Source organism: Nocardia sp. SYP-A9097, assembly GCF_009649815.1.
Lineage (GTDB): Bacteria > Actinomycetota > Actinomycetes > Mycobacteriales > Mycobacteriaceae > Nocardia.
The window spans coordinates 57,672-114,697 of sequence record NZ_WJIC01000019.1; the positions used below are offsets into that span (position 1 = coordinate 57,672).

The 57,026-nt window shown below is 65.6% G+C and carries 53 protein-coding genes and 1 pseudogene (2 of these 54 cut by a window edge); 26 read left to right on the forward strand and 28 right to left on the reverse strand.

Annotated features, from left to right (window positions below; all coding sequences use genetic code 11):
• Window positions 1-2,028 carry the 5' portion of a helix-turn-helix transcriptional regulator gene (locus tag GFY24_RS29415; protein WP_194853065.1) on the reverse strand. It extends 915 nt beyond the left edge of the window, so the window shows 2,028 of its 2,943 coding nt (coding positions 1-2,028); the start codon lies at window positions 2,026-2,028; its stop codon lies beyond the left edge, outside the window.
• Between the two features lie 102 nt (window positions 2,029-2,130).
• On the opposite strand from GFY24_RS29415, the gene GFY24_RS29420 reads away from it, so the two are divergent.
• Window positions 2,131-3,297 carry an epoxide hydrolase family protein gene (locus GFY24_RS29420; protein ID WP_153808365.1) on the forward strand — a complete coding sequence of 389 codons (1,167 nt, stop codon included), beginning with the start codon at window positions 2,131-2,133 and terminating at the stop codon, window positions 3,295-3,297.
• A 62-nt stretch (window positions 3,298-3,359) separates the two neighbouring features.
• Here the strand turns inward: GFY24_RS29420 and GFY24_RS29425 are convergent, their stop codons facing one another.
• Window positions 3,360-3,551: a DUF397 domain-containing protein gene (locus tag GFY24_RS29425; RefSeq protein WP_309231490.1), complete on the reverse strand. Its 192-nt coding sequence runs from the start codon at window positions 3,549-3,551 to the stop codon at window positions 3,360-3,362.
• Window positions 3,548-4,450, reverse strand: coding sequence for a helix-turn-helix transcriptional regulator (locus GFY24_RS29430; RefSeq protein ID WP_153808366.1), 903 nt, complete (start codon window positions 4,448-4,450; stop codon window positions 3,548-3,550). The genes GFY24_RS29425 and GFY24_RS29430 overlap by 4 nt, the downstream gene beginning before the upstream one ends.
• A gap of 194 nt (window positions 4,451-4,644) precedes the next feature.
• Here GFY24_RS29430 and GFY24_RS29435 point away from each other — a divergent pair, with 194 nt between their 5' ends.
• From GFY24_RS29435 to GFY24_RS29445, 3 genes are all read left to right on the forward strand, one after another.
• Window positions 4,645-4,857 (forward strand): hypothetical protein, encoded by a 213-nt coding sequence (locus GFY24_RS29435; RefSeq protein ID WP_153808367.1) that lies wholly within the window; start codon window positions 4,645-4,647, stop codon window positions 4,855-4,857.
• Window positions 4,858-4,889: 32 nt separating this feature from the next.
• Entirely contained in the window at window positions 4,890-5,144 is a 255-nt protein-coding gene (locus GFY24_RS29440; protein ID WP_153808368.1) for a hypothetical protein, read from the forward strand.
• 235 nt (window positions 5,145-5,379) lie between these two features.
• Window positions 5,380-5,847: a (4Fe-4S)-binding protein gene (locus GFY24_RS29445; protein WP_153808369.1), complete on the forward strand. Its 468-nt coding sequence runs from the start codon at window positions 5,380-5,382 to the stop codon at window positions 5,845-5,847.
• Window positions 5,848-6,404: 557 nt separating this feature from the next.
• Here the strand turns inward: GFY24_RS29445 and GFY24_RS29450 are convergent.
• Window positions 6,405-7,025, reverse strand: coding sequence for a TetR/AcrR family transcriptional regulator (locus tag GFY24_RS29450; RefSeq protein WP_153808370.1), 621 nt, complete (start codon window positions 7,023-7,025; stop codon window positions 6,405-6,407).
• 166 nt (window positions 7,026-7,191) lie between these two features.
• Between GFY24_RS29450 and GFY24_RS29455 the strand changes: the two genes are divergently transcribed.
• Entirely contained in the window at window positions 7,192-8,322 is a 1,131-nt protein-coding gene (locus GFY24_RS29455; protein WP_153808371.1) for a helix-turn-helix domain-containing protein, read from the forward strand.
• On the opposite strand, the gene GFY24_RS29460 is transcribed toward GFY24_RS29455, so the two are convergent.
• From GFY24_RS29460 to GFY24_RS29475, 4 genes are all read right to left on the reverse strand, one after another.
• Window positions 8,221-9,573 carry a lipase family protein gene (locus GFY24_RS29460; RefSeq protein WP_228566751.1) on the reverse strand — a complete coding sequence of 451 codons (1,353 nt, stop codon included), beginning with the start codon at window positions 9,571-9,573 and terminating at the stop codon, window positions 8,221-8,223. The genes GFY24_RS29455 and GFY24_RS29460 overlap by 102 nt on opposite strands.
• On the reverse strand, window positions 9,527-9,748 hold the full coding sequence (locus GFY24_RS29465; RefSeq protein ID WP_153808373.1) for a hypothetical protein: 222 nt from the start codon (window positions 9,746-9,748) through the stop codon (window positions 9,527-9,529). The genes GFY24_RS29460 and GFY24_RS29465 overlap by 47 nt, the downstream gene beginning before the upstream one ends.
• Window positions 9,749-9,889: 141 nt before the next feature.
• Complete coding sequence (locus tag GFY24_RS29470) at window positions 9,890-10,543, reverse strand: TetR/AcrR family transcriptional regulator (protein WP_309231491.1); 654 nt, start codon at window positions 10,541-10,543, stop codon at window positions 9,890-9,892.
• Window positions 10,544-10,584: 41 nt separating this feature from the next.
• A complete protein-coding gene (locus GFY24_RS29475; RefSeq protein WP_153808375.1) occupies window positions 10,585-11,712 on the reverse strand; it encodes an AAA family ATPase in 1,128 nt (375 codons plus the stop codon).
• Between the two features lie 216 nt (window positions 11,713-11,928).
• On the opposite strand from GFY24_RS29475, the gene GFY24_RS29480 reads away from it, so the two are divergent.
• Window positions 11,929-14,940: a hypothetical protein gene (locus GFY24_RS29480; protein WP_153808376.1), complete on the forward strand. Its 3,012-nt coding sequence runs from the start codon at window positions 11,929-11,931 to the stop codon at window positions 14,938-14,940.
• Between the two features lie 64 nt (window positions 14,941-15,004).
• On the opposite strand, the gene GFY24_RS29485 is transcribed toward GFY24_RS29480, so the two are convergent.
• On the reverse strand, window positions 15,005-15,586 hold the full coding sequence (locus GFY24_RS29485; RefSeq protein WP_153808377.1) for a hydrolase: 582 nt from the start codon (window positions 15,584-15,586) through the stop codon (window positions 15,005-15,007).
• A 200-nt stretch (window positions 15,587-15,786) separates the two neighbouring features.
• Here GFY24_RS29485 and GFY24_RS29490 point away from each other — a divergent pair, with 200 nt between their 5' ends.
• Entirely contained in the window at window positions 15,787-16,521 is a 735-nt protein-coding gene (locus GFY24_RS29490; protein WP_228566752.1) for a 2OG-Fe(II) oxygenase, read from the forward strand.
• 54 nt (window positions 16,522-16,575) lie between these two features.
• Here GFY24_RS29490 and GFY24_RS29495 read toward each other — a convergent pair whose 3' ends face one another.
• Window positions 16,576-16,896, reverse strand: coding sequence for a P-II family nitrogen regulator (locus tag GFY24_RS29495; RefSeq protein ID WP_194853066.1), 321 nt, complete (start codon window positions 16,894-16,896; stop codon window positions 16,576-16,578).
• 49 nt (window positions 16,897-16,945) lie between these two features.
• Window positions 16,946-18,240, reverse strand: a pseudogene (locus tag GFY24_RS29500) (ammonium transporter).
• A 293-nt stretch (window positions 18,241-18,533) separates the two neighbouring features.
• Here GFY24_RS29500 and GFY24_RS29505 point away from each other — a divergent pair.
• The 7 genes from GFY24_RS29505 to GFY24_RS29535 all read left to right on the forward strand — a co-directional run bounded on the left by GFY24_RS29505 (window position 18,534) and on the right by GFY24_RS29535 (window position 27,423).
• Window positions 18,534-19,811: a hypothetical protein gene (locus GFY24_RS29505; RefSeq protein WP_153808380.1), complete on the forward strand. Its 1,278-nt coding sequence runs from the start codon at window positions 18,534-18,536 to the stop codon at window positions 19,809-19,811.
• Window positions 19,808-20,776: a glutamate ABC transporter substrate-binding protein gene (locus tag GFY24_RS29510; protein WP_309231492.1), complete on the forward strand. Its 969-nt coding sequence runs from the start codon at window positions 19,808-19,810 to the stop codon at window positions 20,774-20,776. The genes GFY24_RS29505 and GFY24_RS29510 overlap by 4 nt, the downstream gene beginning before the upstream one ends.
• A 6-nt stretch (window positions 20,777-20,782) precedes the next feature.
• Window positions 20,783-21,961 (forward strand): hypothetical protein, encoded by a 1,179-nt coding sequence (locus GFY24_RS29515; protein WP_153808381.1) that lies wholly within the window; start codon window positions 20,783-20,785, stop codon window positions 21,959-21,961.
• Between the two features lie 185 nt (window positions 21,962-22,146).
• Window positions 22,147-24,345, forward strand: coding sequence for a serine/threonine-protein kinase (locus GFY24_RS29520; protein WP_153808382.1), 2,199 nt, complete (start codon window positions 22,147-22,149; stop codon window positions 24,343-24,345).
• Entirely contained in the window at window positions 24,342-25,460 is a 1,119-nt protein-coding gene (locus GFY24_RS29525; RefSeq protein WP_309231494.1) for a zinc ribbon domain-containing protein, read from the forward strand. The genes GFY24_RS29520 and GFY24_RS29525 overlap by 4 nt, the downstream gene beginning before the upstream one ends.
• Entirely contained in the window at window positions 25,457-26,749 is a 1,293-nt protein-coding gene (locus GFY24_RS29530) for a VWA domain-containing protein (RefSeq protein WP_309231495.1), read from the forward strand. Before GFY24_RS29525 ends, GFY24_RS29530 begins: the two co-directional genes overlap by 4 nt.
• Window positions 26,749-27,423 carry an FHA domain-containing protein gene (locus GFY24_RS29535; protein WP_153808383.1) on the forward strand — a complete coding sequence of 225 codons (675 nt, stop codon included), beginning with the start codon at window positions 26,749-26,751 and terminating at the stop codon, window positions 27,421-27,423. The genes GFY24_RS29530 and GFY24_RS29535 overlap by 1 nt, the downstream gene beginning before the upstream one ends.
• An 80-nt stretch (window positions 27,424-27,503) precedes the next feature.
• Here the strand turns inward: GFY24_RS29535 and GFY24_RS29540 are convergent, their stop codons facing one another.
• Window positions 27,504-28,178: a hypothetical protein gene (locus GFY24_RS29540; RefSeq protein WP_153808384.1), complete on the reverse strand. Its 675-nt coding sequence runs from the start codon at window positions 28,176-28,178 to the stop codon at window positions 27,504-27,506.
• Between the two features lie 614 nt (window positions 28,179-28,792).
• On the opposite strand from GFY24_RS29540, the gene GFY24_RS29545 reads away from it, so the two are divergent.
• Window positions 28,793-29,074, forward strand: coding sequence for a hypothetical protein (locus tag GFY24_RS29545; RefSeq protein ID WP_153808385.1), 282 nt, complete (start codon window positions 28,793-28,795; stop codon window positions 29,072-29,074).
• Between the two features lie 126 nt (window positions 29,075-29,200).
• Here GFY24_RS29545 and GFY24_RS29550 read toward each other — a convergent pair whose 3' ends face one another.
• Together GFY24_RS29550 and GFY24_RS29555 are read right to left on the reverse strand one after the other, a co-directional pair.
• The gene (locus GFY24_RS29550; protein ID WP_153808386.1) at window positions 29,201-30,118 is read right to left on the reverse strand and encodes a D-alanyl-D-alanine carboxypeptidase family protein; all 918 of its coding nucleotides are present in this window, start codon (window positions 30,116-30,118) and stop codon (window positions 29,201-29,203) included.
• An 80-nt stretch (window positions 30,119-30,198) separates the two neighbouring features.
• On the reverse strand, window positions 30,199-30,516 hold the full coding sequence (locus GFY24_RS29555) for a hypothetical protein (protein WP_153808387.1): 318 nt from the start codon (window positions 30,514-30,516) through the stop codon (window positions 30,199-30,201).
• Window positions 30,517-30,895: 379 nt separating this feature from the next.
• Here GFY24_RS29555 and GFY24_RS29560 point away from each other — a divergent pair, with 379 nt between their 5' ends.
• Window positions 30,896-31,732: an endonuclease domain-containing protein gene (locus tag GFY24_RS29560; protein ID WP_228566753.1), complete on the forward strand. Its 837-nt coding sequence runs from the start codon at window positions 30,896-30,898 to the stop codon at window positions 31,730-31,732.
• A gap of 112 nt (window positions 31,733-31,844) precedes the next feature.
• On the opposite strand, the gene GFY24_RS29565 is transcribed toward GFY24_RS29560, so the two are convergent.
• Window positions 31,845-32,150, reverse strand: coding sequence for a hypothetical protein (locus tag GFY24_RS29565; RefSeq protein ID WP_228566754.1), 306 nt, complete (start codon window positions 32,148-32,150; stop codon window positions 31,845-31,847).
• A complete protein-coding gene (locus GFY24_RS29570; RefSeq protein ID WP_153808390.1) occupies window positions 32,137-32,508 on the reverse strand; it encodes a hypothetical protein in 372 nt (123 codons plus the stop codon). Before GFY24_RS29570 ends, GFY24_RS29565 begins: the two co-directional genes overlap by 14 nt.
• Window positions 32,509-32,734: 226 nt before the next feature.
• On the opposite strand from GFY24_RS29570, the gene GFY24_RS29575 reads away from it, so the two are divergent.
• A complete protein-coding gene (locus tag GFY24_RS29575; protein WP_153808391.1) occupies window positions 32,735-33,607 on the forward strand; it encodes a helix-turn-helix transcriptional regulator in 873 nt (290 codons plus the stop codon).
• Window positions 33,608-33,609: 2 nt separating this feature from the next.
• Window positions 33,610-33,816, forward strand: a complete 207-nt coding sequence (locus tag GFY24_RS29580; protein WP_153808392.1) for a DUF397 domain-containing protein — start codon at window positions 33,610-33,612, stop codon at window positions 33,814-33,816.
• Between the two features lie 226 nt (window positions 33,817-34,042).
• Here the strand turns inward: GFY24_RS29580 and GFY24_RS29585 are convergent, their stop codons facing one another.
• Window positions 34,043-35,029 carry a hypothetical protein gene (locus GFY24_RS29585; protein WP_153808393.1) on the reverse strand — a complete coding sequence of 329 codons (987 nt, stop codon included), beginning with the start codon at window positions 35,027-35,029 and terminating at the stop codon, window positions 34,043-34,045.
• A gap of 159 nt (window positions 35,030-35,188) precedes the next feature.
• Between GFY24_RS29585 and GFY24_RS29590 the strand changes: the two genes are divergently transcribed.
• Entirely contained in the window at window positions 35,189-35,467 is a 279-nt protein-coding gene (locus tag GFY24_RS29590) for a hypothetical protein (protein WP_153808394.1), read from the forward strand.
• 451 nt (window positions 35,468-35,918) lie between these two features.
• Here the strand turns inward: GFY24_RS29590 and GFY24_RS29595 are convergent, their stop codons facing one another.
• Window positions 35,919-36,332: a VOC family protein gene (locus GFY24_RS29595; protein ID WP_153808395.1), complete on the reverse strand. Its 414-nt coding sequence runs from the start codon at window positions 36,330-36,332 to the stop codon at window positions 35,919-35,921.
• 99 nt (window positions 36,333-36,431) lie between these two features.
• Between GFY24_RS29595 and GFY24_RS29600 the strand changes: the two genes are divergently transcribed.
• Complete coding sequence (locus GFY24_RS29600) at window positions 36,432-37,433, forward strand: phosphatidylinositol-specific phospholipase C (RefSeq protein WP_153808396.1); 1,002 nt, start codon at window positions 36,432-36,434, stop codon at window positions 37,431-37,433.
• Here the strand turns inward: GFY24_RS29600 and GFY24_RS29605 are convergent.
• The gene (locus GFY24_RS29605; protein ID WP_228566755.1) at window positions 37,407-38,969 is read right to left on the reverse strand and encodes an MFS transporter; all 1,563 of its coding nucleotides are present in this window, start codon (window positions 38,967-38,969) and stop codon (window positions 37,407-37,409) included. The genes GFY24_RS29600 and GFY24_RS29605 overlap by 27 nt on opposite strands.
• 86 nt (window positions 38,970-39,055) lie before the next feature.
• Here GFY24_RS29605 and GFY24_RS29610 point away from each other — a divergent pair, with 86 nt between their 5' ends.
• On the forward strand, window positions 39,056-39,487 hold the full coding sequence (locus tag GFY24_RS29610) for a MarR family transcriptional regulator (protein WP_309231496.1): 432 nt from the start codon (window positions 39,056-39,058) through the stop codon (window positions 39,485-39,487).
• Here the strand turns inward: GFY24_RS29610 and GFY24_RS29615 are convergent, their stop codons facing one another.
• The 3 genes from GFY24_RS29615 to GFY24_RS29625 all read right to left on the reverse strand — a co-directional run bounded on the left by GFY24_RS29615 (window position 39,488) and on the right by GFY24_RS29625 (window position 44,125).
• Window positions 39,488-40,729, reverse strand: coding sequence for an MFS transporter (locus GFY24_RS29615; protein ID WP_309231497.1), 1,242 nt, complete (start codon window positions 40,727-40,729; stop codon window positions 39,488-39,490).
• A 166-nt stretch (window positions 40,730-40,895) separates the two neighbouring features.
• Window positions 40,896-43,277 carry a glycoside hydrolase family 3 protein gene (locus tag GFY24_RS29620; RefSeq protein ID WP_153808397.1) on the reverse strand — a complete coding sequence of 794 codons (2,382 nt, stop codon included), beginning with the start codon at window positions 43,275-43,277 and terminating at the stop codon, window positions 40,896-40,898.
• On the reverse strand, window positions 43,274-44,125 hold the full coding sequence (locus GFY24_RS29625) for an alpha/beta fold hydrolase (protein ID WP_153808398.1): 852 nt from the start codon (window positions 44,123-44,125) through the stop codon (window positions 43,274-43,276). Before GFY24_RS29625 ends, GFY24_RS29620 begins: the two co-directional genes overlap by 4 nt.
• Before the next feature lie 147 nt (window positions 44,126-44,272).
• Here GFY24_RS29625 and GFY24_RS29630 point away from each other — a divergent pair, with 147 nt between their 5' ends.
• Window positions 44,273-44,875: a TetR/AcrR family transcriptional regulator gene (locus tag GFY24_RS29630; RefSeq protein ID WP_153808399.1), complete on the forward strand. Its 603-nt coding sequence runs from the start codon at window positions 44,273-44,275 to the stop codon at window positions 44,873-44,875.
• A gap of 28 nt (window positions 44,876-44,903) precedes the next feature.
• Here the strand turns inward: GFY24_RS29630 and GFY24_RS29635 are convergent, their stop codons facing one another.
• Complete coding sequence (locus tag GFY24_RS29635) at window positions 44,904-45,677, reverse strand: VOC family protein (protein WP_228566756.1); 774 nt, start codon at window positions 45,675-45,677, stop codon at window positions 44,904-44,906.
• A 161-nt stretch (window positions 45,678-45,838) separates the two neighbouring features.
• Here GFY24_RS29635 and GFY24_RS29640 point away from each other — a divergent pair, with 161 nt between their 5' ends.
• Window positions 45,839-47,443, forward strand: coding sequence for an FAD-binding protein (locus tag GFY24_RS29640; protein WP_309231498.1), 1,605 nt, complete (start codon window positions 45,839-45,841; stop codon window positions 47,441-47,443).
• A gap of 21 nt (window positions 47,444-47,464) precedes the next feature.
• Here GFY24_RS29640 and GFY24_RS29645 read toward each other — a convergent pair whose 3' ends face one another.
• The 3 genes from GFY24_RS29645 to GFY24_RS29655 are packed head-to-tail and all read right to left on the reverse strand — an operon-like array spanning window position 47,465 to window position 51,569.
• The gene (locus GFY24_RS29645; RefSeq protein ID WP_153808400.1) at window positions 47,465-49,450 is read right to left on the reverse strand and encodes an acetoacetate--CoA ligase; all 1,986 of its coding nucleotides are present in this window, start codon (window positions 49,448-49,450) and stop codon (window positions 47,465-47,467) included.
• Complete coding sequence (locus tag GFY24_RS29650) at window positions 49,447-50,196, reverse strand: 3-hydroxybutyrate dehydrogenase (RefSeq protein WP_153808401.1); 750 nt, start codon at window positions 50,194-50,196, stop codon at window positions 49,447-49,449. Before GFY24_RS29650 ends, GFY24_RS29645 begins: the two co-directional genes overlap by 4 nt.
• The gene (locus GFY24_RS29655) at window positions 50,193-51,569 is read right to left on the reverse strand and encodes an MFS transporter (protein WP_153808402.1); all 1,377 of its coding nucleotides are present in this window, start codon (window positions 51,567-51,569) and stop codon (window positions 50,193-50,195) included. Before GFY24_RS29655 ends, GFY24_RS29650 begins: the two co-directional genes overlap by 4 nt.
• A gap of 137 nt (window positions 51,570-51,706) precedes the next feature.
• Between GFY24_RS29655 and GFY24_RS29660 the strand changes: the two genes are divergently transcribed.
• Together GFY24_RS29660 and GFY24_RS43850 are read left to right on the forward strand one after the other, a co-directional pair.
• Window positions 51,707-52,630, forward strand: a complete 924-nt coding sequence (locus GFY24_RS29660; protein WP_153808403.1) for a LysR family transcriptional regulator — start codon at window positions 51,707-51,709, stop codon at window positions 52,628-52,630.
• A 196-nt stretch (window positions 52,631-52,826) separates the two neighbouring features.
• Window positions 52,827-53,006, forward strand: coding sequence for a helix-turn-helix domain-containing protein (locus tag GFY24_RS43850; protein WP_375336121.1), 180 nt, complete (start codon window positions 52,827-52,829; stop codon window positions 53,004-53,006).
• A gap of 7 nt (window positions 53,007-53,013) precedes the next feature.
• Here the strand turns inward: GFY24_RS43850 and GFY24_RS29670 are convergent, their stop codons facing one another.
• Window positions 53,014-54,270: a cytochrome P450 gene (locus GFY24_RS29670; protein ID WP_309231500.1), complete on the reverse strand. Its 1,257-nt coding sequence runs from the start codon at window positions 54,268-54,270 to the stop codon at window positions 53,014-53,016.
• A gap of 148 nt (window positions 54,271-54,418) precedes the next feature.
• Here GFY24_RS29670 and GFY24_RS29675 point away from each other — a divergent pair, with 148 nt between their 5' ends.
• The gene (locus GFY24_RS29675; RefSeq protein WP_153808405.1) at window positions 54,419-55,600 is read left to right on the forward strand and encodes an NAD(P)/FAD-dependent oxidoreductase; all 1,182 of its coding nucleotides are present in this window, start codon (window positions 54,419-54,421) and stop codon (window positions 55,598-55,600) included.
• Window positions 55,601-55,653: 53 nt separating this feature from the next.
• Here the strand turns inward: GFY24_RS29675 and GFY24_RS29680 are convergent, their stop codons facing one another.
• On the reverse strand, window positions 55,654-57,026 hold the 3' portion of the coding sequence (locus GFY24_RS29680; protein ID WP_153808406.1) for a TerD family protein. The gene runs 625 nt beyond the window's last position; the window shows 1,373 of its 1,998 coding nt (coding positions 626-1,998); its start codon lies off the right edge, out of view — the gene reads right to left on this strand; the stop codon is at window positions 55,654-55,656.

A 57,026-nucleotide genomic window follows, 5' to 3' on the forward strand; every position in this document is an offset into this window, starting at 1 on the left:
CGGCAGTTGCTCGAACTGCGCATCGTCCACCACCGCACGTGCCTCCGGCCACCGCCCGAGCGCCGTCAACGCCTGCACCCACTTCACCAGCAGAATCGGGGCAGCCTCGGTGAACCGAAAGCTCTCGTGCGCCACCCGCAACCCCTGCTGCACAACCGAAATGGCGGCCCGGTACTCCCCCGCCGCGTGCAGCACGGCCGATTCCCACGTCACCACATCGAGCAACACTCGCGGGTCCCCGGCCCGCCCTGCCGCCAGCTGTGCGGCCTCGAAATGCCGCAGCACGATTTCGCGCGCCTGCGCGGTCACCGTGCCCTCAGGCAGGGCGGCCACGCCGCTGGGTTCGGTCGCGGGGCGGGCGGAGGCGACGAGGCCGAGGTAGGCGTGGGTGCGGGCAATTAGTTGGGGGTCTTTGTGGTGCTCGGCTATGGCAAGGGCGGTGGTTGCCGCTTCGGTGGCTGTGTCGATATTTCCGGAGAAGACGCTGGTCAGGGCTAGTTGGGCCAGGGTTTCGGCGCGTTCCAGGGTGGGTGGTTCGGTGGGGAGCAGGGTTAGGGCGCGGGTGAGGTCGTCGCCGGGGCCGGCGCCGGTGGCTCCGAGTAGGGCGGCTCTGCGGCGGTGTAGGCGGGCGGCGCGTTCGGGGTCGGCGGTGCTGTCGATCAGGGCGAGAGCCGCACCGGCACTGGCGATTCCGCGTTCGATCGCGCCCGAGGCCGTGGCCGAATCGGTGAGTTGTTCCAGCACTGCCACTTTCGTGGTGTGCAGGAGCCGGTCTGCGGTGGGTACGCGGTCCCAGAGGTCGAGGACTCGTTCGAGTTGGCGGAGGCGTTCCGGGGCGGCGGCGGTGGAGGCCGCGGACCAGGAGGCGGTGAGAGCCTGCGGGAGGTCTCCGGCGGCGGCGGAGTGGTGCGCCAATTCGGCGGCGCGGCCCTGCTGGGAAGGGCTGTCGCGCAGGATGTTCGCGAGGCGGGCGTGCAGTTGGATGCGCTCGGTGGGGAGCATGTCGTCGTAGGTGGCCTGGCGGATGAGGGCATGCCGGAATTCGTAACCGGAGTCGGTGGTGAGCAGGAGTCCGCGGTCGACGAGTTCGCGCAGGGCTCGGTGCAGTACCTCGGGCTGTTCGTCCTCGCCGGGCAGGTCGACTGCTTCGGCGAGCAGGTCGTGTCGGATCGGGGAGCCGATGACGGCGGCGAGGCGCAGCACCGTGCGCGCCGGTGGTGTGAGTCCGATTTGGAAGCTCAACAGCAGGTCGGTCAGATCGGCGGGGATCTGGTCGGGGGCCTGGCCCAGCGCCTCCACGAAGAGTGGATTGCCGCCACTGCGGTCGAAAATCTTTGTGATCAACGCGGTTTCGGGCTCGCGGCCGAGCAGGGCGGCCAATTGGCGGCCGACCTCGTACCGGGTCAACGGGTGCAGATCCAGCGTTCGTACGCCCGGGTTCCGGCGGAGTTCGGTGATCAATCCGCGCAGCGCTCCCGCATCGGCCGGGCGATAGGTCCCGATCAGCAGCAGCTCACCGTCGGCCAGATTGGCGACCAGGAAGGTGAGCAGTTCCCGGCTGGCGTCATCGGCCCAGTGCAGATCCTCCAGGATCAGCAGCACCGGACGGGTCATGGCCAATTGCTCCAGGACGGTGAGGATTTCACCGAAGAGCCGAATCCGATCCGGTTCCGACGCGGCCGCACCGGTGTGCACAGCGAGCTGCGGCAGCCAGTTCGCCAAGGCGGGGTGCCGTGGCAGCAGCGCCGCCAGCTCGGCCACGCCGAGTTCGCGCAGCAAACCGCGCAGCACAGCCAGGAATGGCGCGAATGCCATACCGTCGGTACCGAATTCGGGGCAGCGGCCGGACAGCACCGTGGTCCCGCGATCCAGTCGCCGGGTGAATTCACCGACCAGGCGGGATTTCCCGAGCCCGGCCTCACCCGCGATCAGCACGGTGCGGGTATCGGGATCGCGCATGGCATCCAGGAGCGCCGAGAGTTCGCCGCCACGTCCGATGAGCGCGCTGCTGACGGGAAGATTGACCACGACACTGATCATGCCGTGCGGTCGGGTAAAGCGGTTCACACGACGCTGAATAACGAATTCTCATGATGTGGCGGGTGAGTCTTTACCGGCAAAATTTATGTCATGAGCAGCAACGACACCACCATTCGCCCCTTCACCATCGATATCGCCCAGGCCGACCTGGACGACCTGCGCGACCGCCTGACCCGCACCCGCTGGATCGACGAAGTGCCCGGCGAGGGTTGGGAGCGCGGCGTGCCCACCGCGTACCTGCGTGAGCTGACCGCCCACTGGGCCGAGAAGTTCGATTGGCGCGCAGTCGAATCCCGCCTGAACGCGTACCCGCAGTTCACCACCGTCATCGACGGCCAGAACCTGCATTTCCTGCACGTACGCTCGGCCCGCGAAGACGCCACCCCGCTGCTGCTGGTGCACGGCTGGCCCGGCACCCCCGCCGACTTCCTGGATATGGTCGGCCCGCTGACCGATCCGGCCGCGCACGGCGCGGTCGATGCCCCCGCCTTCCACCTGGTGATCCCCACCCTGCCCGGGCACGGCTTCTCCGGTCCGCTCACCGAAACCGGTTGGCATGACGGCAAAGTCGCCGACGCGCTGGCCGAGCTCATGGCGCGGCTGGGTTACGACCGGTACGGCGTGCAGGGCGGCGACCACGGAGCGTTCGTGGCACCGCGCCTGGCCCGCGAACACTCCGAGCATGTGCTCGGAGTGCACGTCAACGCGCTGGTAACCTTCCCGACCGGTGATCCCGCAGATATGGCCGCGCTCACCGATGCCGAGAAGCAACGGCTCGCGGGAATGAAGGACTTCCAGGACAACGGTTCGGCGTACATGAACCTCGCTGGTTCGCGGCCGTACAGCATCGCCCAACTACTCGCAGATTCCCCTGTGGCACAACTGACTTGGATTATCGAGAAGTACAAGGAGTGGACCGACGCCGCGCATGAGCTCCCCGAGCAGGCCATCGACCTGGACAAGATCCTCACCACGGTCACCGTCTACTGGCTCACCGATACCGCCCGCAGCGTGGCGAACTACTACTACGAGCGCTTTCACGACTACGCCATGTTCGCCCCCAAGCCCAAGGGCACCGTACCCACCGGCGTAGCGGTCTTCACCACCGCCGACTACGCCATCCGCGCCTTCGCCGAGAAAGCCCACAATGTCGCGCACTGGTCGGAGTTCTACTCCGGCGGCCACTTCCCCGCCCTCGAGGTCCCCGACCTCCTCGTCGGCGACATCCGCGAATTCTTCGCCGCCCTGAACCGCTGACCCAAGAACGGCCCCCACTTCACCGGAAGTGGGGGCCGTTTTCCATGCCGAGTAGCGGGGCCTCAGCCCTCCCAGACACGACTGGCGACGAACGTTGTCCAGTCATCGGCCGGAAACGTCAGGATGGGACCGCGGCCGTTGTCCTTGGTATCCCGCACGAGTGTGGATTCCGTGTCGTGCCGGATCTCCACGCATGCCTTCCCGCCTTCCGACCTGCTCGACTTGAACCACACGCCGAATGCCGGTCCCTTCACGCTGCATACTCCTTCGCGTACTGCAACAGCAGATCTTTGGTGCACTGTTCGTTCAACGCTACCGCCCTGAGGGCCGAAATGGTCCTTCCATATCTGTCCACCACATCGTTCCGCTCGTGATAGACCCCGGTGTTACTCGCACCCTCGACATAGACCACGGGCGGCTCGACCAGCCCCCTGTCCAGCCGCGGGAACTCCAGCAGGGTGAACGATTTGACCGTCAGTCCTTGGTGCGGACCAACCCGGAACGGAATGACACGGATGCTGATGTTCTCCCGTCCACCGGCATCGACGAGCGAAAGCAGTTGCCGTGCCATGACATCCGGGCTCGCCGGCTGATGCCGAAGGACCGCCTCCGAAAGCAGCACCTCCAGTTGGAAATTGGGCTCGTCCAGCCGTGCTTGCCGCCGGGCCGTCAGCTCGATCCGGCGCTCCAGATCGACTGCGGAGAGGTCTGGTTCGTCGATGCGGATCACGCTGCGGCGATAGTCGGGCGTTTGTAGCAGCCCGGGTGCCATGACGAGCTGATGGGAGGTCACTCGATTCGCAGCGGTCTCCAGTCGCAGATAGTGCGGGAAGTGAGCCTCGTACTGGTCGGCATACGGTCGCCAGAAGCCCTTCGAATTACCCTGCTGCTGTTGAGCTTTCGACTGCTCTTTCACTTCGTCCCATAGGCTGAGCGCGTCCGACCGTACCTCGGCGGCCGCCCCATAGAAGTCGAGTAGATCTTTCAATTGCGAAGTGGCGATCTTCGTCGGGATGCCATCTTCGAGGCGGAGGAGGGTCGCCTTGGACACCTCGATGTGAAGCCCAGCCGCCAACGCGGTCTTACCGGCACTCTCTCGGATCTGCCGCAGGAATTTGCCAAAAGCTCTGCGAGAGACTGTAGATCCAGTCATTTCGTTAGCCTCGCTATCTGGGTCAGCTCATTCTGAGCCGGGACCAAAGTGGACCTCAATTGTATTTCTTGCGTAGTCCACTTTGCACGCTGCAGCACAACGATTTTGGTGTCTACTTACAGATAGCACCCGGCGCCGATAACGAGACAAGGACGCCACCGGGGCATCATCCGAACAGACACAGGGAGATGCAAATGTCTTGGGATGCTTGGGTTTTGATGATCCTCATCGCCGGTTGTGCGGCGATTGTCCTCATCTGCATCGGCGAGGATGTCAGGGAGAGGCGTCGCTTCATGAAAGGCGAGAACCGTGCGGCACGTATTCAAATTCGCGACGGCGAGTGCATTACCGCCCCCGTCCGTCGCAAACCGAGTGGCCGCCACCGTGATGAACTCGCCAGGCCATAGCGCCTGCCGCGCAAGGGAAATGGAATTGACCCATGGAAATCAATCGCACGCGCTCGGAGAGTTTGGAAGACTGCCACGTTCGCGACGATGACATTACGATGAATGTCGCAGAGGCACTGGAAGCCTCGATTATTCACCGCGACTGCGATCCAGTGTTCTGCGCTCGACGCTTGGAAGCGAATCGGATTGTCCGCTTCGAGGCAGATAAGTACGCCGAACGCTCCAATGTCCATCCCCTCCCGACCCGGTACTTCAGGGAGGTGAGCGATGTCGTCCGCGATCCATAACCGCCATCCGGCACCGACTACCGCGTGCCAAAACCTCGAGGACGCGAGACGTGGACTGCACAGTCACGCATATTGCGGCGACATGTGTGAAGCCAAGACGTATTACAGACGGGCCGTAAAAGACATCGCTCGCGGGCCTTCCGCGCCATGGAATATCTGGCGGCCGAAAGATGAGCCCCAATAGTAAGGACCTGCAGCCCGCCGAATGCGGGAAGACCGGGCGTACTGTATTCGCATGGACACCGATCACTCGGTACCGCAGCCCCAAGCCCCAACGCCGCCTGGTCGGGCCTACACGGCGCCCGGCGTCACCGTCTACTTCGACGCGGCCCGCTGCCTGCACTTCGCCGAATGCGTACGTGGCCTGCCGAATGTCTTCGACACCGCTGCCCGCCCTTGGATCCAGCCCGCCAATGCGGAAGCACCCGATGTCGCGGAAGTAATCCGCCGCTGCCCGAGCGGTGCCCTCCACTACGTACTCGACTCCGGCCCACCCGAGCAGGGCGAAGCGGTCACCACCGTGACACCACTACCCGGCGGCCCACTCCTACTGACGGGCACCCTGCACATCACCACCGCAGGTGAAAACGGCCCCGGCATACTCAACGAAACTCGCATGGCCGCCTGCCGTTGTGGGAAGACCGCCAACTCCCCCTTCTGCGACGGCAGCTGCGACATACACGGCGAGCACAAGTCCGAATAGCCCTGTTCAGCCCGGGATCCATTGAAAACCGCTGGGGCACAGCCAGTATGGATCTCGGCCGACAGTATTCCGGGATGCCTTCCGCTCCGGATGCGTCCGCCACCACACTGCTATACCTGCGGGCTCAGGCGGTCATCGCAACACCTCGTCGAGTGCTTCTGATGGTGTGCGGGGTCGGCTGGCGAAACCGGTCTGAGCGGTCAGAAATCTCTAGGCAGGCAGCATATTTGCCGTCGTGCCGGGGTTTGTGACCGCTCAGGCCGCCCGAACTTCTTTCCCTTCCCGCGACCTCCCGCCGTCGGCCACACGATCGACCGTGCCATCGATGGCCGGGCACGCGGTCCGAACCTGCTGAATTAGCGCGAACGTCGACTCCGCCGTATCGAGCGTGCGACTGCCGCACACCCCCTGCCATAGCCGCACACCCCTTATATATACGGGGTGTGCCGTAACGAGAAGGGGTGTGCCAACCCCCGTGCCTGGTCCCGATTGCCAGCGTCTGGCCCGATTGCCCCCGCGACTGGCCCCGATCACCCCCCGGGGGGGGAGGACGCCGCCTATCGCCGGACGAGTAGGCCATCGACGATGCGGTGGATTTTGTCGGCGGCGGTGGTATCGCCAAGGCGGAGAGCGGTATTCACGGAGAGGAGGACCGCGGCGATTTGGAAGGCGGCGAGATCGGTATCCAGGGGGGCGATTTCGCCGGCTTCGACGGCTCGGCCCAGTTCGTAGGCGAGGAGGTCGACCCATTGCTGTTGGTTGCGAACCAGGGCGTCGCGGATCGGGCCTGGGCGGCTGTCGAATTCACTGAGGTTGGCGGCTTGGAAGCAGCCGCCTTCGAAGACAGGGGTGGTGGCGTAGACGATCCAGCGGTCTATGAGTTCTCGGAGGCGTTGTACCCCATGGGGTTTGGTGCGGGCGGGCTGGCTGACCTCGGCTATGAAGCGGTCGCGGGCGTGATCGACCGTGGCGAGTTGGAGTTGTTCCTTGGTGCGGAAGAGGGTTTGGATGCCCGCCTTGCTCAGGCCCACATCGGCGGCGAGGTGGCCGAAGCTCAGGGCCTCCAGGTTCTCCAGCGAGGCGATATCCACGGCCCGGGCGAGCACCAATTGGCGGGTGCGCGCGCCGCGGATCAGTCGCTTATCGGTGATTTCGCCGGGGACTGACGGACTTTCCATACGGTCGATCGTACTCCCTGAGCGGCGCACGCCACCCGAACCGCCGACCTCCGAGCATCACCCGAGCCCGGCGATTCAAGATGATGCGCTTGCCTGCGTGAGGTGACCCCAATTACAGTTACGCGCCAGTAGGAACGACTGCGTTCCCTGAAAAGTGGAGTCGCACATGCCAACACCCACTCTCGCCGATCGGCTACCGGCCGATATCACCGCAATTGCCGAGAGCTGCTCGGAGCTTCGGGCAGGCGCATTGGAAATGGCGGTCAGCGTGCGCCGACTGCTCGAGGCCCTGGCCGCCGTCGATGCCTCGCTCGCCACGGTCGCACCGCCGACGACCGACAGCCTCGGCGCAGTGGCCGACACGTCCGCCGCCTCCGCCAACCCCCCGACCCCAGCGACCGGGCTCCAGACCACAACGACCAGCCTTCCGACCCCGGCGGCCGATTCATCCGGCAGCGAAGCCGATCGCTCCACACCGGAATGCCGTCCGACTCCCCCAGCATCCGTTACCGTTCCATCGATGGTCGCGCGGCCGGACGCGGGAACCCGGACCATTGCTTCGATCCTGTTGGCCGGGCAGCCCGCAACGGCGCAGGCGCGGATGCGCGGGGTGGAGATCGAGGGCTCGTATTACGTTCTGGGATTGCGTATTCCGACACATCCGGGTGAGCGGCATGTGGCGGTTGACGGGAAGCCGGTGGCGCGACGGCGACTGCGCTGTGTGCAGGCCGAGCTTGCCGCTCGGTGCGCGGGCAAGGCGCTGTGGGTGCTCGGCATGACGGGCGGGACGGTACTCATTCCGGAATCCGCTACGGAGGCAACCGAACTCGATGGGTTGATCACCGCACTCTCGGCGGTGGCGCAGGTGGCACTGACCGCCACCGTCATGCATTCGGCGACCTGTGACGTGCCGGGCGCGGCGGAGCAGGCGCATGAGCTGCTCGATATCGCGCACCGGCTGCGGTGCGCGCCGGGGCTGTATCGGTTCGACGATCTGGCAATGGAGTATCAGCTCACCCGGCCCGGTCCGGGGCGGGATTACCTTGGCGCACTGCTGGATCCGCTCGATGAGTACCCGGAACTGCTGGAGACGCTGCGCCGGCATCTGGGCAATGATTTGAATCGGCGGCGCACCGCGCGCGGGCTCGGGGTGCACGCCAATACCGTCGATTACCGGTTGAAGCGGATCGGGCGGTTAACCGGTTTCGATCCCTCGCAGTCGGCGGGGCTGTGGTATCTGCGGTCGGCGCTGGTGGCGCACACGTATCGCGCGGCCGGTGAGCATGCGGACCAGTAGGGCGGCGAAACCCAGGTGTTGTGTCCGGGCGCGAGCCGACAGTGCTACCGACCAAATCGTCTGCACCCCAGGCGAATCCAAGGGCACCTCGTCGAATCGATCCGCGAGCCAGTCGATCATGGCCGGAGCGCCGAGGAATTGCAGTGGTAGATGCATGCTGAGCCGGTCACGCAGATAGTGGATATGCGCACCGCGGTCGAGGTATCGGCTTACGTGCGCGTCGATATCGGCGACCGCGATCACCTCGTCATTGACGGCCTGCAGAATCAGCATGGGCATGGCGGGTGCCTGTGCGCCGGGACGGATTTCGTCCAGCACCGTGTGTAATTCGGGCTCGGCCAGCATGGCGACGAGGCCCGCACGGGTATGCCGGTCGGCATCGCGACCGGCGAAGCGCGCCAGCAGCGGGAACGTGGCGGTATGCTCCGCCCGCTTCAGCAGCGCCCGGAATTCTTCCGAAAGATGGTCGCGCAGTATAGGTTCCAGCTGCGGATAGGCACGGGCCAGCCCGGCGGTGAACACCATGGCGAATCCCGCGAAGGGCGAACCGTTCAGCCGGACGAAGGCATTGGCCGGATCACCCACCGGGGAGCCCGCGACCGCGCCGATAATATCTAGTTCAGGGGCGTATTCGGCGGCCAACTCGGCCGCCCAGGCGGTGGCCAGACCGCCACCGGAGTAGCCCCACAAGCCGATTGGCGTCTCGGCTCGCAGGCCGAGCGCGGGAAATCGCAGGGCGGCGCGGGCCGCGTCGAGGGCGCGATAGCCGGGTTCGCGCGCCGCACCGAAGTGCCCGCCCAGTCCCTCGTGATCGGGTACCGAGACGGCCCAGCCGCGAGCCAGCGCACCGGCGATGAGCAGCAGCTCGAGCTGCGGAATCGAACCGAGGGCTCGCGCTCCATGCCGTAACGCATAGGAGGGGAAGCACATTGGCGCGACGGCATCGATGGCGCATTGGAACGACACCAGCGGTCTCGGCGCCGCCGGATCGGCTCCCCACGGCATGAGCACCGTGGTGACAGCGGCCTCGGGTCTCCCATTCAGATCAGTGCTGCGGTACAGCAGCTGCCAAGCGGAGATCCGCTGCGGCACAAGACCGAACAGCCCAAGCCGCACCGCACGCGAGCGCAGAATGGTGCCGGGTTCGATACCGCCGAGTGGTTCCTCGGTGCGATAGAAGGGATCCCGGTCCGGTAGCAGCGGTTCAGAGGTGCCCATCGCCACCGATGACCCCGGGGTGGAGAGTGCCATCGAGGTCATGCTGTGCGGCGGGATCCAAGACGCGCAACGCAATCGACGCGGCATACCCGATGCCGGAGGCGATGCTGGTCGCGCTGGTGGCCCGTTCGGATTGCGCCGCGCCGCCCGCGAGGGTCACCCCCACAGCGGTTTCTCCCGCGTAGGTGACGCTCCCGAGTGTTTGCATTATGAGCATAATCGCACCTCTCCTACGTCGAATTCCCTTGTGACCGTATGTCTCTGGTGGGGCAACTGCCACTGCCTCTGTGGCAGATGACAAAGCACAGGCCTGCGCGCGACCCACCGATTGTGGCGTGGGACAGCCTGATCAGGCGGACGAGCGCACCAGGGCGATAGCGGTGCGGGTGAACAGCGGTGACAGCGACGGCAATTGGGTGGCATCACGCTCGTGCAGGCAGTCGCGTACCCGGTCGTCGATACCGCCGAGCAGCATATCGATCAATTCCGGATCCGGATCACCGGCCAGTTCACCGTCGCGCACGCCGATATTCGCCACGGTCAGAATGTAGTCGGCGAACCGCCGGTGCACGCGTGCCCGATGCGCCACCAGGCCCGGTCCGGCCGCGAGAGTCTCCACATACAGTGCCCGAGCCGCCGCCGGTTGCGCGGCCAGCACCGACAGGTAGATATCGAACGAGATCCGCACTCGCTCAGCGAAACTCACCCCGACCAGGCCCGTCACGGTGTCCTGCAATTGATCCAGTGCCGTACCCACCGCCAGGTCGTAGGCGGCGGCGAAACATTCGTCCTTACCGCCGAAGACGGCGTAGAAGGTGCGGCGCGCCACCTGAGCGCGGCTCACGATATCGGCGACGGTGGTCGCGGCGTAGCCCAACTCCCCCACCGCGTCCAAGACGGCCACGCACAGCCGCTGATACTGCGAGTTCTCCACCTGTTCCCGGCTCAGCCCGTGCCGTCCGCGCGGCAATGGCCCCGGCACCCCCACACCCTCCACACTCACGCCGCCCACAATATGACCTCGGGTCGCGCGCCGCGGCGGGACTATCGCTTGGGCCAATGCCAGGGCGGCTCATCCAGACTCCGCAGACCGTCGACGGTGGTCGCACCGTCCTGTTTGACCAGTTCAATGGTGTGCAGGTCGGGGGCGTGCCCGGCGAGTTCGGCCAGCAGCGCGCGGGCGTGGGTGACCACGACCACCTGGGTGTCCTCGGCGACCCGGGCGATGAGTTCGCCCAGTGGACCGAGCAACTCGGGGTGCAGGCTGGTCTCGGGCTCATTGAGGACCAGCAGTTCGGGCGGGCGGGGTGAGAGCAGCGCGGCGACCAGCAGCAGATACCGCAGCGTTCCGTCCGACAGCTCCGCGGAGCCGAGCGGACGCCAGAGCCCCGGTTGATGCAGCAGCAGTTCGAAACGGCCGTCACGGCTCACTATTTCGAGCTGGCTGCCAGGAAAGGCATGGTCCACGGCCTGATCGAGGCCGACCGCATCACCGATCTCGCGAATCGTCTGCAGCGCCGCCGCACCATCGGAGCCGTCATGCGCGAGCACCATGGTGCGGGTGCCGATCTGCAATCGGCGGGCGGGTGCGTCGATATCGGTGCGTAGATGGTCGTAGAAACGCCAGCCGCGAATCCGCTCGCGCAGCACCAGCAAATCCGGCGCACGCTGCGGGTCGGCCAGCTCGGCCAGCATGCTGTCGAAGGATTTCAGCGGATGCGGGACCATCTCCCAGCCGCCGTGCTGATCGCGCAGGCGGACGACCGGGCCGCCGCGATCGGCCAGTAGCGCGGAGGCGCGCAGTACCGGGCCGGCCCATACCGCCTCGGCTTTGATCTCCGGATCGCGATTGAACATCGAATGTGAGTCCGGTACCGGTACACCCAGATCCGCGGCATAGCCGAAGTCGTCGCCGGCGAAGCCCAGTCGCAGCGCCAGGGGCTCACCGCGTGACGTGCGCCCCGGGCCCGCCCACAGAGTCGAATCCAGTCCGCCTTCGCGGGCCAGTCCGGCAACCGCGCCATTGCGGGAGAACTCCGCGAGTAGTCGGAGCACGCGGTACAGGCTCGACTTCCCGCTGCCGTTCGCGCCGGTAACCACCGTCAGCTGGCCCAGCGGGACGACCACCCGCCGCAGCGACCGATAGTTCTCGACAGCCAGCGCAGTGAGCATCTGCCCACCCTAGCCGGGGTGGGCAATTGGAGAGCTACTTGAAGGTCTCGGCGAGCGTGCACCCACGGCGGTGGATCCGGACAATTCGGTGCAGTGGGTGCACGCTCGGCGCGGCTCCGCCGAAACTCGATTGCCGGGCACGCGGGCGCCTCGTATCGTTCGCCACCGGAGAGGTTCGGCAGAGAATCACCGCAGATAACAAGTGGGAGTTCGAGTTTGGCAGTGCGTTTGGCCTGGGGCGTTATCGCGGACCGGGATCGTGGGGCTTGGCTGGCCGAGACCGGGGAGCGAGTCGATGCCCGCGATCTGGAGCCGACCGCCGGGGCGGCAGTTGTGCTGGGCGACAGGGACAGTTCGGGTGATTCCGTCGCGTCGGCGCGGAAGGTATTGACCGACTTGATCGCGGCCGGTGGCGTTGTTGTCGCCGGGGCCGGAATCGATCTGGGTGCGGGGTTCGTATCCGCGCGGCTCGCGGGAGCGACCGGTGACAGGCGCGATGCGGTGCTCGCGGGGCTGCGGGTGCTCGGGATGAACGACGCCGAGCGGCTGGGCGAGCGAACCGCGACCCTGGTGGCGCTTTTCGGCGTCACCGCCACCAAACCCGTTGGCGCGGCGGCGGAACGGGCCATTGCCGAACAGCGGTGGGCGGCGCTCACGCTGGCATCGGCGGCCGCGGATGTGCTCGGACCGGAGCAGTTGGTGCGGGTGCTGGGCTGGGAAGCGCCCGAGGGCACCGATCCGATTCCCTCGGGTGCGCCGTCCACACTGGCGGCGAATATGCGGCGGGTGCTCGAATCCTATTCGCGGCCGAAGCGTTTGGAGCTGCTGGCCGATCTGTGGCAACAGGTGGGCGAGCGGCAGATCGCCGTGCGTAAACGCAAGCAGCTCATCGAGAGTCAGGATCTGACGATCCACGACGAACTCTGGAGGCGAATCCAGCAGTACGGTGACGAGCGCACGGTGGAGCAGGCCATCGGGCGGCACAGCCAAGAGCCGACGATGATGGATGCCCTGCGCTTCCTGCCGACCTGGGACCGACTCTGGAAACACTGCGCGGAGCGCATGATTCAGGACGTCATTGCCGCGACCGTACTATTGCGCACGGCGCAGGCGGTGCACGAGCATGGAGTCATCGACGGTATTGCCGCCATGCGCGACCAGATCGGCACCGCCGCAGCACTTTTCACCAAGGCCGAAATCAAACGGGCACAACGCCATACACCTGGGCTGATCCACCTACCCGCGCGCCCGGGATGCCAACTCCACGAAATCGACTCCTGGCTACGGCACGGCCAGCCGATGAATGCGGCCTTCGAGCGATTCGTGCACGCGCGAGTCCGCAATGCCCTCGCCTACGGACTGGTGATCGACGACCTCTGCCACAACCTGTTCTGCAGCATAATCCCCGCGGACACCCTGCCCGGCGACGGATGGGATTCCGAATCACTGCAGGCCTGGCGGAATGCCGTGGGGTACAGCGTGATTCGCCCACCCGCCGAATGGCGGCAGAACCCGTACGTACGCGAACCCCCGGCTTTGAACCTGGCCCATCGACTTGCCGAGAACTCCGATGAGGGCGAACGACCCGAGGCGGATCAGCCAGGCGACGCACCTGAACCGGCAGATGTCGTGCGGAGGGCCGCGGCGGGCCAGCCCGGCAACGCACCCGAACTTGTCGCACGGCGGGCCGAGACGACGGTGCGCCTCAGGGGGCAGCAGGACGATGCGGCGGAGCGAGCAGGGGCGGACGAGCGGCCTGAAGTTGGTGAGCGGGCGTCCGATCTGCTTTGGTATGCCGAATTGGGCGATGCGATTGTGCGGGTGCGGGGGTTCGAACAGGCCGACGTGCGGCATGGGTATCGGGTTCCGCATTTCGAGACGAATCCGACTGAACCACAGCCGGATCCGCTGACCCCGCGCATGGATTCGATTCCGCTCGCGGTGGCGGGTGCGGCGCAATTGCTTTCGCTCGGCGCGAACTCTCCAGCGCGGTGCCGGGATTGGGGGCAGCTGCGGGCGGGGCTCATGACCAGCGGTGCGGTGGCCGCGGCGCTCAATAGCGAATTCGAGGTGGCCGAACCGGTTCTAGTGCATGACGGGACGGTGCTGCCCGGAACGTCGGTGCGGATTCAGATTGCCCGCAATGCTTCACGCCTGGCCGAGTGGGCGGACTATATGGGCAATTGCATTGCGGGGCCGTGGTATCAGGATCAGGCGGTGCGCGGGGAGAGCATTCTGCTGGCCTTGCTCGATGAGGGCGACACGATTGTGGTCAATGCCGAGTTGCGAGCGATCAGCCCCGGCTGGCTGGTCGATGAGATTCACGGGCGATTCAATACCGATGCCGATGCCACACTCGAAAAGGCGCTGCGCCATTGGGTTCTCGACCTGCGGGCGGTCGAACCGGACACCGATATCGCCGTGGCCGAACCGCCGGCGCGTGTTCGGCGGGCGAAGCCGAACGCGGTGCGCGAACTCGGTCCGGTACTGCGGGAGGCGGTACAGGCAGCCTTCGAGAGCGCACCCGGAACACTGCGGGTGCTCACCGCCGTGGCCGGCACGGCCGACGCCGATCCGAAAGTGCTTACGGCCCTGCGCCGTTCAACTTCCAGCAGGCTGGAGCAGCTGTGCGGTGAGGCGCTCGACACCAACCGGGTGACACTTCCCGAGCTGTGGGCGGCCGTCGAGAATCGCCGACTCGCCACCGCCCTCAAAGCCCTAGACCCCGCGCTGCTCGCACGGTATTCGCGACTGCAAGCATTGGCTGTCGATGCCCCATTGCCCTCGAAAGTCTTGCGCGAGTTGGTGAAAGCGCCCGAGCTGGCCATGGCGCGGTCCATGGAGCTGGTCTCACTGCGACTGCGCGCCGTGGTGGCGCACATGGCCATGACCGACGATCCCGTATTCGCCCGCGCTCTCACTCGGCGGCCGAGTCCGGAAGTTATCTGCCCATTCGCCATCGCGATCACCGCCGCCGGCAACCGCCCTTACCCGGTCAGCGCGATCTCCGAACCGGGCGCGGTCTCGGTATACGGGTTCCCCGCCACCTCCCTGGCCGACCCGGTGGGTCCGTGGGAACAGCACTTGCCCGCAGCGGCCGAGTTCGGTGACGGCATCGAGCGATTCTGGCAGCAGACCACCGAATCCGGTGTGCTGGTACCGGATTCATGGCTGCGGGCCGGAGGCTGGCAGGGAATTTGGGGTCGCGCCTGGTCCCACACCGATTGATCTCCGAACCTTGAATCCCGGCCAAAAACCTGCCGGGATGACAAGGCGGGCTACCAGGGCGGGGTTAGCGGGTTTCGAGTTCTTTCAGGATTTGGTCGGTGGTGGCTACCAGGCCGAGGCGGGGGAAGATTTTGGTGGTGGTGTGGTCGTGGGAGGCGTGGTCCCGGTCGGCGGTGGCGTCTTCGACTACTACGACGTTGTAGCCGTGTTCGTGGGCGGCTCGGGCGGTGGATTCGACGCCGATGCTGGTGGCGATGCCGGTCAGGACGATTTCGGTAATGCCGCGGCGACGCAGTTGCAGGTCGAGTTCCGTGCCGTGGAAGGCACCCCACTGGCGCTTGGTGATGCGGATGTCGGTGGGCTGGACATCGAGGTCGTCTATGAGCTCGTCCCAGCCTTCGGGGAAGGTCACATTCTTCGGCATGGGGTCGGTGATCCGGCCGGGAGCGACATCCGCGCCGTCGGCCGAGAAGGACACGCGCACCAGGACAACGGGGAGATCCTGGTCGCGGAAGGCGCGGGCCAGGGCGGCGGAGTTCTTCGCGACGACCTCGCTGGTGTGCGGGACGGTCGGCATACCGACGACGCCGCGCTGCAGATCGATAATGACGAGGGCGGTGCGCGGGTCCAGGAGTGTCGAAGGCAAGGGGCGAATCCTATTCCGGGAGTGGGGCTTCAGGGCTCGACGAGGCGGCCGAGCAAGCGCACTGCTCGTCTCCGTCAGACAATCTCGCAAGTTTACCTGTCGATTTTCATACGAAACGCCATGTCCGATAACCGCCGGTGCCGCGCCGCCACCTCCGGCAAATTGAAGCTGCGAATCACCACCCGATGGAAAGGACAACCATGCCGGCGCCGACTGTTCGCTCCGAGCCGACACCGTGGGCGGCCCGCGCCACCGCGCAGAACTGGCCCGCCCTCACCGCCGAACTGGACGAGCACGGGCATGCGCTCATGGGCCCACTGCTGACCCCGGACGAGTGCCACGAACTCGCGGACCTCTACGACAGTGAGCAACACTTCCGCTCCACCATCGACATGGCCAGGCATCGATTCGGCTCCGGACAGTACCGCTACTTCACCCATGACCTCCCGGCGCCGGTGCGCGAACTGCGCGCGGCCCTGTATCCGAAACTGCTTCCCATAGCCCAGGATTGGGCCATCCGACTGCGCCGCCCCGGCACCTGGCCGCCACGCCTGGACGACTGGCTCGCCCAGTGTCACCAGGCCGGTCAGGAGAAATCGTCCCAGATCCTGCTGCGCTACGGACCCGGTGACTGGAATGCGCTGCACCGAGACCTGTTCGGCGACATGATCTTTCCACTCCAGGTCGTGATCGGCCTGGATACTCCCGGCGAGGATTACACCGGCGGTGAGTTCCTCATGGTCGAGCAGCGCCCGCGCGCCCAATCCCGTGGTTCGGCGGTAGCTCTCCCGCAGGGTCACGGCCTCATCTTCACCACCCGGGACCGTCCGATCCGCAGTGTCCGGGGTTGGTCCGCCGCGCCGATGCGGCACGGCGTGAGCACGGTCCGCTCGGGTCATCGCCGCACCCTCGGCCTGGTCTTCCACGATGCCTGAACCGGTTCACAACCTCCGGGCGTCAATCAGCCAGATCTGGATATTGGAGTTCTCCTAGTTCGCGCCGATGCGGTCGATCAGGCGCACCAGGTCGGTGACATCCTCTGTGCGAGCGAGTAATTCGATACGCAGGCCGGAGGACACATCGCTCTCGAAGCGCCGTCCGCGGTAACTCTCGACGCGATTGTCGCGGTCGTCGACCCGGTAGACCTGGGTGACCACCATGCGCCGCACCCCGAAAGTCGCCAGGGCTCTTTTGATCTCGTCGAATAGACTGGGCGGCAGCACCAGCGTAATCAGTTTCGCGTCCGCTCCGCCGCCCGAATCCATGCTGTGGTAGCCGATCGTTCCGCCGAGGTGGAGCGGCGCGGTCATCAGGACTCCTTGCCGGGCGGCTCCGGATCCGCTTGCCGGACAGGCTGTTTCAGCACCCCCGGGAACCGACGAGGGTGTCGTCCGGGTACGCCTCCTCCTCGTGCACGCCGACATCACCGACCTCGAGGACGTCGTCGGGCAGGCGGAGTTTCATGAACAGGCTCAGGAATTTCAGGATCAGGAAGGTGATGAGCGCATCCCACACGATTATGGTCAGCGCCGCACCCGCCTGCCACAGAATGAGTTTCGGGTGATGCCCGTACAGCCAGCCGCCATAAGTCACATCGGCGACGTCACCGCCATTGCCCAGGTACACCTTGATATTCGGATCGGCGAGCACACCGACCAGCAGCCCGTCCGCGAGCCCGGCCACGCCGTGCGTGTGCACCACGCCCAGGGTGTCGTCGACCTTGCGGAACAGCCGGGTGCGGCCGAGTTTGTTCCAGGACAACCACACCATGGTGGAGGCCACCAGGCCGGCGATCATGCCATTGATGGCTCCCAGGAAATTCGGCCGCCGCGCCGGTCCGGCGCACATATCCCAGATGACCCAGGTCAGTACCGCCACCGCGGTGCACAGATTGGTATTGAGTACCGCCAGTGAGGCATCCGCGCCGGAGAAGTACGGATCCCCGCCGTTGAAGCCGTTCCACCCCAGCCACAGAATGCCCGCACCGGCCGCGGCCATGGGCAGGTTGTTGGGTACCGCGCGTTCCCGGTCGCGGGCCAGGCGCGGGCCGATGACCGCCGCCGCCACGAATCCGGTGGTGCCCGCGGCCAAATGGATGACATAGCCGCCGGAGTAGTCGATCGCGCCCATCTGCGACCACCAGCCGCCACCCCACAGCAGAAAGGCATTCACCGAATAGGCCAGAGTCGACCACAGCGGGACGAAGATCAGCCAGACCTTGAACTGATGCGGCCGATCACGCTGCCCAGGAACAACAGTGGCGTGATGGCGGCGAAGACGAACTGGAAGTACGCCAATGTGGTCTGGGAGAAACGGAATTGCGGCATCAGCCCGTCGAGGAGGGGAATCGATGCCCGATCTTGGTTATCGGAGCCGAGGATGGTGTGCGGGTGGCCGATTGCGGCCCGCAGAATTCCAGGACCGATCTGGACGGGTTCGCCGAACCCCATTTTGTAGCCCCACAACACCCATACGACCAGGACCAGGGAGAACCCGGTGAAGGCCATGAGTATGGTGTTGACGGCCCACTTCCGTTGCACGATACCGCCGTACAGGATGGCGATACCGGGAATGCTCATGAGTCCGACGAGTGTTGCCGCTATCAACTGCCAGGCATTGTCGCCGGGGTTCAGCCAATCGGGATAGGGTGACATGATTCTGCGCTACCTCACCGCTGGTGCGGGCAGGCACCGGACCCGCTACCGGCACTAAAGTTCTTGTGGCGTAAGGTGTCTAGCGTCACTTCGGTGAACCAAGTGTTGTGCCGTGAGGTTTCCCGGCTATTACCCTCGGTTAAATCAATATTTCACGCTCCGTTCGGCATTCCGCCCGAGTATTCGAAATGCGTGACCCGGCAATTGATTCCGACTGGTCGGAATGCGATCGACACAGCCCACCGGCTCCCGTACCATCGCCCTACCGGGAGCAGAGCCGGTGAAACGGGGGCATGGGTGTGAGGAGTCGGCTACCGACTGCCATCCGCAATGGTGCGGAGTGGGCGCGACGTTTCGCGCGGACAGCGCCGGGGGTACTGAGCGCGGTGGTTGTCGGACTGGTGGCGCTCAGTCTGGTTTCGGGCCTGGTGTGCGCGAATCAGCTCAGCGAGAAGCGAACTCGGCGAGATACGGTGCTGACGCACTCCGAACCGCTCGCCAATGCGGCGCAGCGGCTGTATGTGGCGCTCTCGGCGGCCGATGCCACGGCGTCCTCGGCATTCCTGTCCGGGAATATCGAATCCCCGGATGTGCGAACGCGATACCGGCAGGCGCTCGCCGATGCGGCAGCCGCACTGGCCGAGGCCACCACGGGGGCGTCCGATCAGCAGACGCGCGAGATCGTGGCGAGTATCTCCGCCGAACTGCCCACCTACACCGGTTTGGTGGAGGCGGCGCGGGCCAATAACCGGCAGGGGCTGCCGGTGGGTTCGGCGTATCTGAAGCAGGCGTCATCGCTCATGCAGAGCTCGGTGCTGCCCAATGCCGAACGGCTGCACGCGAATCGGCTCGCGCACCTGCGGTCGGACCAGCGCGATATCTCCACGCTGCCGGTGCTGAGCGTGATCATGCTGCTGGTGCTGCTGCTGGCTTTCGCCGCCGGATCGGTGGTGCTGCTGCGGCACACCAATCGCCGATTCAATCTCGGTGTGGGCGCCGCCGCGGCCGCGACGGTCGTGGTGCTGCTGTGGATAGTCACCGCTTCGATCATCGCTACCGGGGTGATCGATACCGGATCCAAAGGTGCGACCGCGCGCTTCGAAACCCTCGCCAAGGTACGGATTCTCGCACAGCAGGCCCGCACCGAGGAGACCATGCAGCTCATTATTCGCGGTGATATCGGCGAGAGTGAGAACCGGTTCGGCCGCAAGATCAATGAGTTGCGCGACGATCTGACCACGGTGACGGAGGCGAATTCGACTGCCGCTACGGCCTTCTCCAGCTGGCAGGCCGGGCACGTCGCGGAGGTCAAGGCGTATCAGGCCAATGACTACAACGGTGCGGTGGCCCAGGCCATCGGTGTCACGCCTGAGAGTTCGGCGATCCGCTTCGCCGCCCTCGACGAGGCCTTGCGCACCGAACTCGACCGCACCCGGCAGGAGGTCCGCGATGGTGTGGACGGTGCCGGAGACGCGTTCCTACTCAGCCAGTTCGGCAGCCTCGCCCTGCTGATCGCGGCGGCGGTTGCCACGGCGGGCGGCATCTGGCCGCGATTGAAGGAGTTCCTGTGAGCGCGCGCCTGCGAATGCTGTTGCTGGCCGCCGTGGCCGTGCTCGCCGCCGGATGCGGGCAGACCGCGGCGTCCACGCCCATGCAATTGCCCGCCGAGAATCTGCTGCCGCCGGGTGCGTCGACCATTGCCGGCGCGCCCGATCAGCGCGGTTCGGGCTGCGGTGATCCGGTCGCGAGCCTGCGGCCCGCAGCGCAGCCGAGTCCGGGAAATATGCCGGGTGGTTCCGCCATGGCGAAGATTGTGCAGAATGGCAAGCTGCGCGTCGGGGTGGATCAGAACTCGTTCATGTTCGGTTTCCGCAATCCCGCCACCGGGCAGATCGAAGGTTTCGATATCGATATCGCCCGGGAGATCGCCCGCGATATCTTCGGTGATCCGGATCGAATCGAACTGCGCCCCATCGTCTCCGCGCAGCGCGTCTCGGCACTGCAGAACGGGGACGTCGACATTGTGGTGCAGACCCTCTCGCCGACCTGTGAACGCCGCAAGAGCATCGAATTCTCCACCAGCTACTTCGAATCCGATCAGCGGCTGCTGGTCGCGAACAACTCCGGGATTCACTCCACCGCGGATCTGGCGGGCAAACGAATCTGCGGCGTCAATGGCACGATTACGCTCGGACCCATCCTCGCGCTGCCGCAGAAGCCTACCGTTATTGCCATGAACAACTGGCTGGACTGTCTCACCGCGCTGCAGCAGGCGCAGGTCGACGCCGCCAGCACCGATATCCCGATCCTGTACGGCCTGCAACAGCAGGATCCGAATCTGCAAGTGGTGGGTGAATCGATGGCGGTGGACACCTATGCGGTGGGAATCGGGCAGAACGCGAAGGATCTGGTGCGCTTCGTCAATGGCGTGCTCGAGCGGGTGCGGGGTGACGGCACCTGGCAGCGGTTGTACAACAATCGGCTGAACGCGCTCGGACCGATGCCCGCACCGCCCGCGCCCAAATATCTGGGGTGAGCGGCCATGCCCGAGAATTCCTTCATTCTCTCGGTCGCGGAGATCGACCGCGATATCGCCGAGCGCGAACGCGAAATCGACGCCATTGCCGCGACGCTGTACGAACTCGACAAGCATCCCGGATTGATACTGCTGCGCCGATTCCCGCCGACCGGGGTCACCGAAACTCGCTGGGCTCCCGCGCGCGCCGCCATGGATCTGCTGTGGGAGGACTTCGGTCGACTACGCACGATTCTGGAGCAGGCGCATGCGGTGCGCATGCGACGCCGGCTGGAGGCGCTGGATCGGGAAGAGTTGACGGTGATTCTGCGCGGACAGCCGATGGAGGTGGCGCGTACCGCGATTCCACTCGCGCAACGGTCGCTGATGGGCCCGGGTGAGGTGATCGTGCGGGTCGGATTCACCGAATTGGTGGCGCGTATGCACGAGGGGTTTCCGTGCATTGTGGAGGTGCTCGACGCGGTGGACGCCGTGAACGGCCGCGTCATGTCCGAAATCGCGCCGCTGCGTACCGAACTCGACCGGATCGGGACGGGATTACCCGAATTGCGGGCACTCTCCGATGATCTCGACGAACTCTCGGCGCGTGCCGCGGGCGATCCGCTCGCGCTGCCCGTCGCCGAAATCGACCGGCGCATAGCGGAACTCGGTAGGCGAATGCGTGAGGCGGCGACCCTGCGCGCCGAATTGGCCGCCATGATCGCCGATTGGGATGGTGCTATTTCGCGCATTCGCACGCAGGTGGAGACGTTGCGCAAAATCTATGAGCGCACGCATCTGGCGCGAATTGCCGTGGAGCGCACCATACTTACCAGCCAGCTTCCCGAACACGCCGATGACAGTGCGGTATTCGGCTCCGAACTGACCACCCTGGATGCCACTCCCCCGGATCCGTCCGCGCTCTGGGATCTGCGGCGCCGGGTGACCGCGGCCCTGGCCGCCGCCGGCGAGGCCGAGCAACTGGTCCAGGGCCTGCTGGACCGGCGCGCCGAACTCCGCGGCCGGCTCTCCGCCTACCGCGCCAAAGCCGCCCGCCTCGGCGTGAGCGAAGATCGAGAAGTACTGGCCTCCAGCCGCATAGCCGCGGGCCTGCTCACCCGCAAACCCTGCGACCTGGCGGCCGTCACCCGCGCCATTACCGACTACCGGCAGCTCATCGCCCAGAAAACGGGGAGACGACCGTGACCTGCACCGAACCGGGCTGCACCGGGACCATAGAAGACGGTTACTGCACCGTCTGCGGGACCGCACCGTCGGCCGCCGCAACGGTAAATTCCGGAGCCACCGGACCTGCGGCCTGCGCCGAACCCGGTTGTGGCGGAACCATTTCCGATGGGTACTGCGAGGTTTGCGGTACCGCGCCTTCGGCGATGGCGACTGGCGGTGGGCCGTCCACCTCATCGGCGGGGAGTACTGCGACCAGTCGGGGGTCCGGGATAACCGGGGCATTTACTACCGGTGGGACGCGCAGCAGTATTCGGACCGGCAGGACCGGGTCGTCCGGGGGTACGCGCGGGCGGCTCGGGGCGGGGATGGTGCAGGTGCCGGCGGTCGCGCCGATCGATCCCGCCTCGGCGGTGATGGCCGATCCGGTGGTGCCGGAGAGTCAGCGGTTCTGTGGCAAGTGTGATCGGCCGGTGGGGCGGAGTCGCGCCGATCAGCCGGGGCGGAGTGAGGGGTTCTGCGGGCATTGCCGGACGCAATTCTCGTTCACGCCCAAGCTGGTTCGCGGTGAAGTGGTCGGCGGGCAGTACGAGGTACTGGGGCCGCTGGCGCACGGCGGGCTGGGGTGGATCTATCTGGCGCTCGATCACAAGGTGAATGGTCGGCCCGTCGTATTGAAGGGCCTGCTCAATACCGGTGATGCCGATGCCATGCGGGCGGCGGTGGCCGAGCGGCGCTTCCTGGCACAGGTCGATCACCCGAATATCGTGCGCATCTACAACTTCGCCGAGGACACCGGTCCCGATGGTGAACCGGTCGGCTATATCGTCATGGAGTACGTCGGCGGTACCTCGCTGAAGCAGATTCTGCGGCGGCGGCGCGATGTCGACGGTGTCTGGCTACCGCCCGCGCAGGCCATCGCCTACATTCTCGAGGCGCTGCCCGCGCTCGGCTATCTGCACTCGCGCGGCCTGGCCTACTGTGATTTCAAGCCCGACAATGTGATGCAGACCGAGGAGCAGCTCAAGCTCATCGACCTCGGCGCGGTCATCGCCATGAACGATGAGCACAGCGCCATCTACGGCACGCCCGGATATCAGGCTCCGGAGGTCGCCGAGACCGGGCCCACCGTGGCCTCGGAGGTCTACACCATCGGCCGTACCCTCGCGGTGCTGCTGCTCAAGGTGCCGCAGGAACACGGCCGTCTCGGTCCGCTGCCCGGGCCGGAGTTCGAACCGGTGCTGGCCCGGCATCCGTCGCTGTACCGATTCCTTTTGCGCGCAACACATCTCGATCCTTTAGAGCGGTTCAGCGGCACCGACGAGATGACCGATCAGCTCACCGGCGTGCTGCGCGAGGTACTCGCCGCCGAGGACGGTCTGCCGCGCCCGGGTCTGTCCACCCGTTTCGGGCCGCCGCGCGCGGTCTTCGGCGTCGGTGACACGCTGCCGGACGATCCGGTGAAAATCATTGCGGCGCTGCCGGTTCCACTGGTCGATCCCAATGACAGCGGTGCGGCACTGCTGGCAAGTCTGGGTGCGGGCAACCCGCAGGAACTCGAGCGCGATATCGCGGCGGGGCTGCGGTCGGTGGTGACGGGCAAGGACGAGTCGGCGGAGATTCCGCTGCGCCTGATCCGGGCCGCGCTGGAGTACGGCGACGCACCGGACGCGCTGCGGCGCATCGAGGAGATGGAGCAGAACCTCGGCGGCGATTGGCAGCTGAGCTGGTTCCGCGGTCAGGCGCATCTGCTGCACCGGGATTGGCTCGCCGCGGCGGCCGAATTCGATGCCCTCTACACCGCCCTGCCCGGTGAGCCCGCACCCAAGCTGGCGCTCGCTGTCACGGCGGAACTGTTGGGGCGCAGTGGATCCCAGCCCGATCCCGAGCCCGCGCTGCGCGAGGCCACCCGCTACTACGAGGCCGTCTGGCGCACCGATCACTCGTACACCAGCGCCGCCTTCGGCCTGGCCCGGCTGCGCCGCTCGGCCCGTGATCGCGATGGTGCGGTGGCCGTACTGGATCAGGTGGATCCCGCTTCGGCGGTGTATACCGAAGCCGGTGTGGCGGCTGTGGATACGCTGCTCAGTGTGGAACGCCAGGGCGAGCTCACCGAACACCTGCTGCGCGATGCGGGCCGGCGGATCGAGAAGCTCGGGCTGGATTCCAAACGCCGGTCCGCCCAGGCCCGGCTGCGCGTACTCGATGCAGCGCTGTACTGGCTGCGCCTTGGACGCGTGCCCACCGATCACGCCCCATTGCTGGGGGTGACGCTCGACTTACAGGGGGTGCGTACCGGTTTGGAACGCTGCTATCGCGATCTCGCGCATGAAACCGATGACTGGTGGGAACGTATCGCCCTGGTGGAACAGGCGAATGCCGTCCGCCCGAGGACCACGCTGTGACCGCCCGCTGCCCGGCCTGCGGCACCTTCGCCGCGGAGAGCGACCGGTTCTGTGAGGAGTGCGGGCGCCAGCTCGGCGTGCAGCGCATCGCCCTGCCGCCGATTTCGGCGCCGACGGTGGCCAGCGACAATACCCGGCCAACCAGTCTGGCGCGGGCGGCTACCGGGACCGTCGCGCGGTACAGGGGGACCACGCTCTCGCACGATTCGGAGGCTCCGCCGGCCTGTGATGGTTGCAGCGGGACGCATTTCGATGGTGACGGGTTCTGCGTGGTGTGCGGTCAGCGGGGCCGGGAACACGATCGGTTCGAGGCGGATCTCGGGTCGGCCGTGCTGGTCACCGATCGCGGAAATGTGCACGCGCACAATGAGGACGCGGTCGCCGCGGCCGTGCTGGAGAGCGCGAATCCGGGCACGCCGCCCGCGCTGGTGATCTCGGTGTGTGACGGCGTCTCGACCTCGGAGGACCCGCAGGCCGCCTCCGGTACCGCGGTGCGCACCGGGGTGGACTCCGCTTTGACGGCTTTGGCCGCCGCGCGTCCCGCCGAGGAGGCGATCATGGCCGGGCTGGCCGCGGCCGCGCAGGCGGTGCGCGATATCGGCACACCGGACGGACGCTCTCCCTCTTGTACTTATGTCGGTGCCGTGGTGCAGTTCGACGATGCCGGTGGCGCGCGCCTGACCGTCGCGAATGTCGGTGACAGCCGGGCATATTGGCTCCAGGCCGAGGAGGCCTCGCAACGCCTCACCGTCGACGATTCGCTCGCGCAGGCCATGGTCGAGACCGGTGCCATGGACGAGGCGACCGCCATGGATACCCCGCACGCGCATGTGCTGACCCGCTGGCTCGGCGCGGACAGCGAGAAGCAGTCCTGGTCCGACAATTGCGTGCAGACCCTGCATGTCCGCGCGCCGGGCGTGCTGCTGATCTGCTCCGACGGGCTGTGGAATTACCTGCCCGATGCGGCCGGGCTGACCCAGATCGCCTTGGCCTCAGCACCTTTGGAGGCGGCACGCGCACTGGTGGACCATGCGCTCCAGGCGGGCGGCAAGGACAATATCACCGTCGCGCTCGTACCCGTTCCGTTCTCCGAGCTAATAGGAGAAGCACTGTGAGTTCCCCTGAAACCAAGGGTATTTCGGTTGCTGTCGATCAAAATCCGTATCTCGCCGAGGGTGTGCGCACCATCGACGCCGTTGTGTCGGTGGAGACCACTGATGAGTTGATGGTCGCCGCGCCCGCGCAGGAGCGGGTGGAGATCCTGATCATCGACTGTTCCGGCTCGATGGGTGGCGGCGACAAGTTCGGCGGGGCTCGCCGCGCCACCATCGCGGCCATGGATGTCATTCCGGACGGCACCCGCTTCGCGATTGTCGAGGGCACCGACAAGGCGGAGGTCGTCTACCCCCGCGATGGCGCAACAGCTATCGCGGACAAGCGATCTCGCGCCGATGCCCGGCGCGCCCTGGACAAGCTGCACCCGCACGGTGGCACCGCCATGGGCACCTGGCTGGGTCTTTCCCGGCTCATCGCGCAACGGCATCCGGGTGCGATGGTGCATGCCATTCTGCTCACCGACGGACGCAATGAGCATGAGAAGCCCGAGCAGTTGGCGGCCGAGATCAAAGCCTCCGAACGGATCTTCACCTGCGATTGCCGCGGGGTCGGAACCGATTGGGAGCCAAACGAATTGCGCGCCATCGCGAGTGCGTTGCACGGCACCGTGGATATCGTGAAGACCCCGGATCTGCTCGCCGCCGACTTCGCCCAGATGATGCAAACCTCTCTCGCCAAGGCGATTCCGGAGCTCACGCTTCGGGTGTGGACGCCGGTAGGGGCGACGGTGCGCTTCGTCAAACTGGTCGATCCGGTCATCGAGGACCTCACCGCGCGCCGCACCGCCACCGCCGCTCAGGTCGGCGAGTATCCGCTCGGTGCGTGGGGTGCGGAAGAGCGTGGATACCACGTGCAGATCGAGGTGGAGCCCGCGCCGCCCGGCCGCGAAAAGCTCGCCGCGCGAATCAGTGTCGTGTCCGAGGGCGAGGTACTCGGGCAGGGTCTGGTGAAGGCGGTCTGGACCACCGACACCGACCTCTCGGCCCGCATCAGCCGCCGCGTCGCCCACTACACCGGACAGGCCGAACTGGCCCAGGTGGTGCAGGAGGGCCTGGCCGCGCGCAAACAGGGCGACCTCAACACCGCCACCGCGAAACTGCAACGCGCCGTCCAGCTGGCCAATGAATCCGGCAACGAGAACACGGCAAAACTGCTGAAAGCCGTTGTCGAAGTGGATGATCGGACCGGCACCGTCCGCCTGCGCTCGCGGGTCGACGCCGCCGACGAAATGGCCCTGGACGTCCGCTCCAGCAAAACCGCCCGCGTCCGCAAGGAGGAGGGTTCCTGATGGCCGTATGCCCCGAAGGCCACACCTCCACGGCAACGGACTACTGCGACACCTGCGGCTCACCCATGGGAGCCGGAGCGGCCGGAACACCCACTCCCGCAGCAGGAGTTGCCCAGTGCCCAGCCTGCGGGGCACTCATCGACGGCCGCTTCTGCGAAGACTGCGGCCACGATTCAGCCCTACCGGTCCCGCCCCAGCACGTCCCCGCCCCCACCACGGTGAATCCCGACGCGACCCTACTGAACGCCGAAGCCCCTGCGTCCGTGCAGCTCTGGGTCGCCACCGTCACCGCCGACCCCGACCACTACCACCGGATGATCGCCCAAAAAGGCCCCGACGCCGACCGCGTGGACTTCCCCGACTATTACCCCGCCCGCCGAATCCCCTTACACGGCACCGACATCCTCATCGGCAAACACAGCACCTCCCAGGGCTTGCATCCCGACATCGACCTAGCGATCGCCCCCGCCGACATAGCAGTCTCCCGCTCCCACGCCATCCTCCACCTGAACGCCGAGACCCTAACCGTCACAGACCTAGGCTCCACCAACGGCACCTGCCTGAACGGCACCGACTCCCCCATCCCCCCGAAAACCCCAGTCCCCCTCAAACCGGGCGACCGCATCCACGTAGGCGGCTGGACCACCATCACAATCTCCAGAGAACCCGCCTGACCACCTTGCCATTCGCGGAAGTTGCGCGCATTGCCCGTAGAGCAACGGCCTGAGTTCACCTCCGGCCGTTGATCTTCAGGTCAGAATGCTGCCTGTACCGCCGCGAGCAGGTCGTTGGCGGGTTGGGTGAGTGGGCCGAGTGCGTCGGGGGTGAGCGGGGGCAGGGCCGCGATCGCGGTCCGCAGCGAGGTTACGGCCGTCTTGGTGTCGGGGCTGATCGCGGCGAAGGCATCGGCCGCGACGGGCGTGGGTGGCGGCGGATCGGCCTGGGGCGCTTGGGTGTTCACGATAGGGAGGGGCGCGTCGGCCGGGGCAGTGTTGATGCCGGAGCCCAGGGCGCCACCGACAGATCCGCCGATGACAGCGCCACCGACGAGACCGATCACATCCACGGGGATGGCGACTGCCAGGCCGCCGAGCAGGCACCCGGCCACGCCGCCGACCGCCGCCCCGACCGGGGCGCCCACACCCACGGTCGGGAGAGCGCCCGCGATGCCACCGGCGATCGCGCCGACCGCCGCGCCGACTCCGCATCCCACGATCTCCAGCGGGAAGACCACGACCTTGCCGACGACGGCGCCGATGACTCCTCCGGCCACGGTGGAGGCGGTGCGGCGGTCGGATTCACTGCGGGGGAAGCCGATACCGTCGTACGCGTTGGCGATCTGCCCTTGCACACCGTCCAAGTAGCTCAGGGCTTGGTCGCCGAGCCCCGGGTCGATTCCCTCCGGCAGTTGGACAGTCTCGGATACCAATGGCAGAGAATGGGGATCCGTTGCCACAGTGTGCATTTCAGCGTGTTCGGGGTGAGCCGCAGCAGGCAGGGGAAGATCAGCGGGTTGCGGTGCGGCCGTGCCGGATCCGAACGCGAGCAGCGCGGGCACTGCGGTCAAGACTGCGTAAGCGCGCAGGTCGGACATCGGCACATCCCTCGATCCGGCGAACCACCGTCGAGCCCTCTGGAGCGGACCCGAACCTGCGATGGCCACGCTGCCCGGTGATCTTACTCCGGACTCCTTACCCAACAGGATGATTCGTCGCGACCGGTCCCCACTCGCGCACGGGCCAAGCTTCGATGTGCGCTGGGAAGCCGCCGACAAACCCGACCGATGGCAGCTGGCTGCGGCCCCGGCCCGCGCACGAGTTCGACGCGCAGCGCGCCGATCCGCAAGCGGCAAAGAAATGCGTCCGCAGCACGCCGCCGAGCTGGCACAACACCGCGAGCCGAGAGTCCCCCCGCGCTGAGATGATCTCTGCCCGTTGAGGGTGCGTTGCGCTCCACAGCAAGGTTGCGTCCAGGAATATGGTGTACGGCAGCTGATCAGCTGCTGAGTCTGTCGTAATCCCCGGACAGCAGGGTGGTCACCGCGTGATCCTTCAGAAGCTCGACGAGGATGCTGCCCCTGGGTTGGGGCAACATCCGAGGGATGCGCGGCCGCCGATCGTGCTCGACACCTCCGCTGCAACAGATCTCGGGTATCAGGCGGTCGGTGACTACGCGACCACTGTCACCGACACCATCGACCGACTTGCCTCATCGGCCGTCGCGAGTTCGGATGGCGCCTGGCACCTGCCGCCTATCGACGCGGACTTCCTCGCCGATTCCTTCGCCTACTTTACTGAAGACAGCTACCTCGCGACGCGGCTCTGACACGTCAGATGGCCTGCTGCCCAGCGTGATTCGGCTCCCAGGTCCGGGATAACGGCAGAGTCGTCGGATGGCCGCGGATCAGCCTGGGGTGGGCCGGGATCCGCAGGCGGCCTGTCGGATTCGACGTTAACCGATCGGCAGGGCGCTGAAGATCGGGTCGTAGGCCCAGTTCAGCATGCGCTCGGCGTCTTCCTTTGCGGCGATGCCGGCGCCGGGTGAGCTGTGCAGGACCACACCGATCAGTGGGATTCCTGCTCGGACCGTTTCGAAGAGTAGGCAGGCTCCGGCGGCGTCGGTGGAGCCGGTTTTGATGCCGATGGTGCCGGGGTAGTCGTGCAGCAGCAGGTTTGTGGTCTGCCAGTGGTGTTCGCGGTTGGCTGGGCCGGCGGGCAGATGATAGCTCTGGGAGCCGGCGATCTCACGGAATACCGGCTGGCTCATCGCGCGCAGGCCGAGGGTAACCAGGTTCGCGGGGGTGGAGTAGGTGGAGTAGTCGTCGGGGACCGGGAGGCCGCTGGGGTCGGTGAAATTTGTTGCCGCCAAGCCCATTCCACGGGCGGTGCCGTTCATTTTGGCGATGAAGCCGTCTTGGCCGGGGCCGTAGCCTTCAGCCAGGGCGTAGGCGGCGTCGCAGCCTGAGGGCAGCAACATCGCGTAGAGGAGTTGGCGCGTGGTGAGGACCTCGCCGGCGGCCAGGCTCGCGGTGCTGCCGCCGTACCCCGCGCAGTAGGCGATGCTTTCCTGCGGCACGGTGATGGTGCGGTCGAGGTCGCCGGCATTGATGACGACCAGCGCGGTCATCACCTTCGCGATGCTGGCTATCGGGACCTGGGTGTTCGCCTCCCGCGACCACAACACCGTGCCGACGATTCCGTCTGCCAGGGCTGCCCCTGGCGCCTGTACTCCGTTCGGCTCGCCAGTTGGCCAAGGCAGCGACAGACCGAAGGGGGCGCTCTCGGCCGGGGCAGCCGCGACGCCATTACTGACGGCTATGACCAGCGCACTCGCGACGGCGACCTGCAACAATCGGGCAAATGTCGACATGGGCCACATTGTGCCTTTCGATCCACTCAATCAGCGGGATTTCATCGAGCGAATTGCGGCGCGCCGTTCTATGGGATCCGTCAACCCGTGGTTGATATCTGCGTTGAGCCGAGTACGCAATGGGCATGTCCGCCTTTTGCGGCCGTCTCCGAAATACAATTCCAGGTTCCACTGACGTCGAAGATGCCGTCCACATATCCGCCGCTTCCCTCGCTGCGGCCCGCCTTGACATCCAAATAGTACTGGGCCAGAACCGATTTCACGCTCGTGCACAAAATGCTTCCGGCGTCGATCATGGTATCGACGAGTGTTCCTATGACGGTTCTTACAGTGCCGCAATGCGTTCCAGGGCCGGGCAAAATCGGTTGCGGTGTCGTCGAATTGATGGTCGTGGTCAAGGTAGCCGATTGAGAAGTTGTAGCAGTCGGATTCGATATTTTGGTGAGGGTTGGCGGGTGAGTTCCACCGCGTTAGCGCAGGCCTACTCCACTGCGGCATTCATGCGAGTCGCTCCACGTCGCCGCCGTCGATTGAAAGCGGTCTGAACCGAGGCCGAGAAGATCATTCCGCGCGCAAGGGGTTGCGACATCCGGAAAGGCCCCGGTTGCATTCGACTTTCGCGCCGTCGACTCACCGGCTGAGGCCCAGCCGGTGCCTGCGGCATCTCTGGCCGTTGCAAAGGGTGCGAAGCTTTCATCTCCCGTACGAGGCTGTCGACTCCGGCGTAGAACTCGATGGATGGGGGAACTGGAGGGGCCCTTTCCTGGGTCGTGGGCAATGGACGCGGGTCTCGTCACCGATTGGGAGCTGCGGCACGATTTCGACCGGGTGTTCCCGGATGTGTACATGGCGAAGGGGTATGTACTCGATGCGGCGGCGAAGGCACGGGCGGCCGGGCACTGGGCCAAGGGGCAGGGAGTGCTGGTCGGACTGTCGGCTGCCGCTATGTATGGCACTCGCTGGCTGAATGCCGGAACTCCGGCAGAATTGGCATTGCCCGGACATTGCAAGCCGCCGAACGGTATTCGCACGGTCCGGGACACGCTCGAACGGTCGGAGTGCTGTGAAATCGACGGCTTCCGGGTGACCACTCCGGCTCGCACCGGCTTCGATATCGGACGCCGACTGTCGCGTGCGGAGGCCGTGCCAATTCTCGATGCACTGTGCGCCGCAACCGGACTGACGCCCGATGATATCGCCGCGCTGGCCGAGCATCACTCCGGCCTGCGCGGAATCAGGCAACTGGCGAGGACCATTCCGCTGATCGACAGCGGTGCGGAATCACCGCCGGAGTCACTCACCAGACTGCTGCTTATCGACGACGGATTACCCACTCCTGCGACGCAACTCGTCATTCGCGACGACTACGGCTGCTTTGTTGCCCGCGTCGATATGGGGTGGAGGCGCTGGCAAGTCGCGGTCGAATACGACGGTATCCAACACTGGGCCGACCGGGATCAGCGCACCAAGGACATCGACCGCTTCGCCAACCTGGAATCCCTGGGCTGGCGAATCGTCCGGGTCAACGCCCAACTCCTGCGTACCCGCCCCCACGTAATCCTCGACCGAGTCCGCTTCGCCCTCCGCACCCAAGGCGCTCAGCTGGACGGTTGATCAACGGGAACTGACCGGGGGCTCTACTCGCGATTTACCACGGTCAGTTCCCGTTGATCTTGATGCGCGTCAGGGGGAGGACTTCGTGGGGTTTCGTTAGGGCTTGCATCGGTCAATTCGGGTGGATGGTATGGCTTCTGATGGTGTCCTCGACCAGATGTAGACCGTCTGCGGAATCAGAAGGTTCGAGACCGTCGAAGATGACATCGAGGATGGCGGCGCGATCGAGAGTGGCTGGGATGCGGTGGGATTCGCGGGCGCTGACTATCACGGCGAGCAGAACCGCCGCGTAGATGCGCGAGCGGGGCACGGTCAGCCGCCAGCCATGGAGTTCGCGCTCACGCAGGCGGGCGTCAACGATGTCGAGGACGTCCTGGATCACCTGGAGTTCGATCTGGGCGCGGTCATCGAAGGGCATGGTGACCACCGAGAAACAGTGTGCCGCAGCCGAACAGCGCGGTTCGTAGCATCGTGAACAACAATCTGGCGGGGTCCGTCGATGTTCGGGCGGCACGCGGGTCGAGAATCATGCGGCCCGCCGTGACCAGTACGTTGCGCGCCCGCGATCGAACCCGGCAGGTCGCCACTCCGCATTCGAGATGTAACTGCATTGCCGTATGCGCCTGTGCCGCAGTCAATATGCCGGGATCGGCATAGCACGACCACAACCCGCGCACCGAATACCCGACCTTCGTGGTGGCGTACTCGGCCTCCCGCTTCTCACGTTCGATGCGCGCGATGATCGCCTGCACCGACCACTGCTTCTTGCTGGACATCGTTGACCCCCTTGGTCATCGGCGGAAGAGGATTCAGGTTCGGCATCCTTCCGAGCGTGCTACCAGCTCACATCCGGCGGGTGGTTCCCGACGGCAAGATTGGATAATCAATTGGAATTGATCCGAAAACCCAGCGCGAGATCCGCGAATGCAGGGAAAATCATCCGCACGGGACTGCAGCACCATCCAAAAACTGGGGTTACATCGTCCAACTGGGGAGGCCGCCATGGCTGAAACCGCTTCGACCGTTCCGCGCCGACAGCTGGGTCGCTACCTACGGGAACTGCGCCAGCAATCGGGCATGACGATTGCCGAGGTCGCCCGGCGGATCGAGCGTGGTGCTACGACCGTGCAGCGACTCGAGACCGGTCAGGCCGATCGGATTCGGATGTGGGACATCGAAGCGCTATGCCAAGTGCTCGGAGCCGGGGAGACCGAGACCGCAGCGCTCAAAGGGCTTGCTCAGCAGGGCAATACGAAAAGCTGGTGGCACGAGTACGGCGATCTCATCCCGCAGAACTTCGATGTGTACATGGGCCTGGAATCAGCCTCCGCGTCATTCACATCGTTCCAGGAACTCGTACCCGGCCTGGCCCAGACCCCGGACTGTGCACGCGTCTTGATGCGGACAGTGCATCCTGGTGAGTCGGGGTCCGAGATCGACCGTCGCGTCGAGATGCGGATGCACCGCCAGATCCTCATCACGCGCCATTCGAAACCCTTGTCCGTCACCATGATCCTGGATGAATCCGTCCTACACCGAGTGATCGGCAGCGCGAAGATCATGGCCACTCAGCTGCGCCACCTCGCCGATTTGAGCACCAAGCCGAATGTCGCCATTCGAATTCTTCCCTATTCGGCAGGTGTCCCCCTGGGCGATCTGACCGGCCCGTTCATCATTCTGGATTTTGACGATGACGACACCGGCCAGTCCTTCGAACCACCGGTGGTGTACGTCGAGAGCTACACCGGCGCAATGTACTTCGACGATCGCGATAGCGTTCAACGCTATCGAACTGCACACGAGACCATGTGGCAGGTAGCGTTGGACGCGAGCCGAAGTAGAGACCTGTTACGCCGAGCGAGCAAGGACATATGAGTATGAATGTCGATCCGTCCGGAGCACGGTGGTTCAAGAGCAGTCACAGCGGGGGCAGCCAGGAGTGCGTGGAAGTCACTTTCCTCGATGCCGGTCCAGTCGGAGTTCGAGACTCGAAGAATCCCACCGGACCTGCACTGATCTTCGCACCAAGCGACTGGGACGCATTCACCTCCGGCATCGCCACGGGCAACTTCGACCTTCACTGACAGCCGGTGGGAGGGTGCATCGATCGTCCTGACTATCTCAGACGAAACGGAGCGCACTTGACGGCGGCGCCGAAACACTCTGTTGGACAAGCGATCACCAGGACTTGGTGGCTCTGAATTGAGGGGCGACGCCGCCCTCAGTTCCTGATGATCATGCGCTCAGTTACTCACACCGGGGGCGATGGTTCCCATGGGAGAGTGCGGCCGTGCACGTGGGAGGGACGGGTTACGGCTCCAGTTTCAAGACTGCGATGTGGTCGGTTTGCGCTATGGCAAGCCGTGTCCCGTCGGGATGCGCGACGGCGACCGGTGTTGGCACGTGGGTGACCCCGTAACTACCGGACTTCCTTCCCGCGTCTACGTCGGGCCATTCGATGAGCGTTCGACCCGAGGTCGGGTCGATCAGTCTGGGGTGGCCGTACAGGGACACGATGCGCTCACCGCAGGCGATCATCGTGCCGACCGGATGACTCAACGGGGAGCGAGAAAGCCAGCGGGCTGAACTGACGGACCAGATCCCGAGTTGCCCGGGCGCGAGCGTGTCGGGCTCCGCGTCCCCGTCCTCATTCGAGGCTGCGATCGCCACCCGGTCGCTGTCGAGCCAGCACGCGGATTCGACCTCGGCGTCGCACATTACGGCCGGTAGAAGGCCCAGGCCGTCGAGCACCGTCGGGTCCTTCACCGCTGCTGCCAGATCGAAGATCATCGCGATACCGTACGGCTGCCAAACCCAGCCCGCGGCAAGCAGATACCGGCCATCGGGGCTGATCGAAAGTCGTGAATGGAACACATCCTGCGGTGTCCGGGAACCCTCGGTGATACGACGGCCGGTCTCGGCATCGTCGATCTGCAATACGTTGTACTCGTTGGGGCAATGCACAACGACCTCGCGCCCATCGGGCAACGTGCCCAGGGCGACCGGGAAATCGAAATCCTCTGCGTGGTAATAGCTTCGGTCGAGTTCACGGAGCAGCTCCCCGCCACTCAGAAACAACGCCTTCGTACCGCGTTCCGCGTACAGGACGTCGAATCGACCCGATGGCGAGGCCACCGCATGATCGAACGACCCGGCGAACACGTGGAAAATCTGTGGCGAGTCGGCGGTACCGTCGGGCGACCAGCGGGTCGGGCCATTCGAGAAGTCGACCAGATCATCGCCATCCCACGACAGGGCTGACACCTGCCGCCCAGTGGTAATACGTTGTGCCTGCATGGATCTCCCCCGAACTTCAACTTGGGCCGTCACATTACCGGGAGCCGACTCAACCTGTCTTGGCACCGCCGGAACCCTCGAGTCGGAACAACTCCACTCATCGCACGGTGAAAAATCGCCGAGCGGGTTCGGATGGCCTGAGCGGTCACAAATCCCGGCATGACGGCAAATATGCTGCCTACCTTTAAATATCTGACCGCTCAGGCCGGTTTCGCCAGCCGACCCCCCGATGATCCGGATCGTTCCGGTGCGGGGCTGATCTGGGAGGCAATGGGAGTGTGGGAGTTGGACGACGGCTTCGGAGACGTAACCTCGCACACCATCGAACATTTCGGGACACCGGTCCTCATAGGGGCTGATGCGCTGCTGAACGAGGGCGTCGTCCCCAGCCCGCTGTGTATCGCCGTCCTCGACACGTTGAAAGCCAACTGGAGTTGATCCGAACAAATTAGGTTGCCTGCAGCGAGGGCGACCGGTGAAATGGGGTGGCAACCGAGGGAAGGGTGGAGGAATGACGTTGAGTGGCAAGGGATCTCGTCGGATTTCGGTGGATGGGGTTACCTATCGCTGGCGAGTGCGTGGGAGGGCGACCTATTGTCAGAGTATGGGGTGGTCGCCCCTTATCTTTGCGGTTGATCGGCCGGAGCGTGGGGGTACCACGCTGCTGGTTACAACGGATCGTGTGCACCCAAGCATTGCCTGGATCAACAGTGAGATACGGCCTGTGTTGCCGGCGGAGGTGGCGGACACCATCAGGATTGCGGTCGCGCGTGGGTGGAAGCCGGTCGAGAATGGGGCCACGTTTCACCTCGATTTGTCACTCTCGGGTGGTCCGGCACCGCAAAAGTGACTTATCGAAGCGAATGGTTGTCGCATCGCGCGTGCGTATTTACTTCGGGGCGACCAACTCCAGGGCGATGTTGTCCGGGTCTCGGAATTCGAGGATGTAGCTGGGGCCTATGTCTTTGATGTTCTCGCGGACGGCTCCGCAGGAATCGAGGTGGGCGGCGGCGGATTCCAGTTCGGTGAGGGATCCGACTGTGAAGGCGAGGTGGTCGAGGCCGGTGCGGTTTTCGTCGAAGGTGTCGGCTCCTGCGGGGCGGAGGCCGATCAGTCCTTGGTTCATCCGGTAGATCACTCCGCCGTAGAGGAAGCCGAGTTGGTGGCGGGTTTCGTCGTCGGCATCGGGTGGAACCTCGAGGGCGACGGGCCATCCGAAGACTTTTTCGTAGAAGGCCCGCGACCGTTCGATGTTCTGCACGGTGAGCCTGATGTGTGCGATGGACTCCACGGAAATCGACATGTCACCGATGCTGGCACGTTGCCGGCCTACTCGCTGGTTCGGGCGTGAATCGGGCGAAGCGGTGGTACTGGTCTCCCGTCCAGGTTAGGCTGCCGCCCGATGAGACTGACACGCCGAGACTTCGTACGTACCGCCGTCGCCGCGGCCGCCGGTATCGCCGTGGCCGGACCGGCCGCGCGGGCGAGCGCGCTGCCCGCGCCGCAGGGCTGGATGGGGGCGCTGCCGGACGCCACTTCGCTACTGCGGCTCACTATTCCGGGGACCCATGATTCGGGGTGCACCGATCCGGGCAATGGCACCGAGTGGTCGCATACGCAGAACTGGTCTATCGGCGAGCAGTTCCAGCGCGGGATCCGGTTCCTCGATATGCGCTGTAACGGGTTGCAGGATCATATGAGTGACTCGTTCGGGATCTATCATTCGGCCTCGTACCAGGGGCTGACGTTCGATGGCGTACTCGACGACTGCCGAAACTTCCTGGGGCGCAATCCCGGTGAGGTCATTGTCATGCGGGTGAAGAAGGAGAACGGCACGAAGAACGATGTCGGGGGTGACTTCGAGCGCATCTTCAATGGATACCTCGACACCAAGGGGTATCGGTCGCTGTTCTGGCTCGGGGACCGAGTGCCGACGCTCGGCGAGGCCCGCGGGCGGATCGTGTTGATCGCCCAGTTCGCCAATCAGCTTCCGGCGCTGCAATGGCCGGGCGGGGATAACGGCGTGTTCACCAATGACCGCTTCTACCTGCAGGATCGGTACAAGGGCAATGGGCTGATGGGGCTGGACTCCGGATCAGGTTCGGGCTCAGCGGGTTCGGGCTCCTCGGGCACCGGATCATCCGGCGGCGACAAGTATTCGTATGTCCGGGACTGCTTCGACAAAGCAGCCGCGGATACGAACAACTCGCTGATGTACATCAACTTCACCAGCTACTCCGACAATGCCTGGCCCAAGGACAACGCGGCCGCGATCATGCCGAAGGTGGAGGGCTACCTGAATGAGCATCGCGGGCAGCCCGCCCACTTCGGCATCGTCCCGATGGACTTCCCTGACCGGTACCCGAATGTGCTGAATCTATTGCTGGAGAAGAACTTTCTCTGAGTCGGCCGATTCGGCAGCAGGGTCGGGCTTGCGGGCGGGCCGCAGCGAAATCGCCAGTACCGCGGCACCGCTGAGGGCGATGATCATGGTCCAGACGCTGCCGACATGCATGGCGTGAATGAACGCGTCATCGGCGGCGTGGGCCAGGTCGGGCCGACCGATCACACCGGCTATATGCCGGGCCTGTTCGGCGGATATCCGCGCCTGATCCTGCACTCCCGCAGGCAGATCCGGCACCGCGCCGGCCATCCCGCGCCGGTACGCGATGGACATGATGGTGCCGCCCACCGCGATTCCGAGCACACTGCCGGTCTGCCGCACCGTATTGTTCACCGCCGACCCCGCACCCACCCGTTCCAGGGGCAGCGTATTCATCAAAGCCCCTGTGACAGAACCGATCACCATGCCGATCGAGAACCCCTGAATCGCCACCACAATGATGTTCAGGACAATCGGCGTCTCGAGTCCGAAGAAGGCGGAGCAGCCCATAGCCAGGGCCGCCACCGTCAGCGCGGTCACGGTGACCGGTCGCAGTCCCCAGCGACGCACCAGCCGAACACCCAGCGGCCCACCGATAATCACCCCGACCGCGGTCGGAGCGGTGATCAGTCCGGCGTGCAGCGGCGAAAAGCCCCGTGCGCCTTGCAGATAGAACGCCGCGTAGAAACCGGACGCGGTCATGGCGAAGAGCAGCAGTCCGAGCGCGGCATTCCCGCCGCCGAACACCCGCTGCTTCAGCAGTCGCGGATCGAAACTTGGCTGGCGCATACGCAATTCGACAATCACGAACGCGGTCAGCAGTAGTACACCCGCGACGATCGGAGCCCACACATCCACCGGCGTCCACGAGGCAAGCTGCCCGGCGCGAATCAGCCCGTACGCCAACGCGGCGAGCCCGGTAATGGACAGCAGCAACCCGGCCGGATCCAGCGGACGCGGTACGGGACTGCGGAATTCGGGAACAAGCGTGAAGATCCCCACCAACGCGATCGCGACGGCCGGAACATTCACCAAAAAGACCGAGCCCCACCAGAAGTGATCGAGCAGCACACCCGCCAGCAGCGGTCCGGCGGCAATGCCGACACCCGCCGACGCGGAGGAGATACCGATCGCGGTGGCCCGTGCCGGACCGGTGAAGGTCCACGTCAGCAGGGCCATGGTGGCGGGCGCGATGAAAGCGCTACCCACACCCATCCCGGCCCGCGCGGCAATCAACTGACCGGCATCACCGGAGTAGGCCGCCCACACCGAGGCGCCGGCGAAGGTCGCCATGCCGAGACCGAGCATCAGCCGATGCCCGAAGCGGTCACCGAGCGCACCCGCGGTGAACATGAGTGCGGCGAAGACCAATGTGTAAGAACCCGTGGCCCATTGCAGCTGCGCGGGGGTCGCGCCCAGGCCACGCGCCGGGTCGGCGAGGGTTTCGAAAACGGTGCCGAGGATGGTGTTGTCCATCCAGATCAGGAATGAGGAGAGCACGAGGACGGCGAGGATCATCCGCTGCCGAGTCTTGGGCAGCGCCACAGGCGTGGTCATAACAGCCTTCGGTAATATCGGTAGGAACCTGACGGTTACAGAATGCATAATCGTCAGGAACCTGTCAATCACCGGAAGGCTGTGCTGTGGGTTCCTATCGGTCCAACGATGGTGCGCTGACCTTCATGGTCCGCAAGGTCTGGTTGACCATGCGCGCGGCAATCGGCGAGGAGCTCAAGGCTTTCGGACTCTCCACCTCGCAATACGCCACCCTGCTGATGACCGATCAGCATCCGGGCATGTCGGTCGCGGATATCGCGCGCGAGGTGGCCAGCACCCGCCAGGCCGCCAATGAAATGGTCGGCGGCCTGGAACAGGCCGGCCTGATCGAACGGCAGCCACACCCCACGGATCGGCGCACACACCGGATTCAAATCACCGACGAGGGGCGAAAGACGTTGGCGGCGGCCCGAATCGCCGTCGCCAACCGAGAAGCCGAATTGGAGGCCGGGTTCACCCCGGCACAGGGCGCGGCGATTCGCGACTGGCTCGAAGGAATCGCCGAAGCCTGCCGCTGATCAGCGCACAGAACGAATCGGCGCGACGGCGAGCGCGCCCAGCACCGAGAGCAGACCACCGAGAATGAAGAGCGAGGAGTATCCGACCAGGCTGACCACCGCCGACGCCACGAACGGTCCGAGAATCTGCGGGCCCGCACTGGCGATATTCAGCACACCCATATCGCGGGCGGCATCCTCGGCCTTGGGCAGCACCATGGTGACCAGGGCGGTGTCCACGGCCATGAAGCAGCCGAAGGCCAAGCCGTTGAGCGCGGTGAAGGCGAGCATGCCGCCCCAGGTCGGACTGAAGACCGGAATCAGCAGCGCCACCGCCGCCAGCACCGAAGAGACCGCCACGAAGGGTTTGCGGCGGTCCAGCCGGTCGGACAGGACACCGCCGACCACCGTCGAAAGGGTCATTCCCACAGCGGAAATGGGCGCGAGGTAGGCCACCGCGGTAGCGGGCTTCATCCCCTCCGGCAGCCGAATATGGTCCTGCAGAATGTAGAGCTGGTAGCCGACCACACAGAAGTAGCCGAGTACGAGCAGGGCGCGGCCGATGAACGCCCAGCGGAAGTCGTGCTCGCGCAACACACTCAGGAACGCGGTGGCCTGATCACGCAGGGGCGCGGCCTTTTTGGGTGGCATCCGCTGTTCACGCGCACCGGCGGTGAATACCACCGCGGCGACGCCGACCAGCACACCCAGGGCGAGATAGCCGATGCCGTAATGGTCGGAGGCGACCGAGGCCAGCACCACGCCGACCACCGTACCCAGCGGAATGCCGAGACCGACTGCCGCCGAGGCTATTCCACGGCGCTCCCGCGGTACTCGATCCGGTACGACCGAGGTGATGGCGGCCTGATAGACATTCATGACCGCCTGCCCGATACACCAGGCGATGGCCACCAGCAGCACCGTACGCACACTGCCGAGCAGCGCCATGGCGGCGATCGAGCTCAGGCCGGCGGCGAGAATCCACGGATTTCGGCGCCCGGAGCGATCCGAGAGCGCACCCGCGACCGGATTGAACACGGTAGCGAAGACCGCCGCGATACCCGCGACCAATCCGAGATTGGCGACCTTGTTCGCCGGATCGATGTGCTCGATCTGCAAGGGCAGCAGCACGCCGCCGACGCCGGAGTACAGCGCGTACATCGCGGCATTGCCGACGAACAGCAGAGGCAGTAGTCCCTTGGTGGGAGCATTTGCCGCAGAAGGGGTTTCGCCGACCGAAAGGTCGGCGTCAGAGTTGACCACGGTGAAATCCAGGGTGTGAGAGAAAGCGTGGAAATGAAGTTCGCCGCGGCTTCATTGAGGACAATCGTCGCGAAGATCCCCCGCCCCCGGTCCCGCCCCACCTCGTCATCCCGGGAGGTTCGCGGCCGGGATGACGAGGGGAGCTCGCCGGTTGGATGGGGGTGTCTCAGCTGATTTCTGCGGTGAGTGGCAGTGCGGTTACCGAGGTGCCGATGTGCAGGGTGAACGCGCCCGGTTCGACGGCCCAGCCCTGTTCGGTCCAGTGCTCGAAGGAGCGCTGCGGCAATTCGATGGTGGCGGTGACGGTTTCGCCCGCACCCGCCTCGACCGCGGCGAAGCCCGAGAGCCAGCGCACCGGGCGGTCGATGGCGCTGTCCTCACGGGACAGGTACGCCTGCACCACCTGACGGCCCGAACGCTCGCCGATATTGCGGACGGTGACGGTTGCGGTGCGACCGCTCACCGTCAGGTCCACCAGCTCCCAGCTGGTGTAGCCGAGGCCGTGGCCGAACGGATACGCCGGGGCCACACCGGATTTCAGCCAGGCACGGTAGCCGATGTGAATACCCTCGGTGTACGGCAGCGAGTTGTCGGCGGCGGGCTTGGTGTCCAGCACCGGCACATCGGCCATGACCTTGGGCCAGGTGGTGGGCAGGCGGCCACCGGGTTCGGTGGCGCCGGTGAGCACATCGGCGAGCGCATCGCCGAACTCCTGACCCGGGAACCACGAAAGCAGCACGGCGGCAACATCATCGCGCCACGGCATCTCCACCGGCGCACCGGAATTCACCACCACGATGGTGCGCGGGTTCACCGCTGCCACCGCCGCCACCAGCTCATTCTGGCGACCGGGCAGCGCGAGATCCTTGCGGTCGTAACCCTCGGATTCGATCTGCTCGGTGGTACCGACCACGACCACCGCGACCTCGGAGTTGCGCGCCAATTCCACTGCGGCGGCGAACTCCTCGTCGACGGAGCGGCGCGGGCGGCCGATACCGAAGGTGATGCCCATGGCGGGCAGGCCCTTGTCGAGGGCGGGAACCAGCTCGATGAGCACATCGATCTCCTCACCCTCGGCGAGGGTGCGGGTGACCCAGCGCTGCGGCGGGCTCAGCAGCATCTCGACCGGATCGCCGCCCTCGGGGAAGACGGTCTCGCTGAGCACGGTCTCGCCGTTGATCTCCAGGCGCAGCGTGCCGACGCCCGCGTAACCGATCCGCCACTCCCCCGCCTCATCGGCGCGCAGGCGGCCACGCACCTCGAAGGACTTGGCCTGCATGGCGTACGGCGTACCGAACAGCATGAGGGTGCCGGCGGTGCGGTGCTCGGAATCCAGCACGGTCTCGCCGTCGAGGAAGCGCAGGTTCACGCCCGGGGTGCCGGTCTCCGGATCGGTGACCAGATCCAGCGGCACCGCGATCATATTCTCGTTGAGATGCACGCCCGGCGTGTACACCACCGGCAGCACCTCGCGCAGCCCCTGCAACGGTGAAGTCGTATGCGACGGAACGACTGTCGCGCTACCACCACCACCGAAGCGCGGCTCGGCGGCGGCCGCGCCCAGCAGAGCGACCTGGGCGGGCTTGCCCAGCGGCAGCACACCGTCATTGGCGGCCAGCACCATGGCCTTGGCGGCGGCATCGCGGACCAGCCGGCGCGCGGTCTCATCGGTGAAAGCCGGTGTCTGCTGCGGGGTTCCGTTCAGCGCGCCCACGCGCTGCGCGAATCGCAGTATGCGACGGACCTTTTCGTCGATGGCGGCCTCGGGCACCTCACCCTTGCGGACGGCCTCGACCAGCGGCGCGGCCCAGAGTTCCCACGGGCCGGGCATGGCCAGGTCGGTGCCCTTGGCGGCACCTTCGGTGGAGCGCACCGCGGTCCAGTCCGAGACCACCACACCGTCGAAGCCCCACTCGCCCTTCAAAGGCTCGTCCAGCAGCGGGTTTTCGGTCATGGTGACGCCATTGACGGAGTTGTACGCGTCCATGATCATCCACGCGCCGGCCTCCACCGAGCGCTCGAACGGGTACAGGTACAGCTCGCGCAGCGTGCGATCGTCGACAATCGCGTCGGCGGTGAAGCGCTCGGTCTCGGAGTCATTGGCCACGTAATGCTTGGGGCACGCGCTGACGCCGTGATCCTGTACGCCGGTCACATAGGCGGCAGCCATCTCACCGGTGAGCATCGGGTCCTCGGAGAAGCATTCGAAATGCCTTCCGCCGAGCGGGGATCGGTGCAGATTGATGGTCGGTCCGAGTACCGCATACACATTCTTGCGGCGCGCTTCGGCGGCGATGAGCCCGCCGATCTCGGCGAGCAGATCGCGATCCCAGGTGGCACCGAGGGCGGAGCCGGACGGCAGGCTGACCGAGGGGTCGCGCTCATCCCAGGTCTCACCGCGCACACCGGAGGGGCCGTCGGAGACGGGCATCTCGGTCAGGCCGATGCTCTCATCGCCCGCGAAGCGGAAGATATTTGACCCGGAGATGAGCCGGATCTTGCCCTCCAGATCCAGCTTGGCGAGCAGATCTTCGATGTAATCGGTCATGCCAGTTCCTTCCAGAAGCTCACCAGATCGGCCGTTACCTGCGCGGGGACATCCTCGTTCGGCACATGGCCGATACCCGGGTACACCGCGGTCCTAGCCTGCAACTGTCGAGCGAATTTCTCATGGACCTCGGGGTCCCACAGATCGTTCGTGTCGCCGTACGCGACCAGCAGCGGCACCCCGGCATCGCGCAGCACGGCCGGATCGGCCAGCGGCGGCGCCTCCATGCACTTGAGAATGCCGAGGAGGTTCGCCTGCTTGGTCCGCAGGATGCGGTTGTGCAGGAATTCGCCGCGCTCGGGCGAGGGCGTCTGCCCGGCGGCGTCCATGGCGGCGCTCATCTGCTGCCAAAGGAATTCCGGCCCAGCGGATTCCACCACCTGCGCCACCATCTGCGGCGGCGGGAATTTGATGTCCTCGACCGAGGACGGGCCCGACGCGATCAGGGTGAAGCTGCGGAATCGGGCGGGCGTCTCGACCACGGTGACGCGGGAGACGTAGCCGCCGAAGGAGTGCCCGACCAGGTGCACGGGCGCGTCCGGCGAGATCTGATCGACAACCCCGTGCAGGTCACCGACGAAGTCGGCCATGGTGTAGCCGGAGATATCGTCCGGCCCCTCGGACTGCCACTGGCCCCGCTGGTCGTACGCGACCGCGCGATAGCCGGCCGCCGCGAGCAGCGGGAGCATGAATTCGAAGTCTTCCTTGGAGCCGGTGAAGCCCGGAACCAGCACCACGGTGCCGAGGTTCGGCGTATCGGCGGACGGGTTCACCTCCCATCCGGCGAGCGCACCCGCGCCACCCCGCAGCGTGATCGATTCGATCGGCGTCTCGGTGCCCTGAGTCATCGGCTGTCCTTCCTCGCACGTCCTGAACGGCTGGCACGAGTGTGCCAGTGGACAACCAGTTTACCGAGTGACTACTCGGCACTGTTACCGGTTCGTTATGCGATGCTGTTTTTGCAGCTACCAGCCTTCGGACTACTGTCGCTCCTCATGACGCCGCACCCCCAACGCCGGAGACGGGGCGAGGACCGCCGCGAGCAGATCATCGACCAGGCGCTCGAGAGTTTCGCCGAGAACGGCTATCACAACTCCTCGATCGCCGAGATCGCCGCGCGCTGCGGGCTCTCCCAGCCCGGCCTGCTGCACTACTTCCCGAACAAGGCGGCGTTACTCTCGGCGGTCCTGGAATACCGCGACCGACTCGACTACGACCGCCTCGGCATGAGCCGGCAACTGCGCGGCAAAGACGCACTGCAGCAACTGGTTCGGCTCGTCGAGCACAATATGCACGTACCCGGCCTGGTCCAACTGTTCACGGTCGTCACCAGTGAAGCGGTCACCCTCGATCACCCCGCCCGGCACTGGGTGATCAATCGCTATCGAATCCTGGAGACCTACTTGGCGGGCGCACTCGAAGGTGGCATCGCGGACGGCACCTTCCGCCCCGATATCGATACACCCGCCGTGGCCCGCCAGATCTCGGCCATGATGGACGGCCTGCAACTGCAATGGCTGCTGGACCCCGACCAGGTCGATATGGCCGAACTCTTCCGGACCTACATCGATGAGCTCACCACCCAGCTGTCGAGGTAATCCTGTTGCCGCACACCGGAATCCGCCACTACGACGACGAGGTGCGGATGACCGCGAAGCGCGCACCGAAAGGGTCGGCGAGTTTGGCGAAGCGGCCGACGCCCTCCAGATCGATCGGGGCCGAACGTACTTTGCCGCCGAGCTGCTCCGCCTTGGCCACTACCGTGTCCACGTCCTCGACCTCGAAATACGGTAGCCAGCACGAGCCTTCGGCCGATTCCACCGGATCCATATCGAGAGGCACTATGCCGCCGAACATGGCCTCCGTGCCGGTGTCCTTCGGATTCACCGTGGTGTATTCACCGCCGCCGGGCATGGGCACAATGAAGAAATCCTGTTCGAAGACGACGCGATAGAAGTCGCGGGCGCCCTGCACATCCGGGGTGTAGAGCTCGATCCAGCTCAGGCTGCCGGGGTCGGCCACCATCTCCAGGCCCTTGTCGACGCCGGGCTGCCAGACCGCGAAGGGCACTCCCGTGGCGTCTCGGAAGTACGCGGTGCGGCCCAGGTCCATCACATCGGCGGGCTCGGCGAGGATCTCGCCGCCACCGGCGCGCACGGCCGCGGCGGTGGCATCGGCGTCGGCGGTCTGGAAATAGATGGTGAAGGCGGTCGGGGACTGTTCCACCGGAATGTTCATTCCGCCCGCGACGGTCCGGCCGTTCGACCGAAACATGCCGTAGCCACCGATTTCAGGTCCGCCGGGCAGGAAATCCCAGCCGAACAGGCCCGCGTAGAAGGCGGCCGCGCTCTCGATATCCGGCGTGCCCCAGATCGATCCAATTCGGGGAGCCGGTGACATAACGGGTAGTGAGCACGAGAATTCCTCTCAGGTCCGTTTTCAGGTCCGCAGAAAATTCTTCTCCACCCTACGCGAATGGCACCCGTGAACTAGAACACGTTATAGTTCAGTCCGCTTGGCATCCGACGCCGGCAATCTCATTCGGGAAGGTGGTCGCAGCGGTGCGGACCTGGGATTCTTCGGCCGATATCGTTGTCGTGGGGTACGGCGGCGCGGGTGTGGCGGCGGCGCTGGCCGCACGAGAATCCGGAGCCGATGTACTGGCCCTGGACCGGTTCCTCGGCGGCGGCGCCACCGCACTGTCCGGCGGCATCGTGTACGCCGGCGGTGGTACCTGGGTGCAGCGCGCGGCGGGGGTGCAGGACGATGTCGAGAATATGCTCGCTTACCTGCGCGCGGAGGTCGGCGATGCGGTGAGCGAGCAGACGCTGCGGCGATTCTGTGAGGGCTCGACGGCCATGATCGATTGGCTCAGCTCGCACGGGGTGCCGTTCCAGCCATCGCTGTGCCCGTACAAGACCTCGTATCCGACCGATGAGCATTACCTGTACTACTCGGGTAGCGAAAACTCCGGTGGCTTCCGGGAATTGGCGACACCGGCGCAGCGCGGGCATCGCGCGCACGGGCGGGGCGTCTCGGGCAAGAAACTGTTCGGGCCGCTGGCGGCCTCGGCGGCCCGGCACGGGGTTCGGGTCCAAACCGGTACCCGGGCAACCAGACTCGTCATCGAGGACGGCCGGGTCGTCGGAGTCGAAGCGATCACGCTGCGCGATGCGCCCGCGAAGGTGCTCCGGCGGTTCGCGGCACTGGCCAAGATTTCCGCGAAACCCGGTGTCTACCACCCGGGTCTGCGCAACGCGGTCGGCAAACTGATGGATCGGATCGAAGCGCGTTACGGCACGCCGGTACGCATCGAGGCACGTACGGGTGTCATTCTCACCACCGGCGGATTCATCGCCAACGGCACGATGGTCGGGCAACACGCACCGAATTACCCATGGGCAGAGGGCCTTCCGCTCGGGACCGCCGGTGACGACGGCAGCGGTATCACCATGGCGCAGGCCGCCGGCGCGGCCATCGGCAAGATGGACGCCATCTCGACCTGGCGGTTCATCGCGCCGCCGAGCGCGTTCTTCGGTTCCATCGCGGTGGATGCCAATGGCCAGCGCATGCTCGACGAATCCCGCTACGGTGCGGCCATGGGCGCGGCCATTGCCACCAGCCCGGGCAATCGGGCGTGGTTGCTGGTGGACGCGGAGCTGATGGCCGAATCGCAGCGGCAACTCGGCGGACAGTCGGTGTGGTTCCAGCGCATGCAGACCGAGCGGCTCATGCGGGTCAAGCCCATCACCGGAAACACCATCGAGGATGTGGCGGCGCGGGCCGGCATCGAACCCGCGGCGCTGCGCAAGACCGTGGACGCGCACAATCGCGCCATCGAGCAGAATCTTCCGGACCCGATGGGCAAACCGGCCGATATCCGCAAGCCGATTCGCACGGGACCGTATGCGCTGCTGGATATTTCATTCAAGGCGCGACTGACGTATCCGATGCCCATGCTGACCCTGGGCGGGCTGCTGGTGGATGAGGACACCGGCGCGGTGCGCACCGCGGACGGCGGCACCATTCCGGGATTGTTCGCGGCGGGACGGGCAGCCGTCGGAGTCTGCTCCAACTCCTATGTGAGCGGTTTGTCGCTGGCCGACTGCATCTTCTCCGGGCGTCGCGCCGGAGCGCACAGCGTGCAGGTGAACAGCGCGCTCTGAGCTGCCGGTGCGGTTCTCGGTTCAGACCTCGGGACCCGTGCCGACGGGGCGGTGGGTGGCGTACCAGGACAGCAGTTCCGGGGCGTCTATCGCGCTCGGGTCCACGACTCGGGACGGATTCGCGCCCTGGAGTAGGCGTTTGAGAGGGACCTCCAGCTTCTTCCCGGTGCGGGTATGCGGAATGCCTGGGGCGCACAGGATTTCATCGGGGACGTGACGCGGGGAGACCCGGGTACGGATGGTGTGCGCGATGCGGTCACACAGCTCGGAGCTGAGCTCCAGGCCGTCGCGCAGGACCACGAACAGCGGCATCCAATAGCCGCCGTCGGGTTGTTCGATACCCAGCACCAGCGCTTCGAGCACTTCGGGCAGCGCTTCGACCGCCTGGTAGATCTCGGCACTGCCCATTCGAATACCGTTGCGATTCAAGGTGGAATCGGAGCGGCCGTGCACGGTGATACCGCCGTGCGCGTTGATGGTGATCCAATCGCCGTGCCGCCACACCCCGGGATAGGTATCGAAATAGGCGTCGCGGTAGCGCGAGCCGTCCGGGTCGTTCCAGAAGCACAGCGGCATCGACGGCATGGGAGCGGTGACGACGAGTTCGCCGACCTCGCCGTGTACCGGGCGACCCGACTCGTTCCAAGCTTGCAGCGCCACAGCGAGATACGGCGCGGAGAGTTCACCGGGGCGGACGGGGACGGTCGGTACACCGCCGATGAACGCCGAGACGATATCGGTGCCACCGCTGATGGAGGAGACCGGAATATCGCCGACGTGGTCGCGCAGCCACAGCGATGACGAGGCGGGCAGGGCCGCGCCGGTGCTGCCGATCTGGCGCAGCCGGCTCAGATCGTGGGTGCGCGAGGGCAGTACACCCGCCTTCTCACACGAGAGGACATAGCCGGGGCTGGTGCCCAGCACAGTGGTGCCCGTGCGAGCGGCCATGTCCCACAGGGCATCCGGAGACGGGTATGCCGGGCTGCCGTCGTAGCAGATGATGGTCGCACCGACCAGCAGTCCGGCGACCTGGAAGTTCCACATCATCCAGCTGGGGCTGGTGTACCAGAAGAAGGTGTCGTCGGAGCCGATATCCGACTGCAGGGCAATGGCTTTGAGGTGTTCCAGCAGGACACCCCCATGGCCGTGCACGATACCCTTGGGCTTACCGGTGGTGCCGGAGGAGTAGAGCACCCACAGCGGGTGCGCGAAATCGACCGGGGTGGTGACGATTTCCGCCGGAGACCAGCCGAGCTCGGCGGAGAGGTCCTCGGTGGCATCATCCCAGTCGAGAGTGCCTTCCAGGGTATGGCCCAGTCGTGCGAGCACGATGGTGCCGCGCAGGGTGGGCAGACCCGCACGCAGAGTGGCGATCTCGGCGCGCCTGTCATGTGTTCTGCCGCCGTATCGGTAGCCGTCGGCGGTGATCAGCACCGTCGGCTCGAGCTGGCCGAGACGGTCCAGAGCGGCCGCGGCGGTGTAGTCCTGACCACAGGCGCTCCAGATCGCACCGAGACTGACGGTAGCCAGGAAGGCGATGACCGCCTCGGGGATATTCGGCAGGTAACCGGCGACCCGATCGCCGGGCCGGACCCCCAGCTCGCGCAATGAACGGGCCAGAACGGCGGTACGGGAAAGCATTTCGGCCCAGGACACCTCACGGGGCGGGGCGTCCTCGCCGAGCGCGATAATCGCGGGCCGATCGGCGCGCGCCTGGCGCACCACCTGGTCGACGTAGTTGAGCCGCGTGCCGGGGAACCACTCGGCTCCCGGCATCGCCGCTTCGGTGAGTATCTCCGAGGGAGTGTCGCCGAGCTCGAAGTACTCCCACAGCGCCCGCCAGAACCCCGGAATATCGTCGACCGACCACTGCCAGAGTTCGTGATAGTCCGCGGCGGTGACGCCATATCGCCGCTCCACGAACCGGGTGAAGTCGGTAATCCGCGCGCCCGCAATGGTTTCCGTATCGGTTGTCCACTGCGGCGCGGTGTGCTCGGACACCGTCATCGGGCGCTCCACCCACCATCCATGGTGTAGCTCGCACCGGTCACCATGCGGGCAGCAGCGGTGGCGAGCCAGCCGACCAGCGCGGCCACCTCCTCGGGCTCGACGAGTCGCTTGATGGCGTTCTCGGTCAACATGATTCGCTCCACCACCTCCTGCTCGGCGATGCCGTGTGCCGCCGCCTGATCGGCGATCTGGGTGTCCACCAATGGGGTTCGCACATACCCGGGGCTGACACAGTTGCTGGTGACGCCGTGCGGGCCACCCTCCAGCGCGGTGACCTTGGAGAGCCCCTCCAGCGCGTGCTTGGCGGTGACATATCCGGATTTGTAGGCCGAGGCCCGAATGCCGTGCACCGAGGAGATATTGATGATCCGGCCCCAGCCCTGCTGGTACATGTGCGGTAAAGCGGCACGAATGAGCAGGAAGGGAGCTTCGACCATGAGCGCCAACAGCATTCGGAAGCGCTCAGGCGGGAAGTCGGCAATCGGGTTGATGCTCTGCACCCCGGCGTTGTTCACCAGAATGTCCACCTCGAGGCGCAGGTCCTCCAGTGCGGTGACATCCAGCAGATCGATTTCCCAGGCGTGGCCGCCGACCGCGGCGGCCACCCGCTTCGCGCCCGGTCCGTCGATATCGGCCACGATCACCGTGGCCCCCTGCGCGGCAAGCTCTTTCGCGCAGGCCGCTCCGATCCCGCTCGCACCGCCCGTGACCAGGGCGGTGCGTCCGACCAGCTCGCCGCTCATGCGGCCACCTTTCGATTGCTCTCGGCCGCCAGGTTTTCCGCGTCGGCGAGATCTATGGCGGCCAGATCCGCGCCATTGGTCTCGCGCGCGAACAGCACCGCGACCACGGTGACGGCGGCGGCCCCGGCCAGGTACCAGGCAATCGGCACCGAGGACTTGTAGGTATTGAGCAGTCGCACCGCGATGATCGGCGCGAGCGATCCGGCGACAATCGAGGTCACCTGATAGCCGAGGGACACACCGGAATACCGCATCCGAGTAGGGAACATCTCGGCCATGATGGCGGGCTGGGCGGCATACATGAAGGCGTGGAAGACCAGGCCGATAATGATGGCCGACAGAATCACCGCATTGTGTTTGCTGTCCATCATGGGGAAGGCGAAGAAGCCCCAGGTGCCGCCGGCCAGTGCGCCGATCAGGTAGATCGGGCGACGCCCGAACCGGTCACTGAGCCGTCCCGCCAGGGGGATGACCGCGAAATGCACTGCGTGCGCGGCCAACAGCCACCACAGGATCACCTTGGTATTGGCTCCGACATGCACCTTCAAATAGGTAATGCTGAAGGTGACCACCAGGTAGTACAGGATGTTCTCACCGAAACGCAGTCCCATGGCGGTGAAAACCCCACGCGGATAACGCTTCAGCACTTCGATGGCGCTGAACGAGGTCGCCTTCTCCTGCTCGGCCAGCTGCTGCGCGGCCAGGAAGATGGGCGCATCGGTGATCTTGGTGCGCACGTAGTAGCCGATCAGCACCACCACCGCCGACAGCCAGAACGCCACCCGCCAGCCCCACGACAGGAACGACGCATCCGACAGCGTGGAGGTCAGCACCAGCAGCACTACGGTCGCCAGCATATTGCCCAGCGGCACCGCGGCCTGCGGCCACGAGGCCCAGAACGCGCGACTCTTACTCGGACTGTGTTCGGCCACAAGCAATACCGCGCCACCCCACTCACCGCCGACGGCAAAGCCCTGCATGAAACGCAGAACCACCAGCAGCGCGGGAGCCAGGTAGCCGACCTGCGCGAACGTCGGCAGACAGCCCATCAGGAAAGTGGTCGCGCCCACCAGCAGCAGACTCAACTGGAGCAGCTTCTTGCGGCCGTACTTATCGCCGAAGTGCCCGAACACAATTCCGCCGATCGGCCGCGCCGCGAAGCCCACCGCATAGGTGACGAACGCCGCCAGAATCGCATCCAGATCACTGGTGCCCTTGGCGAAGAACACCTTGTTGAAGACCAGCGTCGCCGCCGTGCCGTAGAGGAAGAATTCGTACCACTCGACGACGGTGCCCGCCATCGAGGCGGCCACCACCCGCCGGAGTCCCGCCAGCGCTGTGCCCTGCGGCGGCTCCGTATCCCGGACGCTCATCGTGCAACTCCTTCACGATCGGGCCGCGTCCCCTCATCTGTGACGCGGCCCACAAATCAATCAGGTACCGAGTATTCGTGCACACTCGAACGGCAGCAATGGGCAAGTTCGCAGGCCATATCTGCAAAGATGCACAAATGAGCGTGACCCCCGCCACTCCCCGGCCAAATCCGGACGACCTGCTCGTCCTACTCGCGGTGGGCCGCACCGGCCGCTATGTCGCAGCAGCCGATGAACTGGGGCTCAACCACACCACCATCTCGCGTCGCATCGCGGCACTCGAGCACGCACTCGGCGGACGAGTGCTGATGCGCGGCGCGGGCGGCTGGGAACTCACCGAACTGGGCCGAGAAGCCTTGGCAGCGGCCGAAACCATCGAATCCGCGGTTCGCGCACTGGGTTCGGGCACCGACGGCGTCCGCACCCTCGAGGGGGTGGTGCGCATGTCCGCCACCGACGGCTTCAGCGCCTATCTGGCCGCACCGGCCATCGCGCGGGTCCAGCGCGACCACCCCAAGGTGACCGTCGAAATCATCACCGCAACCCGCCGGGCATCACTGCAACGTTCCAGCCTCGACATAGAAGTAGTGGTGGGCAAACCTCAGGTCCGCCGGGCCGAAGCCTTCCCCCTCGGCGACTACACCCTGGCGCTCTACGCATCCGAGTCCTACCTCGCCGTGCACGGCTCCCCCGAATCCGCGGCAGACCTGTCCAATCACCCCCTGGTCTACTTCATCGACTCCATGCTCCAGGTGGACGATCTCGACCTGGCCCCCACTCTCTTCGCACCCACCATGCGCGAATCAATCTCCTCCACAAACGTTTTCGTCCATGTCGAAGCGACCCGCGCATCCGCTGGCATCGGCCTGCTCCCCTGCTTCATGGCCGACCGGCACCCCGATCTCATCCGCGTCCTCCCGCACCAGGTGGCCGTCCGCGTCACCTACTGGCTCGTCACCCGCCCCGAAACCCTGCGCCGCCCAGAGGTTGCCGCCATAGTCCGGGCCCTGCGCAGCCAAGTGTCGACCATGCGCACCCAACTTCTCGGAACGATCCCCTGACCTGTCCGCGGGATCGAAAAGGGCGGCGGTGAGATCGGCGCGGTAGCCGCCGCGACGATTGAGGAAATCCACGGCCTCCGCGTACACCGGTACCGAGATCGCATGGCGTCCAAGGGAATCGGGACGAGAGGGATCTCGCGGCCGGTGGCCCGAACCGATCGCCGCGGCGACCGGTTCGGGCCCACACGCCCGGCTATTGAACGAACGCCTCAATCGGGCCGAACAGCTCTTGGAGACAACGGAATTGCCGATCGAGCTGATCGCCCACCGGATCGGCTACCGCACCGCGGCGGTCTTCCGCGAACAATTCGCTCTCCGCCGCGGCCTGGCTCCCCGCGACTATCGCAGGACCTGCCGCGGCGGCGAGCCGGGCTGAGCGCCCGCTACTCCGCGGGCTTGGTGCCGTAGTCGACCTGAAACTCCTTGATGGCGTTGAGCCATCCCGAGCGCAGGCGTTTCGGGTCGCCCAGTTTGGTGAGGTTGGGGACACGCTCGGCCAGGGCTTCGAAGATCAGCGACACTTCGAGCCGAGCCAGGTTCGCGCCGACGCAGTAGTGCGCGCCGGTGCCGCCGAAGGACAGGTGCGGGTTGGGGTCGCGCAGGATATCGAAGCGGTTCGGCTCCTCGAAGACTTCCTCGTCGAAATTGGCCGAACGGTACACCATGACAACGCGTTGCCCCGCAGCGATTTTCACGCCACCGAGTTCGGTATCAACCAGGGCGGTGCGCTGGAACGAGGAGACCGGGGTCGCCCAGCGAATGATCTCGTCGACGGCGGTGCCAGGGCGCTGCTGCTTGTAAAGCTCCCACTGGTCCGGGTTTTCGAGGAAGGCGATGATGCCGTGCGTGATGGCATTACGCGTGGTCTCGTTACCGGCAACCGCCAGCAGAATGACGAAGTAGCCGAATTCGGCCGAGCTGAGCGAGTTCCCGTCGATATCGGCATTCACCAGCTCGGTGACGATATCGTCGGCGGGACTGTTCTTGCGCTCCTCCGCCATGACGTAGGCGTAGCCGATGATCTCCATGGCGGCGGTGAGCGGGTCGCCCTCGAAATCCGGATCGTCGTAGCCGGTCATCGCATTGGACCAGTCGAAGACCTTCTTGCGGTCCTGCTGCGGTATGCCGATCAGCTCGGCAATGGCCTGCAGCGGCAGCTCGGACGCCACCTGGGTGACGAAATCGCCCGATCCGGCCTCGGCGGCGCGCTGGACGATGGAGTGCGCACGCGCGGTCAAATTCGCACGCAGAGCACCGATTACGCGAGGGGTGAAGCCCTTCGAGATCAGCTTGCGCAGCTTGGTGTGCTCGGGGGCATCCATATTCAGCAGCGACGCGCGCTGGGCCTCGACGGCCTCGCGCGCGATATCGTCGTTGAAGCGCGGAATCGCGGTGTTCTCGAAGCTGGAGAACTCGGCGGAGCGCAGTGAGATCTCTTTGATATCAGCATGTTTGGTGACGACCCAGAATCCGTCATCGGCGAAACCGCCGACGTCGTGGGGCTGCGGATTCCACCAGATGGGCGCGGCCCGGCGCAGCTGCGCCAGTTCTTCGACGGGTACCCGCTGAGCCCACAGCTCGGGGTCGGTGATGTCGAATCCCTCGGGTAGGTCGGGCCGGGTGTGCTGGTCATGTATCACGTTTCAAATATATAACAGCGCGTTACGTAATGTAATGCAATCGCCGATTTCAATGGTGACCCAGGTCACGCCGACGGGGTGTCACGTTCACGAGGGCTGAGCTGTCCCATAGCCGACCACCACGAACGAGCCCTTGGAGGCAGAGGCCATGAATACCGATCACACCCACCAGATCGTCGTCCTGGGCGCGGGCTACACCGGCATGCTCGCCGCGGTCCGGCTGGCCCGCAATACCCGCAAACTCGATACCCGGGTGACGCTGGTGAACCCGTCGGCCCGCTTCACCGAACGGCTGCGCATGCATCAGGTCGCGGCCGGGCAGGAGTTGACGGACTTCGGGATTCCGGAGCTGCTGGACGGCTCCGGAGTGCGGTTCCATCAGGCCGCGGCCACAGCCATCGATACCGCCGCGCGTACGGTCGCACTGAATGACGGCGTGACGCCGAGCTACGACACCCTCGTCTACGCGCTGGGCAGCAGCACCGACACCGGGAATGTGCCCGGGGTCGCGGACCACGCCTGGACGCTCAACGATCCCCGTCTGGCACACCGCTTTTCGCTGCGGCTCCGCGAAATCGCGGCCGCGGGCGGCACGGTCACGGTCTGCGGCGGCGGACTCACCGGGATCGAAGCCGCCACCGAGATCGCCGAGAGCCATCCCGATCTCACCGTCACGCTGATCAGCTCGGGTGAGCCCGGCGCGATGATGGGCGATAAGGCGCGCGCCCATCTGAACAAGGCCCTGGACCGCCTGGGCATCATCCGCAGAATCGGCGTGCGGGTCATCAAGGTGCTGCCCGACGCGGTGCGCGTGGACACCGGCGAACTCGTCGCCTCGGACCTGACGCTGTGGACCACCGGCGTGAAGGTCTCACCACTGGCCGCCGATGCCGGAATCGCCACCGACGCAAAGGGTCTCATCATCACCGACCCCACCCTCCGCTCGATCTCACACCCGGAGATCCATCCCATCGGCGACGCCGCCGCCATCCGCATGGCCTGGGGGCAGGTCCACGGCACCTGCCAGACCGGCCTGCCCACCGCCGCCTACACCGCCGACGCCATCACCCGCCGGCTCCGCGGTAAGACCGTGAAGCCCTTCCGGATCGGCTACTTCCACCAGCCGCTCAGCCTCGGCCGCCATGACGCCCTCATCCAATTCACCAATGCCGACGACACCCCCAACCGCTGGTACCTCGCGGGCAAAGCCGCCACCCTCTACAAGGAATTCGTCAGCAGCACACCACCATTCGCCTACAAGATGAGCAAGCATATGAACGCTCAGGTCCAGCTGTCCAAGGGCGGCCGCGCCACCCGCCACACCGCGTGAGGCGTTCGGGGCGGGGCCGGATCAGCCGGCCCCGCATCAGCCGGCATTCGAGTTCACGACGGCAGCGGGCTCGGATTGTTTCCGGCGGGCACCCAGCCGCGCAACGGCTGGACCACAGCCCCGTGGAAGGCATCGGTCGCCGATGTCACGCTGCTGATGAAGCTCGTCGCGGTCCCGGATCGCCGGTTCCCCATCGGGAAGGACTGCTCGAGGGTGAACGACACGATCGTCCCGGCTCGACCCGCCGTCAGCACCTTCGGATTCGCCCGCACCTTGTCGAGGTGTTCGCAGGCCTCGTTGCCTTCGGAGAACACCGCCTCGACCTGGACGGTCCCCGGCGCGTCCTGGAGCTGCTTGAGCAGCCATGACAAACGACGACCCGAAGACCCCTCATCGGGAGCGTCGAGGGCGATCCGACAGCGAATCCTATTGGTACGCATATCCGCGACTATCTCGAGATCACCGGCGGTATCGGGAATCTGCAATACCGCCTCGAACGTGCCATCGGTCACCAATCGCTCCGCCACCGCCGCATTGCGGGCCGCGGGATCGGAGCGATGCCGACGCGGCAGTACATGTTTGACGGTCGCCCCGAGCTCCGCGGTCAAACGCAGCGCGAGATGCCGGGACAGCGACACCCAGGTTTCGGCAACCGCCAGCGCCTTCTGATCGCCCGCACGCAGGGTCCGCGCCACCACCGCGTCCCGGACCGCGACCCAGTGCCTGCCCATATCGACGAACTCCGCGGCCCCCGAGCGGGGATGATCGAGATAGCGCAGGAACTCGTTCAGCAACCACGCCTGCAGATCGTCCTCGATACCGCCGTGGGACAACAGCATTCGCGCCTCGTGCGCCACCTCCGCCCACGACAGATGCCGCAGCGCGACCTTGGCGAGCTTGCGCCGGTCGACCTCGACGGGAAGTTCGCCGGGACCTGCCGGAATATCATTCGACAGGCTCACCACGACGTCGTACTTCTTCTTGCGCGCCACATCGAGGTAACTCTCGAGCTGCTCGCGCTTGAGCTTGCCGCTACCGGTCTTCACCTCGAGCAGACCCGTCCACACTCGGCCGCCCCGAATCACCTTGAGCACCGCGTCCGGGATGACCGTCGCCTCGCCCCGCTCATACTGCACCTCGATGAAACCTTCGAAAGCGCCTGCGGGAGCGCCCATTCGCGCGCACAGTGCGCGCGCGAAGGGGCGAACGGCCTGCATGGTCGCGATCAGCGCGGAGGTGGCCCGGCGCTCCTGCTCCTCACCGGCGCCGACCCCGATCACCGAGAAGAGCCGGGCAGGCTGCCATGAATCATGCTCGGCGAGTTTGAATTCGATCGGCTTGGCCTTCTTCGCAACCTGTTTGGCGGTGCGCACACCTCGGGCCGGGCGCGCCGGCCGGGCGGTCGACTCCTCGGGTTGCTCGGTTT

Excerpts from the sequence above, each read along its gene's own strand:
- GFY24_RS29565 (WP_228566754.1), bottom strand. The coding sequence starts at position 32,150 with ATGCCCTTCGATGACCGCGCCCAGATCGAACTCCAGGTGATCCAGGAC.
- GFY24_RS29600 (WP_153808396.1), top strand. The coding sequence starts at position 36,432 with ATGAGACTGACACGCCGAGACTTCGTACGTACCGCCGTCGCCGCGGCC.
- GFY24_RS29455 (WP_153808371.1), top strand. The coding sequence starts at position 7,192 with ATGCCAACACCCACTCTCGCCGATCGGCTACCGGCCGATATCACCGCA.
- GFY24_RS29655 (WP_153808402.1), bottom strand. The coding sequence starts at position 51,569 with ATGAGCGTCCGGGATACGGAGCCGCCGCAGGGCACAGCGCTGGCGGGA.
- GFY24_RS29580 (WP_153808392.1), top strand. The coding sequence starts at position 33,610 with ATGAATGTCGATCCGTCCGGAGCACGGTGGTTCAAGAGCAGTCACAGC.
- GFY24_RS29475 (WP_153808375.1), bottom strand. The coding sequence starts at position 11,712 with ATGCTCACTGCGCTGGCTGTCGAGAACTATCGGTCGCTGCGGCGGGTG.
- GFY24_RS29420 (WP_153808365.1), top strand. The coding sequence starts at position 2,131 with ATGAGCAGCAACGACACCACCATTCGCCCCTTCACCATCGATATCGCC.
- GFY24_RS29465 (WP_153808373.1), bottom strand. The coding sequence starts at position 9,748 with ATGCAAACACTCGGGAGCGTCACCTACGCGGGAGAAACCGCTGTGGGG.
- GFY24_RS29515 (WP_153808381.1), top strand. The coding sequence starts at position 20,783 with ATGCCCGAGAATTCCTTCATTCTCTCGGTCGCGGAGATCGACCGCGAT.
- GFY24_RS29495 (WP_194853066.1), bottom strand. The coding sequence starts at position 16,896 with ATGACCGCGCCGCTCCACCTCGGCGGAACGATCGGCTACCACAGCATG.
- GFY24_RS29435 (WP_153808367.1), top strand. The coding sequence starts at position 4,645 with ATGTCTTGGGATGCTTGGGTTTTGATGATCCTCATCGCCGGTTGTGCG.
- GFY24_RS29445 (WP_153808369.1), top strand. The coding sequence starts at position 5,380 with ATGGACACCGATCACTCGGTACCGCAGCCCCAAGCCCCAACGCCGCCT.
- GFY24_RS29630 (WP_153808399.1), top strand. The coding sequence starts at position 44,273 with ATGACGCCGCACCCCCAACGCCGGAGACGGGGCGAGGACCGCCGCGAG.
- GFY24_RS29595 (WP_153808395.1), bottom strand. The coding sequence starts at position 36,332 with ATGTCGATTTCCGTGGAGTCCATCGCACACATCAGGCTCACCGTGCAG.
- GFY24_RS29650 (WP_153808401.1), bottom strand. The coding sequence starts at position 50,196 with ATGAGCGGCGAGCTGGTCGGACGCACCGCCCTGGTCACGGGCGGTGCG.
- GFY24_RS29590 (WP_153808394.1), top strand. The coding sequence starts at position 35,189 with ATGACGGCAAATATGCTGCCTACCTTTAAATATCTGACCGCTCAGGCC.
- GFY24_RS29535 (WP_153808383.1), top strand. The coding sequence starts at position 26,749 with ATGGCCGTATGCCCCGAAGGCCACACCTCCACGGCAACGGACTACTGC.
- GFY24_RS29520 (WP_153808382.1), top strand. The coding sequence starts at position 22,147 with ATGGCGACTGGCGGTGGGCCGTCCACCTCATCGGCGGGGAGTACTGCG.
- GFY24_RS29550 (WP_153808386.1), bottom strand. The coding sequence starts at position 30,118 with ATGTCGACATTTGCCCGATTGTTGCAGGTCGCCGTCGCGAGTGCGCTG.
- GFY24_RS29430 (WP_153808366.1), bottom strand. The coding sequence starts at position 4,450 with ATGACTGGATCTACAGTCTCTCGCAGAGCTTTTGGCAAATTCCTGCGG.
- GFY24_RS29440 (WP_153808368.1), top strand. The coding sequence starts at position 4,890 with ATGGAAATCAATCGCACGCGCTCGGAGAGTTTGGAAGACTGCCACGTT.
- GFY24_RS29660 (WP_153808403.1), top strand. The coding sequence starts at position 51,707 with ATGAGCGTGACCCCCGCCACTCCCCGGCCAAATCCGGACGACCTGCTC.
- GFY24_RS29505 (WP_153808380.1), top strand. The coding sequence starts at position 18,534 with ATGGGTGTGAGGAGTCGGCTACCGACTGCCATCCGCAATGGTGCGGAG.
- GFY24_RS29635 (WP_228566756.1), bottom strand. The coding sequence starts at position 45,677 with ATGTCACCGGCTCCCCGAATTGGATCGATCTGGGGCACGCCGGATATC.
- GFY24_RS29620 (WP_153808397.1), bottom strand. The coding sequence starts at position 43,277 with ATGACCGATTACATCGAAGATCTGCTCGCCAAGCTGGATCTGGAGGGC.
- GFY24_RS29450 (WP_153808370.1), bottom strand. The coding sequence starts at position 7,025 with ATGGAAAGTCCGTCAGTCCCCGGCGAAATCACCGATAAGCGACTGATC.
- GFY24_RS29645 (WP_153808400.1), bottom strand. The coding sequence starts at position 49,450 with ATGACGGTGTCCGAGCACACCGCGCCGCAGTGGACAACCGATACGGAA.
- GFY24_RS29560 (WP_228566753.1), top strand. The coding sequence starts at position 30,896 with ATGGACGCGGGTCTCGTCACCGATTGGGAGCTGCGGCACGATTTCGAC.
- GFY24_RS29490 (WP_228566752.1), top strand. The coding sequence starts at position 15,787 with ATGCCGGCGCCGACTGTTCGCTCCGAGCCGACACCGTGGGCGGCCCGC.
- GFY24_RS29675 (WP_153808405.1), top strand. The coding sequence starts at position 54,419 with ATGAATACCGATCACACCCACCAGATCGTCGTCCTGGGCGCGGGCTAC.
- GFY24_RS29585 (WP_153808393.1), bottom strand. The coding sequence starts at position 35,029 with ATGCAGGCACAACGTATTACCACTGGGCGGCAGGTGTCAGCCCTGTCG.
- GFY24_RS29460 (WP_228566751.1), bottom strand. The coding sequence starts at position 9,573 with ATGGCACTCTCCACCCCGGGGTCATCGGTGGCGATGGGCACCTCTGAA.
- GFY24_RS29625 (WP_153808398.1), bottom strand. The coding sequence starts at position 44,125 with ATGACTCAGGGCACCGAGACGCCGATCGAATCGATCACGCTGCGGGGT.
- GFY24_RS29575 (WP_153808391.1), top strand. The coding sequence starts at position 32,735 with ATGGCTGAAACCGCTTCGACCGTTCCGCGCCGACAGCTGGGTCGCTAC.
- GFY24_RS29570 (WP_153808390.1), bottom strand. The coding sequence starts at position 32,508 with ATGTCCAGCAAGAAGCAGTGGTCGGTGCAGGCGATCATCGCGCGCATC.
- GFY24_RS29605 (WP_228566755.1), bottom strand. The coding sequence starts at position 38,969 with ATGACCACGCCTGTGGCGCTGCCCAAGACTCGGCAGCGGATGATCCTC.